The 56,568-nt window shown below is 46.9% G+C and carries 63 protein-coding genes, 2 tRNA genes and 2 pseudogenes (1 of these 67 only partly in view); 5 read left to right on the forward strand and 62 right to left on the reverse strand.

Annotated features, from left to right (window positions below):
• Positions 1-170: 170 nt before the first annotated feature.
• The 9 genes and pseudogenes from SOW26_RS03915 to SOW26_RS03955 all read right to left on the reverse strand — a co-directional run.
• A pseudogene (locus SOW26_RS03915) lies at positions 171-365 on the reverse strand (ATP-binding cassette domain-containing protein); the annotation flags it as partial.
• On the reverse strand, positions 365-568 hold the full coding sequence (locus SOW26_RS03920; RefSeq protein ID WP_154476133.1) for a PLDc N-terminal domain-containing protein: 204 nt from the start codon (positions 566-568) through the stop codon (positions 365-367). The gene SOW26_RS03920 and the pseudogene SOW26_RS03915, both read right to left, overlap by 1 nt.
• Complete coding sequence (locus SOW26_RS03925) at positions 561-1,292, reverse strand: MerR family transcriptional regulator (protein ID WP_320651919.1); 732 nt, start codon at positions 1,290-1,292, stop codon at positions 561-563. Before SOW26_RS03925 ends, SOW26_RS03920 begins: the two co-directional genes overlap by 8 nt.
• Before the next feature lie 200 nt (positions 1,293-1,492).
• Positions 1,493-1,696, reverse strand: coding sequence for a hypothetical protein (locus SOW26_RS03930; RefSeq protein ID WP_320651920.1), 204 nt, complete (start codon positions 1,694-1,696; stop codon positions 1,493-1,495).
• A 43-nt stretch (positions 1,697-1,739) separates the two neighbouring features.
• Positions 1,740-2,006: a hypothetical protein gene (locus SOW26_RS03935; RefSeq protein WP_320651921.1), complete on the reverse strand. Its 267-nt coding sequence runs from the start codon at positions 2,004-2,006 to the stop codon at positions 1,740-1,742.
• 508 nt (positions 2,007-2,514) lie between these two features.
• A tRNA-Arg gene (locus tag SOW26_RS03940) sits at positions 2,515-2,588 on the reverse strand.
• Positions 2,589-2,635: 47 nt separating this feature from the next.
• Positions 2,636-2,718, reverse strand: a tRNA-Leu gene (locus SOW26_RS03945).
• Positions 2,719-2,813: 95 nt separating this feature from the next.
• Complete coding sequence (locus SOW26_RS03950; RefSeq protein ID WP_276958483.1) at positions 2,814-3,362, reverse strand: DUF4256 domain-containing protein; 549 nt, start codon at positions 3,360-3,362, stop codon at positions 2,814-2,816.
• A gap of 145 nt (positions 3,363-3,507) precedes the next feature.
• Positions 3,508-4,179 (reverse strand): YdeI/OmpD-associated family protein, encoded by a 672-nt coding sequence (locus SOW26_RS03955; protein WP_320651922.1) that lies wholly within the window; start codon positions 4,177-4,179, stop codon positions 3,508-3,510.
• Between the two features lie 296 nt (positions 4,180-4,475).
• Between SOW26_RS03955 and typA the strand changes: the two genes are divergently transcribed.
• The 4 genes from typA (at position 4,476) to hpf (ending at position 8,425) form a co-directional block, all read left to right on the forward strand.
• Positions 4,476-6,302: a translational GTPase TypA gene (typA, locus tag SOW26_RS03960; protein WP_154476145.1), complete on the forward strand. Its 1,827-nt coding sequence runs from the start codon at positions 4,476-4,478 to the stop codon at positions 6,300-6,302.
• Positions 6,299-7,198 carry a phosphatase PAP2 family protein gene (locus SOW26_RS03965; protein ID WP_154476147.1) on the forward strand — a complete coding sequence of 300 codons (900 nt, stop codon included), beginning with the start codon at positions 6,299-6,301 and terminating at the stop codon, positions 7,196-7,198. Before typA ends, SOW26_RS03965 begins: the two co-directional genes overlap by 4 nt.
• Complete coding sequence (locus SOW26_RS03970; RefSeq protein WP_154476149.1) at positions 7,195-7,806, forward strand: phosphate-starvation-inducible PsiE family protein; 612 nt, start codon at positions 7,195-7,197, stop codon at positions 7,804-7,806. The genes SOW26_RS03965 and SOW26_RS03970 overlap by 4 nt, the downstream gene beginning before the upstream one ends.
• Positions 7,807-7,894: 88 nt before the next feature.
• Positions 7,895-8,425, forward strand: coding sequence for a ribosome hibernation-promoting factor, HPF/YfiA family (hpf, locus tag SOW26_RS03975; RefSeq protein WP_154476151.1), 531 nt, complete (start codon positions 7,895-7,897; stop codon positions 8,423-8,425).
• A gap of 230 nt (positions 8,426-8,655) precedes the next feature.
• Here the strand turns inward: hpf and SOW26_RS03980 are convergent, their stop codons facing one another.
• Positions 8,656-9,300, reverse strand: a complete 645-nt coding sequence (locus tag SOW26_RS03980) for a YigZ family protein (RefSeq protein ID WP_154476153.1) — start codon at positions 9,298-9,300, stop codon at positions 8,656-8,658.
• Between the two features lie 264 nt (positions 9,301-9,564).
• Between SOW26_RS03980 and SOW26_RS03985 the strand changes: the two genes are divergently transcribed.
• On the forward strand, positions 9,565-12,051 hold the full coding sequence (locus SOW26_RS03985; protein ID WP_154476155.1) for a transglycosylase domain-containing protein: 2,487 nt from the start codon (positions 9,565-9,567) through the stop codon (positions 12,049-12,051).
• A gap of 222 nt (positions 12,052-12,273) precedes the next feature.
• Here the strand turns inward: SOW26_RS03985 and SOW26_RS03990 are convergent, their stop codons facing one another.
• From SOW26_RS03990 to SOW26_RS04245, 52 genes and pseudogenes are all read right to left on the reverse strand, one after another.
• The gene (locus SOW26_RS03990) at positions 12,274-12,951 is read right to left on the reverse strand and encodes a hypothetical protein (protein ID WP_320651923.1); all 678 of its coding nucleotides are present in this window, start codon (positions 12,949-12,951) and stop codon (positions 12,274-12,276) included.
• Positions 12,952-13,133: 182 nt separating this feature from the next.
• Positions 13,134-13,889: an ABC transporter ATP-binding protein gene (locus SOW26_RS03995; protein ID WP_276958486.1), complete on the reverse strand. Its 756-nt coding sequence runs from the start codon at positions 13,887-13,889 to the stop codon at positions 13,134-13,136.
• Position 13,890: 1 nt separating this feature from the next.
• A complete protein-coding gene (locus SOW26_RS04000; RefSeq protein WP_320651924.1) occupies positions 13,891-15,756 on the reverse strand; it encodes an FtsX-like permease family protein in 1,866 nt (621 codons plus the stop codon).
• A gap of 174 nt (positions 15,757-15,930) precedes the next feature.
• Positions 15,931-16,875, reverse strand: a complete 945-nt coding sequence (locus SOW26_RS04005) for an ROK family glucokinase (protein WP_154476159.1) — start codon at positions 16,873-16,875, stop codon at positions 15,931-15,933.
• Positions 16,876-16,961: 86 nt separating this feature from the next.
• Positions 16,962-17,885: an HPr(Ser) kinase/phosphatase gene (hprK, locus tag SOW26_RS04010; protein WP_154476161.1), complete on the reverse strand. Its 924-nt coding sequence runs from the start codon at positions 17,883-17,885 to the stop codon at positions 16,962-16,964.
• A gap of 175 nt (positions 17,886-18,060) precedes the next feature.
• Positions 18,061-18,693, reverse strand: coding sequence for a precorrin-8X methylmutase (locus tag SOW26_RS04015; protein ID WP_276958488.1), 633 nt, complete (start codon positions 18,691-18,693; stop codon positions 18,061-18,063).
• Positions 18,694-20,199: a cobyric acid synthase gene (locus SOW26_RS04020; protein ID WP_276958489.1), complete on the reverse strand. Its 1,506-nt coding sequence runs from the start codon at positions 20,197-20,199 to the stop codon at positions 18,694-18,696.
• A complete protein-coding gene (locus SOW26_RS04025) occupies positions 20,181-21,230 on the reverse strand; it encodes a pyridoxal phosphate-dependent aminotransferase (protein ID WP_320651925.1) in 1,050 nt (349 codons plus the stop codon). Before SOW26_RS04025 ends, SOW26_RS04020 begins: the two co-directional genes overlap by 19 nt.
• A gap of 75 nt (positions 21,231-21,305) precedes the next feature.
• Positions 21,306-22,277, reverse strand: a complete 972-nt coding sequence (gene cbiB, locus SOW26_RS04030; RefSeq protein ID WP_320651926.1) for an adenosylcobinamide-phosphate synthase CbiB — start codon at positions 22,275-22,277, stop codon at positions 21,306-21,308.
• Positions 22,274-22,846 (reverse strand): histidine phosphatase family protein, encoded by a 573-nt coding sequence (locus SOW26_RS04035; protein ID WP_320651927.1) that lies wholly within the window; start codon positions 22,844-22,846, stop codon positions 22,274-22,276. The genes cbiB and SOW26_RS04035 overlap by 4 nt, the downstream gene beginning before the upstream one ends.
• A gap of 23 nt (positions 22,847-22,869) precedes the next feature.
• Positions 22,870-23,271: a bifunctional adenosylcobinamide kinase/adenosylcobinamide-phosphate guanylyltransferase gene (locus tag SOW26_RS04040; RefSeq protein WP_320651928.1), complete on the reverse strand. Its 402-nt coding sequence runs from the start codon at positions 23,269-23,271 to the stop codon at positions 22,870-22,872.
• Between the two features lie 14 nt (positions 23,272-23,285).
• The gene (locus tag SOW26_RS04045; protein WP_320651929.1) at positions 23,286-24,065 is read right to left on the reverse strand and encodes an adenosylcobinamide-GDP ribazoletransferase; all 780 of its coding nucleotides are present in this window, start codon (positions 24,063-24,065) and stop codon (positions 23,286-23,288) included.
• Between the two features lie 73 nt (positions 24,066-24,138).
• Positions 24,139-24,669: a bifunctional adenosylcobinamide kinase/adenosylcobinamide-phosphate guanylyltransferase gene (locus SOW26_RS04050; protein WP_320651930.1), complete on the reverse strand. Its 531-nt coding sequence runs from the start codon at positions 24,667-24,669 to the stop codon at positions 24,139-24,141.
• 17 nt (positions 24,670-24,686) lie between these two features.
• On the reverse strand, positions 24,687-25,736 hold the full coding sequence (gene cobT / locus SOW26_RS04055; RefSeq protein WP_320651931.1) for a nicotinate-nucleotide--dimethylbenzimidazole phosphoribosyltransferase: 1,050 nt from the start codon (positions 25,734-25,736) through the stop codon (positions 24,687-24,689).
• A gap of 22 nt (positions 25,737-25,758) precedes the next feature.
• Complete coding sequence (locus SOW26_RS04060; RefSeq protein ID WP_276958552.1) at positions 25,759-27,147, reverse strand: cobyrinate a,c-diamide synthase; 1,389 nt, start codon at positions 27,145-27,147, stop codon at positions 25,759-25,761.
• Positions 27,134-29,254: a precorrin-6A reductase gene (cobK, locus tag SOW26_RS04065; RefSeq protein ID WP_320651932.1), complete on the reverse strand. Its 2,121-nt coding sequence runs from the start codon at positions 29,252-29,254 to the stop codon at positions 27,134-27,136. Before cobK ends, SOW26_RS04060 begins: the two co-directional genes overlap by 14 nt.
• Entirely contained in the window at positions 29,241-29,987 is a 747-nt protein-coding gene (cobJ, locus tag SOW26_RS04070; RefSeq protein ID WP_320651933.1) for a precorrin-3B C(17)-methyltransferase, read from the reverse strand. The genes cobK and cobJ overlap by 14 nt, the downstream gene beginning before the upstream one ends.
• Positions 29,974-31,119, reverse strand: a complete 1,146-nt coding sequence (locus tag SOW26_RS04075; protein ID WP_320651934.1) for a cobalt-precorrin 5A hydrolase — start codon at positions 31,117-31,119, stop codon at positions 29,974-29,976. The genes cobJ and SOW26_RS04075 overlap by 14 nt, the downstream gene beginning before the upstream one ends.
• Complete coding sequence (cobM, locus tag SOW26_RS04080) at positions 31,109-31,876, reverse strand: precorrin-4 C(11)-methyltransferase (RefSeq protein WP_276959073.1); 768 nt, start codon at positions 31,874-31,876, stop codon at positions 31,109-31,111. The genes SOW26_RS04075 and cobM overlap by 11 nt, the downstream gene beginning before the upstream one ends.
• On the reverse strand, positions 31,873-32,565 hold the full coding sequence (gene cobI / locus SOW26_RS04085; RefSeq protein WP_276959075.1) for a precorrin-2 C(20)-methyltransferase: 693 nt from the start codon (positions 32,563-32,565) through the stop codon (positions 31,873-31,875). Before cobI ends, cobM begins: the two co-directional genes overlap by 4 nt.
• A gap of 41 nt (positions 32,566-32,606) precedes the next feature.
• Positions 32,607-33,761 carry a cobalt-precorrin-5B (C(1))-methyltransferase CbiD gene (gene cbiD / locus SOW26_RS04090; protein WP_276959077.1) on the reverse strand — a complete coding sequence of 385 codons (1,155 nt, stop codon included), beginning with the start codon at positions 33,759-33,761 and terminating at the stop codon, positions 32,607-32,609.
• A gap of 82 nt (positions 33,762-33,843) precedes the next feature.
• A pseudogene (locus SOW26_RS04095) lies at positions 33,844-34,569 on the reverse strand (alpha/beta fold hydrolase); the annotation flags it as partial.
• A 56-nt stretch (positions 34,570-34,625) separates the two neighbouring features.
• Positions 34,626-35,003, reverse strand: a complete 378-nt coding sequence (locus SOW26_RS04100) for an SdpI family protein (protein WP_320651935.1) — start codon at positions 35,001-35,003, stop codon at positions 34,626-34,628.
• Between the two features lie 192 nt (positions 35,004-35,195).
• Positions 35,196-35,504, reverse strand: a complete 309-nt coding sequence (locus SOW26_RS04105; RefSeq protein ID WP_320651936.1) for a nucleoside triphosphate pyrophosphohydrolase family protein — start codon at positions 35,502-35,504, stop codon at positions 35,196-35,198.
• Positions 35,505-35,719: 215 nt separating this feature from the next.
• Positions 35,720-35,959, reverse strand: a complete 240-nt coding sequence (locus SOW26_RS04110) for a hypothetical protein (RefSeq protein ID WP_320651937.1) — start codon at positions 35,957-35,959, stop codon at positions 35,720-35,722.
• A gap of 26 nt (positions 35,960-35,985) precedes the next feature.
• A complete protein-coding gene (locus SOW26_RS04115; RefSeq protein WP_320651938.1) occupies positions 35,986-36,396 on the reverse strand; it encodes a DUF3795 domain-containing protein in 411 nt (136 codons plus the stop codon).
• A 290-nt stretch (positions 36,397-36,686) separates the two neighbouring features.
• Positions 36,687-36,908, reverse strand: a complete 222-nt coding sequence (locus tag SOW26_RS04120) for a DUF6630 family protein (protein ID WP_418896369.1) — start codon at positions 36,906-36,908, stop codon at positions 36,687-36,689.
• Positions 36,905-37,696 carry a hypothetical protein gene (locus tag SOW26_RS04125; RefSeq protein ID WP_320651939.1) on the reverse strand — a complete coding sequence of 264 codons (792 nt, stop codon included), beginning with the start codon at positions 37,694-37,696 and terminating at the stop codon, positions 36,905-36,907. The genes SOW26_RS04120 and SOW26_RS04125 overlap by 4 nt, the downstream gene beginning before the upstream one ends.
• 357 nt (positions 37,697-38,053) lie before the next feature.
• Positions 38,054-39,049 (reverse strand): helix-turn-helix domain-containing protein, encoded by a 996-nt coding sequence (locus SOW26_RS04130; protein WP_276960094.1) that lies wholly within the window; start codon positions 39,047-39,049, stop codon positions 38,054-38,056.
• Positions 39,050-39,160: 111 nt separating this feature from the next.
• On the reverse strand, positions 39,161-39,673 hold the full coding sequence (locus SOW26_RS04135) for a DJ-1/PfpI family protein (RefSeq protein ID WP_320651940.1): 513 nt from the start codon (positions 39,671-39,673) through the stop codon (positions 39,161-39,163).
• A 549-nt stretch (positions 39,674-40,222) separates the two neighbouring features.
• Positions 40,223-40,993 carry a DUF2200 family protein gene (locus SOW26_RS04140; RefSeq protein WP_320651941.1) on the reverse strand — a complete coding sequence of 257 codons (771 nt, stop codon included), beginning with the start codon at positions 40,991-40,993 and terminating at the stop codon, positions 40,223-40,225.
• A gap of 61 nt (positions 40,994-41,054) precedes the next feature.
• Positions 41,055-41,369 carry a TfoX/Sxy family protein gene (locus tag SOW26_RS04145; RefSeq protein ID WP_276960096.1) on the reverse strand — a complete coding sequence of 105 codons (315 nt, stop codon included), beginning with the start codon at positions 41,367-41,369 and terminating at the stop codon, positions 41,055-41,057.
• Positions 41,370-41,667: 298 nt separating this feature from the next.
• Positions 41,668-42,330 carry a nitroreductase family protein gene (locus tag SOW26_RS04150; protein ID WP_276960097.1) on the reverse strand — a complete coding sequence of 221 codons (663 nt, stop codon included), beginning with the start codon at positions 42,328-42,330 and terminating at the stop codon, positions 41,668-41,670.
• A gap of 157 nt (positions 42,331-42,487) precedes the next feature.
• Positions 42,488-43,204 (reverse strand): hypothetical protein, encoded by a 717-nt coding sequence (locus tag SOW26_RS04155; protein WP_320651942.1) that lies wholly within the window; start codon positions 43,202-43,204, stop codon positions 42,488-42,490.
• Between the two features lie 396 nt (positions 43,205-43,600).
• The gene (locus tag SOW26_RS04160) at positions 43,601-43,816 is read right to left on the reverse strand and encodes a hypothetical protein (protein WP_154476197.1); all 216 of its coding nucleotides are present in this window, start codon (positions 43,814-43,816) and stop codon (positions 43,601-43,603) included.
• An 88-nt stretch (positions 43,817-43,904) separates the two neighbouring features.
• The gene (locus SOW26_RS04165; protein WP_320651943.1) at positions 43,905-44,321 is read right to left on the reverse strand and encodes a hypothetical protein; all 417 of its coding nucleotides are present in this window, start codon (positions 44,319-44,321) and stop codon (positions 43,905-43,907) included.
• Between the two features lie 130 nt (positions 44,322-44,451).
• Positions 44,452-44,991 carry a GNAT family N-acetyltransferase gene (locus tag SOW26_RS04170; protein ID WP_320651944.1) on the reverse strand — a complete coding sequence of 180 codons (540 nt, stop codon included), beginning with the start codon at positions 44,989-44,991 and terminating at the stop codon, positions 44,452-44,454.
• Between the two features lie 76 nt (positions 44,992-45,067).
• Complete coding sequence (locus tag SOW26_RS04175) at positions 45,068-45,712, reverse strand: cyclase family protein (RefSeq protein WP_320651945.1); 645 nt, start codon at positions 45,710-45,712, stop codon at positions 45,068-45,070.
• 80 nt (positions 45,713-45,792) lie between these two features.
• Positions 45,793-46,272 (reverse strand): pyridoxamine 5'-phosphate oxidase family protein, encoded by a 480-nt coding sequence (locus SOW26_RS04180; protein ID WP_276959151.1) that lies wholly within the window; start codon positions 46,270-46,272, stop codon positions 45,793-45,795.
• Between the two features lie 47 nt (positions 46,273-46,319).
• Entirely contained in the window at positions 46,320-46,907 is a 588-nt protein-coding gene (locus SOW26_RS04185; RefSeq protein ID WP_154476227.1) for a sugar O-acetyltransferase, read from the reverse strand.
• Positions 46,908-46,925: 18 nt separating this feature from the next.
• Complete coding sequence (locus SOW26_RS04190) at positions 46,926-47,396, reverse strand: hypothetical protein (RefSeq protein WP_320651946.1); 471 nt, start codon at positions 47,394-47,396, stop codon at positions 46,926-46,928.
• Positions 47,397-47,454: 58 nt separating this feature from the next.
• Positions 47,455-47,664 (reverse strand): hypothetical protein, encoded by a 210-nt coding sequence (locus SOW26_RS04195; RefSeq protein WP_276959156.1) that lies wholly within the window; start codon positions 47,662-47,664, stop codon positions 47,455-47,457.
• Between the two features lie 9 nt (positions 47,665-47,673).
• Positions 47,674-48,330, reverse strand: coding sequence for a hypothetical protein (locus SOW26_RS04200; protein ID WP_320651947.1), 657 nt, complete (start codon positions 48,328-48,330; stop codon positions 47,674-47,676).
• Positions 48,331-48,443: 113 nt separating this feature from the next.
• The gene (locus SOW26_RS04205) at positions 48,444-48,827 is read right to left on the reverse strand and encodes a VOC family protein (protein ID WP_320651948.1); all 384 of its coding nucleotides are present in this window, start codon (positions 48,825-48,827) and stop codon (positions 48,444-48,446) included.
• Positions 48,828-49,254: 427 nt separating this feature from the next.
• Entirely contained in the window at positions 49,255-50,067 is an 813-nt protein-coding gene (locus SOW26_RS04210; RefSeq protein ID WP_276959162.1) for a purine-nucleoside phosphorylase, read from the reverse strand.
• Between the two features lie 114 nt (positions 50,068-50,181).
• On the reverse strand, positions 50,182-50,931 hold the full coding sequence (locus SOW26_RS04215; RefSeq protein ID WP_276959164.1) for a Crp/Fnr family transcriptional regulator: 750 nt from the start codon (positions 50,929-50,931) through the stop codon (positions 50,182-50,184).
• A 5-nt stretch (positions 50,932-50,936) separates the two neighbouring features.
• On the reverse strand, positions 50,937-51,905 hold the full coding sequence (gene add / locus SOW26_RS04220; protein ID WP_154476241.1) for an adenosine deaminase: 969 nt from the start codon (positions 51,903-51,905) through the stop codon (positions 50,937-50,939).
• Complete coding sequence (locus tag SOW26_RS04225) at positions 51,872-52,531, reverse strand: YczE/YyaS/YitT family protein (protein ID WP_154476243.1); 660 nt, start codon at positions 52,529-52,531, stop codon at positions 51,872-51,874. The genes add and SOW26_RS04225 overlap by 34 nt, the downstream gene beginning before the upstream one ends.
• Before the next feature lie 2 nt (positions 52,532-52,533).
• Positions 52,534-53,640, reverse strand: coding sequence for a BMP family lipoprotein (locus SOW26_RS04230; RefSeq protein ID WP_154476245.1), 1,107 nt, complete (start codon positions 53,638-53,640; stop codon positions 52,534-52,536).
• Positions 53,641-53,662: 22 nt separating this feature from the next.
• On the reverse strand, positions 53,663-54,328 hold the full coding sequence (gene deoC / locus SOW26_RS04235; RefSeq protein WP_154476247.1) for a deoxyribose-phosphate aldolase: 666 nt from the start codon (positions 54,326-54,328) through the stop codon (positions 53,663-53,665).
• Between the two features lie 14 nt (positions 54,329-54,342).
• Positions 54,343-55,665: a pyrimidine-nucleoside phosphorylase gene (locus SOW26_RS04240; RefSeq protein ID WP_154476249.1), complete on the reverse strand. Its 1,323-nt coding sequence runs from the start codon at positions 55,663-55,665 to the stop codon at positions 54,343-54,345.
• Positions 55,666-55,681: 16 nt separating this feature from the next.
• Positions 55,682-56,568, reverse strand: partial view of an ABC transporter permease gene (locus tag SOW26_RS04245; RefSeq protein ID WP_154476251.1) — the 3' portion only. The gene runs 67 nt beyond the window's last position; the window shows 887 of its 954 coding nt (coding positions 68-954); its start codon lies off the right edge, out of view; the stop codon is at positions 55,682-55,684.

The following is a 56,568-nucleotide window of genomic DNA, read 5'->3' on the forward strand; positions in this document are numbered from 1 at the left end:
TCGTTTGCGTCATGTGGCAGCATCAAACTGGGGAGCCAAGCGGTATCTAAACATGGAGCATCTGTTTGAACTGGAGTTTCATCGCCAGGTTGACGATCAGCCTGCAGCCAGCTAACAATAGTATGACGGCGGCTAAGAAATGAATTTGCGAAAGAATCTTGACACTACCTTTCTCCACCAACCAAGATCTCTCCTGCATCTGCTTTTAGAAGCCCCAGTATCGTTTTCATCGTCGTTGTTTTGCCGGCGCCGTTTTTCCCGATAAATCCAAAGATACTGTGTTCTGGCACCGCCAGGTTCAGCCCTTTCAGCACCTCCTTGTCACCAAACCGTTTGTACAGACCGGCGATGCGCAGAAGATCCATCACGCATCCTCCTTTCCAAACAGGAAATAAAGAACCGGCCCGACAAAGCTCATCAGCACAACGGTAACAACAAGCCACCATGTGCGATTCCCCCGCTTATATGTATTGTGTGTCAAAATGTGATACAGCGTATAAGCCAGCAGCGTAAACTGTGCAATAATAAGTGGAATTAAAAACGGAAGATATTCCATGATCCTATTCATCCCTCTTCTCCTTTCCATAAACTTCTACACAAAAGCCGTGATGTCCGCAGCAGGTACAGGTCAGCTTTCGGAGTGTCGGCGTATGCCTTGCAAAAAGCACTTCTTTCAAATTGGGTCTGAACACGTTATGGCACTGCGGGCAGATGTACGCAACCCGCTTAAAGTAAAAGATCGACACCCAGACTGCATAGGGGATCGCCAACATAGCCCATACGACAAGAGGCCACCATATTCTTGAACCGATCAACAAGATCACCGCCGTCCACTGAGCGATGCAAAGGGGAAGCCCCGTAATCATCAGAATGGCGTGAAGCTGCTTTAGTTTTTTTCTATGTTCCATCGCGTATGCTATGTCTCCTATAGATTCCACGGAGAAATTTTCTACACTTTTCAATTCTCGCCGGATCCCGTCGATTAATTCTAGTTTTGCTCTGCGGTCATTTACTTCTGTTTCAAGACATTTCGCCTGCTGCTCCAGTAAAACGGAGATGGTGCCGCCCGGATTTTTCTCTGAAAGCAGCTCTCCAATGCTGTTGATGGATAGTCCTGCATCGCGGAGAAAGCAAATAATCTTCATTTGCTTTAGATCCTGTTCAGAGTAGAGCCTGCGCCCGCTTTCAGAGAATTCGCTGGGAATGAGAATATTTCTGGAATCATAGTACTGTACCGTCCGAACCGATACGCCACAGAGCTTTGCAATTTCTCCCGTTGTGTATTTTGACATAGCTTTTCCCTCCTTTCGCTGCGTATTTTACAACATGACGCAGCGTTACAAGCAATCCCTTACGCAAGGAAATTTTTTCAAAACAGGTGTATTTCTTTCTACAAGAAACTTTTTGATTTACTGAAATTCTATACAGTTGTGTCCCTGATCCATATCTGTACATCTTAGGAACCACAAATCTACCGGAAGCCTTCCTCGCTTTAACCGACCTCCCTTTCAATTATTGTCCCTCCACTTTTTCCATCTACCCGAATCCAATTCCTAGTCAGGTCTTTCAGGGAACCGACCCTGCTACAAATGAGAACTGTCATTACTGTGTATCTCCGCTCTACTCCGGCCGGGTCTTTCTCACCGACACGACTCGACATGAAAATACTACCGTTTATTATTTTTACGATTGCCATATTCCTTCCTAAAAATACCACTCAATCTTTAGACTGGGTGGTATTATACAACAGCTTTTAATGCCTTTTCGTATTCAATTTTCAACTGTCGCTTAAACTCCTCGATTTCCTCCGGAGTCATGCCGGGTTCTGCTGTTGCGCATATATCAGGAACTTCCTCCGCAAGCACTTCTGTGGCCCAGGGTTGCTCTTCATGCATTTCATCGTAGTCATCGACTAGAGCATCCTCTAGGATAATAGAAAACTCATATATATCACCTGGAGTATCTTCCAGAAACTCATTGATATAATTCATTATTTTTTTAAACATCTTCCCACACCTCCTTTACTTTTTTTCTTCTTACTATCGACACAATATCTTCTGTTTCTTTGTTTTTTACCGCCGCAAGTTGATGTTCTCCGTCAAAGTAGATCAGTTTCTTTTCTCCCTCTTTGTAGTTTGGCTCCCTTTTTAAAAGATCTGTCAATTCTTTTTCTGATATGTCAGTATACTCAGATTTGTTTCACCGTGGCAATCGGCTTGAAAAACAGATGATGGGAGTCCAGCATGAAACAAATAAGGACCTCTCCAGAACTGATCTAGCAAATCTTGAGCTAACTGACGAAGAATTAAAAATGGTTATGGAATATGCTACATTTATTAAATCGAAAACATAGGAAAAAGAAGGAATAAGTTGCATTTCGTGTTGCATTTCGTGTTGCATCTCTGTCTAAAATACGACTTTTTCACCCATTTATGAGAAATATTCCTAAAAACAAAAACAGCGCAAACCCCTGATTTACAAGGATTTGCGCTACTTTCCGGCTTAGAGCCACAGCGTGGGCGAGAAGATTCGAACTCCCGACCTTTTGGTCCGTAGCCAAACGCTCTATCCAGCTGAGCTACGCCCACACAATCATCTTTTTTACGACCTGAACCTGTTCCATGTCGCAAAAAAGTGCGGAGAAAGGGACTTGAACCCTCACAGGATTGCTCCCACTAGAACCTGAATCTAGCGCGTCTGCCATTCCGCCATCTCCGCTGACAAAGGTTATCCTACCACAAACTTTTCCTTTTTGCAACAATTTTTTATTGATAATTTTTACATGATACTTTTTAATTTTTCTGACATGGCTCCTAGACCCGCAGCATTCCTCTGAATCCTCTGCTTGCATAATAGGATTCCACTCCATTGTGGTAGTAAAATACCCTGCCATATCTCTTATCTCCAAACAGGCCTCCCCCCAACCTCCGCATTTCTTCCGGCGTCTCGATCCAGCTGGATGTCTTGAAATCATAATCTCCGGTCTTTTGCAGCAGGGCATACTCCGCCTCCGTCAAGATGGTGATCCCCATCTCTTCCGCCATGGTGTGCGCATCCCCGGACGGCTTATTTTTCTTTCTGGCTTCCAGCGCCTGTCTGTCATAACAAAGACTTCTTCTTCCGGAAGGACTTTCTGCCGAGCAGTCACAATACAGGTACCTTCCCGTTTTCACATCAAAGCCGATCACATCCGGTTCGCCGCCTGTTCTTTCCATCTGGGACAAAGCCACCAGATTCTTCTCATCTGACAGGATCCGTTTCTTTACAGCCTCCCAGTTACAATCCTTGTGTCTCTCCATGTGGGCAGAAAATCTTTCTTCCAGCTTTTCCAATATCCCTTCCATTATCGTATCGTTTCCCATATTTCTTCCCCTCCCAGTAAATATTTTCCTGTTTTCTTTCTGGTTTCTTCCCTCCAGCTTTCCCGCCAGGATCGTATCCTGTCACAGAACCTTCTCAGCCTCGCTTTTTGTACCTCTTCTCTTCTGATTATTGATCCTTTTCCGCTTATCGATCCTTTTCCGCCGCCCGGTACAACTGCTTTGTCTTGTAACCGGCCCCTAAGATCTCCACCATTTCCTTCTGCCTTCTTTGCAGGGTCGCCTCTGTTTTAGCCGAATACAGATACCTTGCCCAGTCCTTCTGATAGCCCGGCGTCAGTTGTCTGTAAAATTCCAGCTGCTTTGGATAGTCTTCAAGGTATGCTTTCACATCCTCCAGTCTGTCCACATAATCTTCCACACGTCCGGAAGCTGCCGCAGATGTTTTATTCAGCGATTGGGGCAAATGCTTCATTCCCACCAACGTATATATTTCATCTACAGCCGCCATCAGACAAAACTTTAATTCTGTTCCCTTTACATATCCGTCCTCTCCCACTTTCAGATAAGGAAAAATACTGTCTCTCCCAATAGAGGCATATCCTTTTTTATTTTTAGTCTTAGGATAGATCAGATACAGACATCCCTGCACCGGCAGGATTTTTTCCTTCCAAACAGTATCAATGACTTCCTTCATCTCACTTAAATCGTATACATAAGCGATTCCCAGATCTATTTTCTTTTCTCCGGTCCGGCGCATCTCTATCGCATCAAAAGGAGACGCCTCTTTCGCTTCCCGAAGTCGTCTGATCTGCTTAAATTTGTCCAGTCTGATTTTCTTTCGCAGTGCTGCTTCCATTCTTTTCCCTCTTTTCAGGTTCTTTTGCTGTTTCGTCTGTCCTTTCTTTTCAGCCAGGCGCTCGCTGCTCTCTCTTCTTTTTTAAGTCTCTCCATTGTACCCTCCCTTCTTCTTTTCCGCAACGAAAATTTCTTTGATGATTTCCCTTTGATGATCTTCCACCGGCTTTTTTGATATTTTCTCTCCTGTATCACCCGATTTACCGGCTATTCCTTGCCCTTCGCCTCTTCCTGTGATAGACTGTTAAAGTTACAAACCCATATATTAGGCAGAAAATCAGTAGGAAGAAGGATCTTATGAAAACAAAACGAGAAGAAATTCGTAATATAGCGATCATTGCCCATGTAGACCATGGAAAAACCACTCTGGTGGATGAACTGTTAAAGCAAAGCGGCGTATTCCGCGAGAATCAGGAAGTGGCGGAGCGTGTCATGGATTCCAATGATATCGAAAGAGAGCGTGGAATTACCATTCTTTCCAAGAACACTGCCGTTTATTACAAAAATACCAAGATCAATATCATCGATACTCCGGGTCATGCAGATTTTGGCGGCGAAGTAGAACGTGTCCTGAAAATGGTCAACGGCGTCGTTCTGGTGGTAGATGCATTTGAAGGAGCCATGCCTCAGACAAAGTTTGTTCTAAAAAAAGCACTGGAACTGCAGCTTCCCGTCATCGTATGTATCAACAAGATCGATCGTCCGGAAGCACGTCCCGACGAAGTGATTGACGAGGTTCTGGAACTTTTGATGGATCTGGATGCCTCTGACGAGCAGTTGGACTGCCCCTTTGTCTACGCCTCTGCCAAATCCGGGATCGCAGTCCTGGATCTGTCTGATGAAGAAAAAGATATGCAGCCGCTGTTTGAAACCATACTGGAATACATTCCGGCTCCCGAAGGGGATCCCGACGCCAATACCCAGGTCCTGATCAGCACCATCGACTACAATGAATATGTAGGCCGGATCGGCGTGGGAAAAGTAGATAACGGGGTTCTGAAAGTGGGAATGGAAGCAGTGGTGGTCAATGCTCATGACACAGCCCGCCAGGAAAAGGTACGGATCAGCAAGCTGTATGAATTCGAGGGTCTCAACCGTGTAGAGGTTTCCGAGGCTTCTATTGGATCCATCGTGGCTATTTCCGGAATTTCCCATCTGTCCATCGGAGATACCATCTGCTCTCCGGAGGAACCGGTGGCTATTCCGTTCCAAAAAATATCAGAGCCTACCATTGCCATGCAGTTTTTGGTAAATGACAGTCCCTTTGCCGGTCAGGAGGGAAAATTTGTTACCTCCCGTCACCTGCGGGAGCGTCTGTTCCGGGAATTAAATACAGACGTCAGCCTTCGGGTGGAAGAAACAGAAAACATGGACAGCTTCCGTGTTTCCGGCCGCGGCGAGCTCCATCTTTCCGTCCTGATCGAAAATATGCGCCGGGAAGGCTATGAATTTGCCGTAAGCAAGGCTGAGGTCCTCTATCAGAAAGACGAAAAAGGACATCTTCTGGAGCCTGTGGAGACTGCCTATATTGATGTCCCCGAGGAATTTACCGGCACTGTGATCGACAAACTCAGCCAGCGAAAAGGTGAGCTGCAAAGCATGAACATCTCCGGCAGCGGCTCTACCCGTCTGATCTTCCATATCCCTGCCCGCGGACTCATTGGCTATCGCGGTGAATTTCTTACGGATACCAGGGGAAACGGCATAATGAACACTGCCTTTGAGGGATATGTGCCATTCAAGGGCGACATCCAATACAGAAAACAGGGCTCTCTCATTGCCTTTGAAACAGGGGAAGCCGTCACCTACGGATTGTATAACGCACAGGAAAGAGGCCAGCTTTTTATCAGCCCTTCCCAAAAAGTCTACTCCGGAATGGTAGTGGGACAGAACGCAAAAAATGATGACATTGAAGTCAATGTCTGCAAGACAAAGCACCTGACCAATACCCGTTCCTCCGGCGCAGACGACGCCCTGCACCTGACCCCTCCCCGACTTTTGAGTCTGGAGGAGGCGCTGGATTTCATTGATACAGACGAACTCCTGGAGATCACTCCCAAAACACTCCGGATCCGCAAAAAGATCCTGGATCCCAAATTGAGAAAGAGAGGAAATAAGTCATGAGCTTCCTGTGGTTTTTAGAGGGACTTCGCACTCCCGTCATGAATGTGATCATGGAAGGCATCACCTGGCTTGGACAGGAAACTGTCCTCCTTCCTTTGATCTGTCTTTTTTACTGGTGTATAGATAAAAATTTCGCCTATGTGCTGGGATTTTCTTCCTTTACCTCCGGACTACTGGTGCAGACCTTAAAGATCACCTTCCGGATCCCCCGGCCATGGGTGCTGGACCCCGGCTTTTCTCCCGTGGAAAGCTCCGTTGCCCATGCCACCGGGTATTCTTTTCCCAGTGGCCATACCCAGTCTGCCACCAGCCTGTTTTATCCGTTGTCTAAAAATGCCAAAAACAGGCTCTGGTCCCTTCTGTCCGTCCTTGCCTTTTTACTGGTAGGCTTTTCCCGGATGTATCTGGGATGCCACACTCCAAAAGACGTGCTGGTTTCCATGCTGCTTTCTTTGGTGATCTCCGCTCTCATCTGGAAATATCAGCATCTCTTTACAGAATCCTCCAGATTTTTAAAACCCATTGCCCTCGTATTATGCGGCGTTGCAGTTTTCACGGCGGTGTATGCCCTGCTTCTTTACGGAAATGGTACGATCGAAAAAAAATATGCCCTTGACTGCTGTAAGGCGGCCGGAGCCGGCATCGGCTTCGCTGTCGGCTGGTATCTGGAACGTACCCGCCTGCATCTGGATCCCCGCTCCTCTTCCAAAAGTCGCCGGGCTGTCCTGTTCTTTTTGGGACTTGCTCTTACCCTTGCATTGAAGCTGACCTTTTCCCTTCTTTTCGGACAATCGATATTGGCAAACATCTTAAAATATTTTATACTTGTGTTGTGGGTTTTGTTTCTTTACCCGTATCTTTTTCACTTTAAATTTACAAGGAGAACGACAAAATGAGACATTATGTATCCAACCTTTTAAGACATCTTGCCGTTATACTGGAATTTTTTATCGCGGCCATGCTGTCTGTGGGCATTATCCTTCTTTGTTTCCGTATGGCTACCTCTCTTGGGCATATTCCTGACCTGAACGTCTGGCCCAATTATGATGATCTTCTGGAGACCTGCTTCAACCTGATCATTGGTGTGGAGCTGATCCGAATGATGTATTACCACACTCCCAACACCGTTTTTGAGGTGCTGCTGTTTGCCATTGCGCGTCAGATCATCATTGAACATTCTTCTCCCTGGAGCAGCCTGATCGGCGTGACTGCCATAGCCGTCCTGTTCGCCACCAGGAAATTCCTTTTCTGCGAATTCGATATTTCTGACCAGGTGATCTTCCGCGCCACTTCCAAAGTTAAGACCATCAATAAACTCATGGGACTTCAGATTCCCTTTGAACCGGGAGATACTTTGGGAAAGGTGCTGCTTGCCCAGCTGGAAAAGGAAGACATCGAGATCGGAACGGGCGCCTGCGTTTATTTCCAGGATTGTGGGCTTCGTGTTGCAAAAATGCATGACGGAAAAATTTCCCGAATTGAAGTAATCCGTGCTATACATTAGTCTAAAAACGTGCTATACTCTTTATATCAGATAGATTGTTTATATTTTTTTAATTATCTGAAATCTGTTAACAAAGGAGTTGGACAGTATGAAATTTATTATTATCGGAAAAAACATCGAGGTAACGCCCAGTCTGAAGGAACGGGTAGAATCCAAGCTTGGCAAACTGGAGCGCTATTTTACCCAGGGCACGGAAGTTCACGTCACCCTAAGTGTCCAGAAAGAAGCTCAGAAGATTGAGGTGACCATTCCTGTGAAAAACGGAATCATCCGCTCTGAACAGGAAAGCAGCGATATGTATGTATCCATTGATCTTGTGGAAGAAGTGATCGAGCGTCAGCTTCGCAAATATAAAAACAAACTGATCGCAAGGCACCAGGAAGGTGGATATTTCCAGGATTCCTTTCTGGAGGAAGAGGACGGGGATGCTCCCGAGGAGATCCAGATCGTCCGCACCAAGAAGTTTGGCTTTAAGCCTATGTATCCGGAAGATGCCTGCGTACAGATGGAACTGTTAGGACACAGCTTCTACGTATTCTGCAACGCCGAGACGGATGAAGTCAACGTAGTGTATCGTAGAAAAAATGGCACCTTCGGTCTCATTGAGCCGGAATTTTAACATTTTCTGAGGCACAGCCTTCCAGCGATGGGAGCCCTGCCAAAACTTGATGGAACTTCTTTTAGATATTGTATTTTCTATACTCCCTTTCCGGCAGGCGGGTCAGCCCCTGTTTCCCGAAGGGGAGTATTTTTTAATCCTGGAAAAAATCAGACTTCTGAAGTTGCGCTGTAGGACAGAACGTGCATTACAGAACACCCGGATAGAAGCCGCAAAAACAGAGCGCCGGGTCAAAAAAAGATGTATTCCCCCTCATGATTCCCGTAGGAGCAGGCTTCCTCCTCCAGGATCTTTACCTGTCCGTTGGTTGCTTCCATCCATTCTTTCAGCAGTTGCTCTTTTTGCTCTCCGGGAAATGCCACTTCCAGACAAACCTCCTGTGTATAATCGCACTTGAAAGGAACGATTCCCCGTCTTCCCAAAATATACTGGATCTTTCCCAGCCCTGTGTAGTCTGTTTGGATCTTCATTCGGATCCCCGCCGTTTTTTCCAGAATGACCGACTGCCTCAACCCTTCTTTTACTGCTGCCGCATAGGCTCTTACCAGCCCTCCCGTTCCCAGAAGAGTCCCCCCAAAGTAACGGGTAACCACCACGGCTGCATCATGGATCCCCTCCCCCAGAAGAACTTCCAGCATCGGCCTCCCTGCGGTTTGGGAAGGCTCTCCGTCGTCACTGCACCGCTGTAGATGATTCTGCTCTCCTACTACATAAGCAAAACAATTATGCGTAGCATTCCAGTATTTTTTCCGAAGCTCTTCTATAAACCGCAAGGCCTCTTCCTCATTTTTCACGGGCATGGTCGTGGCTATAAACCGGGACTTTTTTTCCACGATCTCCCCTGTTCCTCCCCTGTATAAAACTTTATGTTTCATATATCCCATCTGCCGTTTCCTGTCTTCGGCAGTTTCCTTTCTTTTTTTCTTCTACTATAACGGACTTCCCCGGTTTTTCCTAGACTTCTTTCCTATTTTGTCTGCGCTTTTTTTGCTTTCCTGTTTTGCCCCCTCTTTCTTTCTACTTTTTAGGATCCTTGTTTCTCTTTTTGGTATTCTTAGGAAAATGTGAAGTTTTCATTTTTGGCTTTATTAACCCTCCTCTTTTTGTTATAATAAGCAAACATAAGGAGGCCAGTATTCATGAATTATGGTAGAAAAAAAGCTTCTCAAAAGCGAAAAAAAATCACATCAAAGTCTGCGATGCAAAGCAAGCGTCTGGGCGTCCGTCTGTTCAAAGCCTTCCTGCTTTGCATTTTAGTGGTGGGACTGGTAGGCATGATCGGTGTCGGGATCTTTGCCAAACGGATCATCGACCGCACGCCGGATGTTTCGGCGGCCGACATCAAGCCCAAGGGCTTTACCACCTTCGTCTATGCTGACGACGGTGTAACGGAGACGGCAAGATTTGTCACTTCCGGTTCTAATCGTGTATACAAAACTCTGGACGAGATTCCGGCATATCTTCAGCACGCTTTCGTAGCCATCGAAGACGAGCGTTTTTACAAACATAACGGAATCGACCTGCAGGGGATCGCCCGTGCTGCTTTCGTGGGCATCACTTCCGGCGACTTTTCCGAAGGAGCCAGCACGATCACCCAGCAGTTGATCAAGAACAACGTCTTTCCTAATTTCGTCAACGAAAAAACTTTTTACGACAGTCTGGAGCGGAAGCTGCAGGAGCAGGTTCTGGCTCTGGAAATCGAAAAAAAGATGGATAAAAATACCATCCTGGAAAGCTATATGAATACCATCAACCTGGGACAGAATTCCCTGGGAGTGCAGTCCGCTTCCAAGCGTTACTTCAACAAGGACGTATCGGAGCTAACCCTTTCTGAATGTGCCGTGATCGCAGGGATCATCCAAAATCCTACCGGCTACAATCCCATTACCAATCCTGAGCAGAATCAGAAGCGTCAGCATATCGTCCTGAAATATATGCTGAAACAGGGATATATCACACAGGAGGAATATGATGCGGCGCTGGCGGACGACGTGTATGCCCGTATCCAGAATGTAAATACCATCACCTCTGTAGAAAGCCCCTACACCTACTTTGTAGATGCGCTGTCCGAGCAGGTCATCCACGATCTTCAGGAACAGCTGGGCTATACCGAAACCCAGGCCTACAACGCCGTATACAGCGGAGGGCTCAGCATTTTTTCTACACAGAATCTGGGCATGCAGCAGATCTGTGATGAAGAGATGAACAACGATGCCAATTATCCCCGTTTGAAAGAATATGGTCTGGACTATGCTCTGACGGTGACCCGGGCGGACGGAACGGCCGAAAACTATGGATCTCAGGATATCAAAAGCTTTGTAAAAGCTACCTACGGCAGTGAGCAGGGTCTCCTGTACAGCACAGAGGACGAGGCGCGTGCGGTGATCGAGCAGTGGAAGGCTACCATTGCACAGGAAGGAGATACCTATGACGAGGTTGTCAACCTCTCTCCCCAGCCTCAGGCGTCCCTGACTCTGATGGAACAGAGTACCGGATACATCAAAGCCATGGTAGGAGGACGAGGAACCAAGGCAACCAGCCTTGCGCTGAATCGGGCTTACACCGGATCCAAGCGTCAGCCGGGATCCTGTTTTAAGATCCTGGCAGCCTATGCGCCGGCTCTGGATGCAAAAGGCAAGACTCTGGCTACCGTCGTGCGGGATGAGCCCTACAAGCTGACAAACGGCAAGACGCTCCGGAACGCCGAGGGTACCTATGGCGGCGATACTACCATCCGCCGTGCCATCGCCAAATCCACCAACGTTGTAGCTGTAAAGATCAGTGATGAGATCACCCAGCAGCTGGGATTCAACTATTGCGAAAAATTCGGTATCACCACCCTGGTAAAGAAAAAAGAGATCAACGGAGATATCTACAGTGATATCTCGCAGACTCTTTCTCTGGGGGGAATCACCGACGGTATCTATAATTTTGAGCTTTGCGCAGCCTACGCTGCCATCGCCAATGGAGGCGTCTACCACTCTCCCACTCTGTATTCCAAGATTCTGGATCATGATGGAGGAGTGCTTCTGGAAAATGTAGGCGAAACACGAACTGTTATCAAGGACAGCACCGCGGCTCTTCTCACCAGCGCCATGGAAGACGTTGTGACCTCCGGCACCGGATACGGCTTCAAACTTCCCAATATGCCGGTAGCCGGAAAGACCGGTACAACTTCTGACAACAAAGACATCTGGTTTTGTGGGTTTACCCCCTATTACACCTGTGCAGTCTGGGCCGGTTATGACGACAACAAGGAGTTGAGCGGCGACACCTACTTCCATTCCAGGATCTGGAGCTCTGTAATGAGCCGTGTGCACACCGGACTGCAGACCAAGCAGTTTACCATGCCTGCTTCGGTGGAACGTAAGTCCGTATGCGCCATTACCGGGAAGCTTCCCACCAACGGATGTCCTGTTATCACAGAATACTTTGCGAAGGATACTCTGCCGACCCAGTACTGTCCCGGACATAAGAGCGAAAAAGACAAGGACGAGGAGGAGGAAGACGAAGACAGCTCCAACAATAGTAGCAATACTACTAACAGCACCAATACGGATAACACAAGCGATGAGGGGAATACTCCCGAGCCGGAACCAGAACCGGAGCCGGAACCTTCCCCCTAGCTTTCACAGATGGGGATATGAGACAGCAGGCAAATTACCGGATAAAGACATTTTGTATTGCAGAAATCCCTAAAATTAAACTGATTTCAGTCAGGGCTTCCGGCCAAGCCGGCAGCCCTGTTCTTGTTTTAGGAAAACCATGCGATAGTCGCGTGGTTCTATAGGAGCTTTTTCCGTGCGTGGATAAGAGTTCCGCGCAACAAAGGAATTTGCAAGCTAAGCTTACTTCTTTGCTCCAAATTCGTAGATTTCAAGAATTTCTGCGCTGCCGCCGGATTGGCTGCCTACCGATACCATAACGTATTCGCCTTCTGCATCGGGAACAACGACTGTCCTTTCGCAGAGAATCAGATAATTTGTACCTGTACCCATCTGCTTCGCGATAAGCGCAACGGGGAAATACTCCACACCCGTAAGTCCTTCATACGCCTTTTCAAGCGCTTTTTTTGCCTCCTCTGTTACGATGGGACTGTCAACGGGTACAAAGTCACCCGTTATTTCCTCTTCGTGGGTTGCGTTCGCTTTGCTGGCCTTTATATCGACAATCTCCGCTTCCCCGTTCAGGCTCTCATAAAGAGTTACCAACGCATAGGTTGCATTTGCATCAGGAACTACAGGCGCAGTTTTGCAAAGCACCAGGTGATTGGTACCTGAAACTGTCTGAAAAGCAATATATGCAACTGGTGTGAAGGTGACTCCATCCATGCCTTTCATTGCTTTTTCAAATAATGCTTCTACGGTTTTTGTGATTTCAGGCGAATCTGCTTTCCTCCACCCTTCGTTGATTTCACTTCCAGCTCTTTTTCCTTTTTTTGTTTCCTGTTTGCTGCACGCTGCAAAAACGATACAGCTTGTCACAAAAAGTGTAAGGCAGACTAAAACTGCAATCATCTTTTTCATTCTTTTGTCCTCACGTCTGAGCTTTTTTGAACCACAGTTTTTACCTTTTAGGTATCCACAGTCGGCGACGGTTAACTTTCTTGCAATATGTCCTGTATTCTTTCCCGTACATGTCTTGAAGCCATTTTTTTCGGTATGCTTTATAAGCACGGTCAACAGCCACCGGTAAGCAAAATGACATCCTATAGTTCCAACATTTTCCGGAAAATATACTCTGCCTCTCTCTCCCGGCCGTTTTCCCCTCGGGGATGAATTTCTTCCCAGATCTTTCCATCCTTCATCAAAAGCACCCTCTCGCACCGGCAGGCGATCTGGGGATCATGCGTCACGATCACGATCGTTTTTTCCCATTCCCTGTTAATGCTTTCCAGGATATCCATCACCATCCTTCCCGATTTGGAATCTAGATTTCCTGTAGGTTCATCTGCCAGGATCACATCCGGATCATGGATCAGGGCTCTGGCAATGGCAATTCTCTGCTTTTCCCCTCCGGATATTTCACTGAGGCGCTTATCCAGCAGATGCCCTATCTGCAATTTTCCTGCCAGTTCTTTTGCCTTTTCTATGGTTTCTTCAATATTCTGCTCGTCTATCAGCATAGGCAGCATAATATTTTCCAGTACAGACAGTCCTTCCATCAGATAAAAGTCCTGAAATACAAATCCAATCTTTTCCCTCCTGTAGTCTGCCAGTTCTTCCGAACTGATCTCATTGACCTTCTTCCCTTTGAAACAGAGTTCTCCCCCGGTAGGTCCATCGATCAGTCCCAGAAGCTTTAGCAAGGTGGTTTTGCCACACCCGGAACGCCCCATGATGGCGATCCTTTCCTTTTCCTCCACACGCAGATCGATCCCTTTGATCACCTGTATTTCCTTCGTCCCCTTCTCCCCTTCTACCGTATAGTTTCTTATCAGATTTTTCCCTTCCAACAGCTTCATCTTATCTTCCCTCCCACTCTGTTTTTAATGGCAGCGGTCCCAGGATCTGCTGCCGCATCTCTGACACCAGTTGATAGGACCGGTCAAACTCTTTATCCCGTTCATACCACAAATAATGTCTGGGGGTTCCCACACGGATCCGGGGACTCCCGTATAAGGTGGTAAAATCCAGTGGATGTGCCACTTCTCCTTTTCCTTGCTGAAAAAAAATGGCGATCTCTTTTCCGGAAAGACCCAGGCTTTTCCCTGTCAGTTCCCTGTAGGTTTCCTCCGACAATCCAATCTGCTGTCCCTGAAAACTGATATCCATCCGGCTTCCTCCGTTATTTTCATTCACACTGGGTACGGTAAGTCGAACCATAGGAGCCTCCGTCCCTTTCAGACCGTATCGGTCTGCCAGATCTCTCATCGTCTCCTTTGCGTCTCCCAGCAAAACATAGTCGTATGGAAATTGCCCTCCTATTTCCTTCAGGGGAAACAGACTCATCCCTCTGATCAGCAAAAAGGCGAAAAAGAAAAAGTGCAGCGCAAATAACGCCATTCCCTGTCTTCTGTACTTTTTATAATGGGCATAAAAGGAATAAAAAGCCGGAAGCTTTCCGAAATAACGAACCGGGTTCTTTTGTCTCTTTGCCAGATATACAGATGCTCCGCCGAAAGCCGCCAGAATCATACCTGTCACCGCTACCATTAAAAAATAGGCTGATTCTCTGACGGTTCTCCACTGGTATCCAAAACAGGCTATCGTAAGAAGCAGCAATCCTGTCAGGATCGCATAAGGACTCTTTCCGGCTCCTCGAAACCGATCCTTTTCTATGGCTTTTCCCTGATTTCCCAGTTCTGTTTCTGTATAGATCTCATAATTAATGAAAGTAGAATACACCAGCAGAACCACAACACATACCAGCGTTATCAGGTAGGTAGACAAGGAAGGAATCCCATCGCCTGCATAGGCCGGATACCATTTTCTGAAAAAAGCCTGTATCACTCCATACCATATGCTTCCCAGCAAATAGCCGGAAATCACTCCCAGCGTCTGGATCTTGACATATTCTTTTAAAATCCACAGATTCAGAACCCCCTTGGGAATCCCCAGGGTATACATCAGGAGATAGTCCCGCTTCCTTCCCCGCACATAGGGCTTTAACGCCAACGCCAGAATCAGGACGGATATCATACTCATGAATACAATGCCGTGAAACAGAAATCCTGCCAGTTCGCCTTCCGCCCGTCCTTTTCCTGTCTGGAAAGCACGAAAAGACATATAAAGAGCAATCGTTGTAAGCATACATCCGCAGGACAGAGTGCTTCCGATATACAGCAGACGTCCGCTTTTTCCATTCTTTTTGTTTAATCTTTGGAACAGTCGCTTTGCCAGTGGTGTATGTACCGCTCTCCAGGGCCGGACTCTTTCGGCTTCCTTCCCTTTCTGCCGCGTTTCCTGCTCCTCCTCCGTCTGCTTTTCCCTCTCCTGCTGTGCTTCTTCCTTCTGCCAGATCAGTTCCTGCTTCGCCTGCAGGGTCAGATCCAGGATCCTGACAACTACATATCCCGGAAGCAGCACACCTGCCTGCAAGGTAAAAAACTTTCCCACTTCCCCATAATGGAAGTCCGTTAGGATCCCATAGCCCAGACACCGGATCAGAAGCAGTACTCCTCCCAGGCAGAAGCACACCGCCTCCCACTCCGGATAGGCTTTTCTCTTCCTCCAGGTAATACATAGCAAGGACAAAAACAGTAGAAATTCTATAACCCCCAAAACCCATAATCCCACCGGTTCTCTCCCCACACGGACAGAGGCGATTCCTCCGGCCAGAACTGACAGCATCACCAGCCCATAATAGATTTTTCTCAATCTGTTTTTCACCGACATCCCTTCTTTCTAGGTAGATTTTCTGTCTTCTGCTTCTGACCATTTTCTTCTTAACAAAAAGAGAGGCACAGAAATACGACCATTTCTCTACCTCCCTATTTTACTACTCATCTCTTGCTGTCTGTTCTCTGCTGTCTCTGCGTTTTGGGAAGCTCGATCTCCTGTCTTCTATTCCCCCAGTCTCTGTAGCAGCAGCTTGGCCGCTCCACAGATCCCTGCATCGTTCCCCAGGCTTGCCAGTTCAAACCGGGTACCGCTGTTTGCAAAAAACTGCTTTTTCCTGAAATATTTTTCTATGTATGTAATGACGATCTCTCCTGCCTTGGAAACGCCTCCGCCGATCACGATCAGAGACGGGTCCGCCACTACCGCTACATTTGCCAGGGCTCCACCCAAATAGGCTCCAAACTCTTCCGCGATCTCCTCTGCCAGTTTATCTCCCTTTTTCAGAGCGTCAAATACAGACTTGGCGCTGTTTTCCCTTCCTCTCAGACAAGAAGGAAGAGTGCTTTCTTTCAGATGCTTCTCTGCCAGTCTTGCAATCCCCCGTGCTGACGCATACTGCTCCAGGCAGCCAAGTTTCCCGCAGCCACAAGGCTTTGTTTCTGTCTCATTGACACAGATATGACCAATCTCGCCGCCTGCTCCATGGCCTCCTACCAGTGGATGGCCTCCTACGATCACGCCTCCGCCTACGCCTGTTCCCAGCGTCACCATCACCATATTTTTCTGGCCCTTTCCTGCTCCCAGCCACATTTCACCCAGGGCAGCCAGATTGGCGTCATTTCCAACCTCCACCGTATATCCTGTCAGTTCCTCCAGTTCTCTTTTTACTTCTTTGTATCCCCAGCCAAGATTAGCGGTATTTTTTACGATCCCTTCTTCCCCCACCGGAGCCGGAATCCCAAGCCCGATTCCTGCGATCTGCTCCTTCGTCAGATGATGTGCTATCCTCTTTTTTTCCAGCGATCCTGCGATATCTGGAAGGATCTTCTCCCCGCCGTTTTCCGTTCTGGTCTTTATCTCCCACTTCTCCACCAGGATCCCTTCTGTGGAAAACAATCCTATCTTTACGCTGGTTCCGCCCACATCTACTCCAAAACAATACTCCATTTTTCTTTCCTTCGCTTTCTGTCAGTCTTTTGCCGAAATTTCCCGGCCCTTTGCACCCGTCTTTTTCCGTCCTTTTTACTGCCTTCTTATTTTGACATATTCTGCTGTATTCTTTTGTACAGCTCCTCCACGGCATTGTACCCCATCTGCTTCTGTCTGTGGTTGATGGCGGCCGTTTCCACGATGATCGCAAGGTTTCGTCCCGGCCGGATGGGAATCTGATGACACACTACTTTCTTCCCTAAAAACTCGGTGTATTCCTCTTCCATTCCCAGCCTGTCGTATGCCTTATCCTTATCCCAGTCTTCCAGTGTGATCGCCAGCTCAATGGCTTTGGTTTCCCGTACACTCATCACACCAAACAGCATTTTGACGTCTACGATCCCGATTCCCCGCAATTCGATGAAATGGCGCGTCACATCCGGCGCCGTCCCAATCAGAAGTTCGTCGCTGACTCTGCGGATCTCCACCACATCATCGCTGACCAGTCTGTGTCCCCGCTTGATCAGCTCCAGCGCCGCCTCGCTTTTTCCGATTCCACTCTCTCCCATGATCAAAACGCCTACGCCGTACACATCCACCAACACTCCATGAATGGAAATACAGGGGGCCAGTTCTTCATTCAGCCACCTGGTCAGTTCAGAAGTAAACTCAGAAGTTGCTCTTTCTGTTATAAAAACCGGAATTTCCGCTTCTTCTGCCAACTGTAAAAACAATTCATCCGGCACCAGATTTCTGCAGAAAATGATACAGGGCAACTGATAATGCAGCAGTCCTTTGTACACATCTTCCTTTTTCTCCTGGGACAGCTTTTCTACAAAGGTGTACTCTACATATCCGATGATCTGTACACGGTCGGAATCAAAATGTTCAAAATACCCCGCCAGCTGCAGCGCCGGCCGGTTTAAATCGGGAACCTCAATTTTTTTCCCCGTAAGATCTACATTCGGCGTCAGATTTTTCAGTTTCATCCGCTCTTCTAACTGTCTCAGCTCCACTCCTGCTCCCATAACCAGTCTCCTTCTTCTCATTCCTTTGTGATCGAACGTTTCTGTGTTTTATTATAGCATATTCTTCCTGTAAAGTGTATTTCATTGTAAAACAGTAAGCCCTTTCTCCTGCAGGCACCCAACATTTTCTTCCGAAAAGCATTCGGGATCTTTTTCCGAGAAAACCGCGAAGTACTTACAAGAGATACAAAAGAGCATTGCAGATACAAGCGGCAATATTGCTTCCCCCTTTTCGTCCGCCGGCAACAATGTAAGGGGTGTCGGTCAGCGTCAGGATCCTTTCCTTTGCCGGAATCACATTTACAAAGCCCACCGGCGCTCCTATTACCAGCTCCGGAGCCACTTTCCCCTCCCGGATCAATTGATCTAGCCGCAGCAGAGCCGTCGGTGCGTTTCCAATAGCAAAGATCAGCTTTTTCGGCAAGGAGGAAGCTTTGTCCATGCTGGCAACCGCTCTGGTAGTTCCGTTTCTTTTTGCCATCATAGCCACATCCTCATCTGACATGAAGCAATATACCTTCCCACCGTAGGCTTCCAGCTTTTTCCGATTGATTCCGGCACGCGCCATCTGAGTATCTGTCACAATAGACGCTCCCTGCCGGATAGCCTCCAATCCTCGGTCCACAGCCGTTTCCGAAAATACCAGGTTCTTTGCATAGTCAAAATCTGCGCTGGTGTGGATGCATCGCTTTATGACCGGCGCTTCTTTCTCCTTCAGAAAGATTCCCTGCTCTTCCAGTTCTTTTGTAATGATCTCAAAACTTCTTTCTTCTATTTTTTCCGGAAGTATCTGTTCTATCTTCTCCATCTAAATTCCTTTCTCCAGAATCCTGTATATTTCTTTCATATCCAAATGTTCTCTCAGGCCGGCTGCCAGAAGGTCGTACTGCTCTTCCTTATAGGTCTTATAGTCCTTGTACCCTTCCTCTTCCAGCCGGATTCCCTTTTTCTCTGCCAGACCGTTCAGAAGAGCCCGCACCACCTCTTCCCGGTCAAAGATCCCGTGGACATAAGTTCCATAAACGTTTCCTTTGCTGTACCCCTCTTTCTTTTTTTCGCCGGTGATCCGGTTCTCTATCAGGCTCAGAAAGCCATTGTCTTCTATCGGCACAGACTCCCCCATATGGATTTCATATCCTTCTATCTCCGTATGGTTGATCTGCTCCAAAATCCCTGTTGCTCCTTTGAGGATCCCCGTCACCTGCGTCCTGGTCTTTTCTGTAGAAAACACAGTTCGGATGGGCAGAAGCCCCATCCCCTTCATGCTGCCTCCTCCTTCTGCTCCAAAAGGATCCTCCAGCGTTTCTCCCAGCATCTGATAGCCTCCGCAGATTCCCCAGACAGGCACCTCTCTTTGGGCTGCTTTTTGGATCAGCACTTCCAGTCCGGATTCCCGCAGCCAGCGAAGATCCGCCATAGTACTTTTGGTTCCCGGCAGCAAGATCAGATCCGGGTCCTTCAGCTCCCGGCATCTGGACACATAGCGAAGGGAGGCCTGGGGCAGATTTTCCAAAGGCATAAAGTCCGTAAAATTGGAGATTCTGGGAACACGTATTACGGCAATGTCCAGCGGTTTTTTCTTCGTCTCCGTAAAAAACCGTTCTGTCAGACTGTCCTCTTCCTCAATATCCACCTGTAGGTAGGGCGTCACTCCCACCACCGGGATTTTACTTTTTTTCTCCAGAAACCGGATCCCCGGTTCTAAAATCCCCTTGTCTCCCCGAAATTTGTTGATGATAAGTCCTTTTACCATCCTTCTTTCCTCTTCCTCCAGAAGCATCAAGGTTCCCAGGATCTGGGCAAACACGCCGCCTCTGTCAATATCTCCCACCAGAAGTACAGGCGCTTTTGCCATTTTTGCCATCCCCATATTGACAATGTCTTCCTGTTTCAGATTGATCTCTGCCGGGCTTCCCGCTCCTTCCATTACCAGAATATCGTATGCTTCCAGATTTGCAAGAGACGACAGGATCTGAGGGATCAGTTGTTTTTTGTAAGCGAAATAGTCCTTTGCCGACAGATTGCCGATCGCCTTTCCTCTCACAATCACTTGGGAACCCACATCGCTGGAAGGCTTCAATAAAATGGGATTCATATCCACGCTGGGCGCGATCCCGGCCGCCTCTGCCTGCACCACCTGGGCTCTTCCCATTTCCAGCCCTTCATCGGTGATATAGGAATTCAACGCCATATTCTGGGATTTAAAGGGCGCCGTCTGATATCCATCCTGATGAAAGATACGCGCCAGTCCCGTACAGATCAGGCTTTTCCCCGCATTGGACATAGTTCCTTGTATCATGATTTTTTTAGCCATTTGATCATCCTTTCGTTTTCCCGGGGGCTGCGTACTGCGATCCGGTAATAGCCGGCAGAAAGTCCCGGATAGTTGGAACAGTCCCGGATCAGAAAGCCGTTTTCCAACGCTCTTTGATACAGGCCTTTTTCTCCCTTCAAAAACAGGAAATTTGCCGGTGTGTCAAATACCTGCCTGCCTGTTTCCAACAGGGCCTTTTGCAATTTTTTTCTTTCTTCCTTTATCATTTTTCTGGATTGTTTTAAGTAGCCTCCCGGCGACTTTAAGGCTGCAAGTCCCGCTGCCTGCGCCAAGACCGATACGTTCCATGCCTGCAATGTCTTCCGTATGGCTTTTAACAGTTCTTCGTTGCTGCTAAGTCCATAGCCCAGACGAAGTCCCGGCATACAAAACAGTTTGGTGAATGCCTTTACAAGAAGCATGTGCGGAAATTTTTTCATTTCTTTTTTCATGTCATAACAGGAAGCATCCTCCAGAAAGTCCAGAAAACATTCGTCCAAAACCAGCCAGACTCCCTGTTCTTCGCATGCCTGTGCGATCCTAAGCAACAGTTCTTTTCTCATCAGTTGTCCGGTGGGATTGTTGGGATTACAAAGAAAAAGGATTTCTATATCCGGACGGATTTCTTTCAAAAGATCCTCCGTCACACAGAATCCGTCTTTTTCCTGCAAATGATAGTATACTATCCTTGCCCCCCCTGCCTGAAGGGCTTTTTCATACTCTGCAAAAGAAGGGACGGGAAGCAGCGCTTTTTTGGGTTTCAGCGCCTGCACGATCCCAAAAAACAGTTCTGCCGCCCCATTGGTACACAGCATTTCCTCTGCTTCTACTTCCTCAAAGCGTCCGATAGCTTCGCACAGTCCTTCACACTGAATATCCGGATAAGCCGTGATCCTGTCTGCCTGCTGTCTGATGGCTTCCACTACCTGCAAGGGTGGTCCCAGCGGATTGCTGTTGACAGAAAAATCTGTTACGCCCGGATTCCGATAAATATCTCCTCCGTGTATCTGCTCTCTTTTATATGACCTCAATCCGTTTCTCCTTTCTCCTGCCGAACCTCATCCAGGTTCTGTTTCCCAGATCCGGGCTCCTCTGAACTCCAAAACCTACCGTCCCCAAAGACAACCTCTCACTGCGATTGCCAGAACAGCCGCCAGGATCCCTGTTCCATACAGTAATTTATGTGCTCTCAAAATATCCTCTGCCATAATGGCACGGATCGGATCTCCAATGGTAGGCTTTTCATATTTCTTCCCAAAATACCAGGCGTCCCCCGCCAGCTGCACCTGGAGCACCCCTGCCATGACAGCCTCTGTCTGTGCCGCATTCGGACTTTTATGCTTCCTTCTGTCTCTCCTGTATATGCGAACCCCTTCCTGCACCGGCATCCCAAGAAAATACGCTGCCAACAGCATCAGACCTGCCGATATTCTGGCGGGCAGATAATTCAGAAGATCATCCAGCCTTGCTGCCGCACTTCCAAAATACCGATAGGTATCATTTTGGTAGCCCACCATGGAATCCATGGTATTTACTGCCTTGTACAGATAGCCTCCCGCCCCTCCGCCAATACACAAAAAAAGCAAAGGCGCTACGACCCCGTCGGAGGTGTTTTCCGCCACCGTTTCTACCGCTGCCTTGATCACACCCTCCTCTGTAAGGTTTGCCGTATCTCTTCCGACGATCATGGCCACCGCCTTTCTAGCCGGCTCTATCCCGGTTTTCAAAGCATCGTACACTTTTCTGCTTTCCGTCCTGAGACTTTTCATCGCCAGCATCTGATAGCACATGACGCTCTCGATTCCCAGTCCCAGTCCCCAGTGAAGCCTATAACAAAAAGACACGAAAAAAAACGGAAGAACACCCCAGATCAGAAGCATCAGGATCACTAACAGACCGCCCCCTGCCCGCTCTCCTGTTTTTGTTTTGGGAAGGCAGGCTCTGATCCTGCCTCCCAGTCCTTCTATCGTCTTGCCCATCAAGCGGACCGGATGATACAGCCATACAGGATCTCCCAGAAGCAGATCCAGTCCCACTCCCACGCAGAGAGGAAGAAGCATTCTCCACCATTCATTCATAACGTCCTCCACACTCCCACCTCAGAAACGGCTTCTTCCAACGTCAATAGGTATCCTTCCCCATTTCCCACATGATAGTCATAAAATTCTTGCTTTGGTCTTCCTACTTCCGCCAGGATACTCATGATCGTCCCTCCGTGCACTACCAGTGCGGCCGTTTCTATCTGATACTTTTGGCATTCTCTTCTGACTTTTTCAAACCCTGACAGACATCGCCTCGCAAAACCTTCTCTGCTTTCTCCTTCCGGAAACGGAAGACTTCCTCCGCTTTCGATCCATTTCCAATAAGCCTTCGACTCCTGAAGTTCGTCTGCATTTTTTCCTTCAAACACACCAAAATCACATTCTGCCAGTTCCTCTACGATCACCGGTTCCTGCTGCGGATACAGGATCGCTGCTGTCTCCCGGCAGCGAAGCCGGGGACTGACAAACACCTTCTCCACCCGGGGATACCGTTTCCCCTGAAGCACCCGCTTTCCTTCTTCGCAGAGAGCTTCCTCTGTCTTTCCAATATATCTTCTCTCTTTGTTTCCCTGGGTCATCCCATGTCGGATAAAATAGATATTCATGCTGCTTTGCTCACTCCTCCTGCTTATTTGATCCGTCTGCCTATGCCACAAATGACCCGATGGACTTCCTCCGCTTCCTTCGCCAGCCAGACGCAGATCTCTCCCACCAGATCCCGGTACTGTCTGTCTGTCTGCTCTATGGGAACCAGACCGCAGCCCACCTCGTTGCAGATGATAACGATCTCCGGGTTTTCCTGCAGGATAGCTCTGCACTGTTCCAAAAGCCGCTCCTTCCCACCTTCTTGAAAAGGCTCCTTCTCTTCCTGCATCCGCTTTCGGATCCATAACTGGAAATCATAGACCCCTTTTTCCCGATACAGTTCCTCCCGGCTGCAGCAGCTTCCATCCAGGTATCTTCCCCTGCCAAATTGTTCTCTGGCATAGTCCCGTTTCCCCTGGGCCGCTCCCCCTATGATCAGTTTCATCGTCTTTCTCCTTCCTAGAATATGCTGCTTCCCAAAACCGCCGCGCCTGCCATAACGATCTCACAGGTCTGTAAAAAGTATCCTGCCAGATCTCCCGTTATTCCTCCAAACTGCCGGAGGCACATCCGGTAATACCGCCAATAGGTGATGCCTGCTGCCAGGATCACCAGGATCCCTGCTCCTTTTCCCAGCCAGACCATTCCGGCGCACAGGATCAGCAGGATTGTCAGCAATATCCTTTGTACCACCCTTTTCTTTGCCTTTTCTGCCACGGAAGAAAGCATCCCCTTTTCCCTGGCCATAGGAAACGTCACCACAGAAAGTCCGCTAAGTGTCCTGGACAGGATGAAACCTGCGCTCACCAGAGTTACGCTTTCCCATGTGAGACAGGAATAGATCCCCGTATACAAAAGCAGGTAGCCTACACATCCCAGCACCGCAAAGGCGCCTGTATGCACATCCTTTAAGATCTCTAATTTTTCTTCTTTTGGTCTACAGGATCCCAGCGCGTCCAGAGTATCCATAAAGCCATCCATATGAATGCCTCCTGTGATCCAAAGAGGAAGCAGTACCAGCAGTACCGTGCAGGCATAAGCCGTGATGCCTGTCTCCTGGTGCAGTACATACCTCCCAAGCTGATAGGCTCCCAGTGTCGCAGCGCCGATCACAGCGCCGATCAGCGGAAAAAAACACATCAGATACGACTGATCTGCCTGTTCCCAGTTGACCTGAAATACCGGTATTCTGCTGTATATGGCAAATGTCATCTTGAGACTTTCCCATCCCTTTTTCAATCTTCCATCCTCCCGCCTCTGTTTTCTTTTCTCTGCTGCCCACTTTCCCGCATCCTGTCTGCCCAACAGTCCGTCACATTTTCACGGGAATCGGAATTCCTGCCGCCACTTCCGTCACCTTCTCTGCCAGACCTCCCAGATACTGGTTGACCCTTCCCAAAATCCTCTGATAAATTTGCATTTCTTCACAGGAGGGCAGGAGATCCTGCGCCGTTTCATTGGTTATGACTACCAGAAGCGGTGTGTGTTCTCTTAAACAATAAAGATCCTCCCGGATCCGACGAATGGTTTCCTCTTCCGAAAGATACCCGGTCTTCTCCTCGTACCAGGTATTGGCTGCCAGATTGGAGACACATTCCAGCAGGATTCCCCGGTTTTTCGGAAAAGAAAGCTTTGCCAGTTGTCTGGGGCATTCTATCGTAGAAAATCCCTTCCCTTCCCGCAGTCTTCGGTGCCTTTCTACTCTTTGACGCCCCTCCTCTCCCTGAGGGATCATGGTAGCCAGATACAAAAGAGGAAGGTCTCCTTTTGCCTTTTCAAGGATCCAATCCTCTCCATAGGAAGATTTCCCGCTTCCGCTGCCTCCCGTGATCACATGTATCATATATTTCCCTCGCCTTTCTATTTCAGTTCCTGGTAGGATTCTATCTGAATCTGGGAAAACGTACTCATTTCCCGGTACACGTCCAACCCCATTTCCAGCACCGGCAGAAATGCCACCGCTCCCGTTCCTTCTCCCAGACACATTTCTGCGTGCAAAACTGCCTGCTTGTCCAGATACGTCAGGATTTTTTTCATGCCCGGTTCTTTGGAGCAGTGGGACGCCAGCATGTATGCTTTTGCGCCCGGACACAGCTTTGCTGCCGCCAGAGCCGCCGTGGCCGATATAAATCCGTCGATCAGTACCGGAAGCCTTTCTGCCGCACAGCCCAGATAGAACCCGGCAAGCCCTGCCAGATCCAGTCCTCCCACCTTATGCAGCACAGCCACCGGATCGTCAGGATCCGGTCGGTGCAGGGTGATCGCTTTTTTCACCGCCTGAAGCTTCCGCTCCAGGCCCCCGGAAGACAGACCTGCGCCTCTTCCCACCATCTCCTCCGGCTGGCAGGAAAGAAGGACAGACGCCACTGCCGCGCTGGTGGTGGTATTTCCAATGCCCATCTCTCCCGTTGCCGCGATCTTGTACCCTTTATGTTTCAAAACACCTGCCAGACGGATTCCGGTTTCGATCGCCCTGATTCCTTCCTCTCTGGTCATAGCCTCCGCCTTCACCATGTTTGCCGTTCCTCTTCGCACATGGTAATCCGGCACCCTGGTAGCCCTTCGGATGCCCATATCGACAGGATAAAGATCTGCTCCTGCCAGCCTGCACATGACTGCCGCGCTGGTCTGACCCGACAGGAAATTTTCCGCCACGACCGCCGTCACTTCCTGCCCTGTCTGGGTCACTCCTTCTTCTACCACTCCATTATCGGCGCAGAACACCATCAGCGCTTTTTTGTCCAGCTGTACGTTGCTGTCTCCTGTCATTCCTGCGATCTGACACACACAGTCCTCCAGTTTTCCCAGGCTGTGAAGGGGCTTGGCAATAGAGTTCCAGCGCTGTCTCGCTTCCTGCATCGCCTCCTGATCCAGAGGGGCGATCCTGTTTATGGTTTCTGAAAGCTTCATAGTTTGTCCGGCAGAACAGTCTTTACTGGATTTCCGCCTCTCCCTTCTTCCGATGATATCTGCCGCAGGCGCTCACAAAAGCCTCTGCCATCCCCGACTGCGACCAGTAATGAAAATGGGGATATCCTGCAAACAGGCTGTCCCGGCTAACCATACAGGGGTACGTTCTGGCAGAGAGCGGCTTCCTCGCCAGACAATCTCCCCCCGGATCTTCCGAATCAAAATAATGGAATTCATGAAAGGGAAGATTCCGGATCTTTTCTCCAAATATTCTTGCCTCATCCAGTACAGCATAGCCAAACCGCCTGAGTTTTCCCGTAAAAAAGCTGTCTCCTGAAATGGCTCCCACCATTTCCCAACGGTTCCCCTCCTGATCCATGATGGCTTCCGTCAGGTACATAAAACCACCGCACTCTGCCATACAGGGAAGTCCCTGCTCCAGCTTTTCCTTGATTTCTTTTCTCAAACTTTCATTGGCCTCCAAAGCCGGACCGTGCAGCTCCGGATACCCTCCGTAAAGCACTAGTCCATCCAGATCTTTAGGAAGAGTTGGATCCCGCATGGGCGAAACATCTACCAGCGTCGCCCCCAACTCTTCCAGATACTCCAGGTTATCCTGATAGATAAAGCAAAAGGCCTCGTCCCGGGCAACTCCGATACGAAGATTTCCCTTAAAACTTCCCGCTCTTTTCAGAGCCGGAAAAAACGTTTTCTTCGTCTTTTCCGCCCATTCTCCTGCCAGTGCCATCAGCCCCGCCGTATCGATGGTGGTCTCCGCTCTTTTTCCAAGCTCCTTTAGCGTCTCCTGCAAGGTCCGGTACTCCTGGGGCATTTTCAGTCCCAGATGACGGCTTTCCGGTAATTCTCCCACCAGTTTCTCCAGATATCCATAAACCCGGATCCCCAGTTCTTCTTCCACCAGTTTTTTCATAACCGGATAAAAAGAAGGGGACATCCGGTTGAAAATAATACCTGCAATGTGACTGTCCTCTCTGTATCCCAAAAATCCCGCAATAAGAGGAAGGAGGGATCTGCTTGCTCCCTGACTGTCCACCACCAGAATCACCGGAGTATCTGTTATCCTGGCAATTTCGTAGGTGCTGGCCTCCAGGGATGTTCCTCCCAGTCCGTCGTAATAGCCCATGACCCCCTCCAGCACCGCCAGCTCTTTTCCCCGGCAATGTTTCCGGAACAATTCTTTTATCTGCGCTTCCCCACAGAGAAAGCTATCCAGATTTCTGCTGTCTACGCCCAGGATCTCTTTGTGGAACATGGGATCTATGTAATCCGGTCCGCACTTGAAAGCTGCCAGGGAATACTTCCGCTTCCATACTTCCAGCAGGCTGCAGGTGACCAGCGTCTTTCCGGATCCGCTTCGGGGCGCTGCTATCAAAATCCTAGGAATTGCCATCACAGCCTCCTCTCCCGCTGATCACATACACCGGATTCTGCCCCTTCATCATGTGATAGGAGCCTGCCTTCTGCGCTTTGGATACCGTCAGCTGCACCACTTCCACATCCAGGAGACATCCCTTTTTGCAAAGTTCCATCACTTCTCCCACAGTCTCCAGCGCAATGGCTGTCAGGACGATCCGTGCCTGGGGATTCTTATGCAGGATCACCCGAAGGATGTCCTCCATCCTTCCTTTGCTTCCTCCGATAAACACGGCATCCGGTGCAGGAAGACCCGTCAGAGCCTCCGGCGCCATCCCTTCCACAATCTGGAGATTGGAGGCTCCAAATCGTATCTGATTTTTTTGAAGCAGACGGACTGCTTCTGGGTTCTGTTCAATGGCATACACCTTTCCGTCCAGAAGAGAAAGCGCTGTCTCAATTGCAACAGACCCTGTTCCTGCCCCCACGTCATAGACAACCGCATCCCGGGTCAGACACAGCTTCGCAATGGCCAGTCTTCTGACTTCTTCTTTCGTCATGGGGATCCTTTCTCTTAGAAACGCTTCATCTTTCAGAGCGATACTAAGATTTGCCCCTCTTCTCTGTTTGGGCTTCCGATCCTCCGCCTCTTCTGACCTTTCTACCTCTCTCTTTTCTACCGTTCCTTCTTTTTCTTCTTTCTCTTCCGGAACATCTTTCCCGAAAGAAGAGGAAGCCCCCATCTCTTCCGGCCCTGTTGTTTCCTGGATCAACAGAATCGCCAGTCCGCTTCCTTTATAGGTCTGAAGATCTTTTCCTGTGGTCTGGAAGATGCGTTCCTCCTCGTAAGAAAGCCTCTCTCCTACCCAGACCTGTACGTCTCCCAGTCCATACCGGGTCAGTTCTTCTCCCAGATTTCGGATCCCTTCCCTGGAATCCGCAAGAAACATGACCTTTCCCTCCTGCCTGAGCCGGGACAACACATTCAGCGATTTCCCATGCATACTTTCCAGTGGAATGTCATCCCAGCAAAGCCCCAGCCTGGCAGAAAAATAGGCGGCAGAAGAAATTCCCGGAATCCATCTGGTTTCTATCTTCTCTTCCTTCAGCAGGGCTCCCAGCTTCTTGGCGCCGCTGTAAAATCCGGTATCTCCTGACAGTACAATGGCAATGCGTTCCAGTTCTCTGTGCGCTTTCAAATAGTCCAAGATAGCGGAAGGTCTGTATTCTTCCAGACAGATCTGCCCCTCTTTTCTGACAGTCTGTATCATTCTTGCCGCTCCTATGACAACGTCCGCCTCCCGGCAGGCTTTCTGACCTTCCGCCGTCATGCAGTCCGGATTTCCCGGTCCGATCCCTACCAGAGACACTGTCTGTTTTGGTTGAAACCCAATGTTCTGTCTAAGAAATCTCTGGATCTCCGGATAGGTCAGTCCCTCTTCTGTTTCGGGCCGCCCGATCACCACTGTTTCCACACCCGCTTCCTCAGCCGCTTCCAGCTTTTCCCGGAAGCCGCCCGCCGCTCCTGATTCTTTGGTAACCAGATAGCGGATCTCATATTCCCGGAGCATAACCAGATTCAGTTCTTTGGAAAAAGGTCCCTGCATACAGATCAGATGCCGTCCCCGGATCCCCAGCTTTTCGCAGGATTCCACCACCTCTTTGACAGACAGGACCCTGGCATAGATCCGGCTTCTGTAATCTGCCAGCCGGGTAAAGGCTGCCAGTTCCTTACTCCCGGTAGTCACAAAAATATTTCCTGTCGTTCCTTCCAGAAACTCTGCCGCCTGATGGATATCTTCCACCCATACCCCGCTTGCGCTCCTTTGAGATCCGCGGATCAGGCGAAGATAGGGCAGTTTCTTTTCTTTGCATACCTCCCGGACCGTTCCTGTGACTTCTCTGGCATACGGATGGGTCGCATCGATCACCCAGTTGGGAGAAAAGGTTTTTAGAAATTTTTCTATTTCTTCTTTGTCCATTCTTCTTCCCGACACGGTAAGAGACGGGTAGCAGGACACCAAAGTTTCCCCATAGGCCGTAGCCGCACACACATGGGTCCTGACTCCATTTCTCCCCAGATACTCTGCCAGCTTTCGCCCTTCTGTCGTTCCTCCGAAAATCAAAATCTTACTGTTCTTCATGTCGATATCCCCTTGGTGTTACCATTTTGTTTCCAATGATTCTGGTCTGGCTGTTTCCGATGAATACGGTGGAAAACATATCGGTTTCCGCCTCCGTCAACTCTTCCAGCGTCAGGAGTTTTTGAGATTCTTCCACCCTTCCGATGTTGCGTACAATGGCGCATACCGTTTCCTTTTTCTGCTTGGTCAGGATCAGTTGACAGGCACGCTTTAAATACTCCTTCCTTTTCTTGCTGGAAGGATTGTACAGTACGATCACAAAGTCTCCCTGCGCTGCCGCCAGAAGTCTTTTTTCGATGGTCTCCCAGGGAGTCAAAAGGTCGCTGAGGCTGATGATACAGCTATCGTGGGTCATAGGCGCCCCCAGGCAGGCTCCGCCGGAAAGGGCAGCCGTTACCCCTGCCACAATCTCTACCTCTACTTCCGGAAAACGCGGCTGCAGTTCCAGCATCAGTCCTGCCATCCCGTAAATTCCGGAATCTCCGCTGCACACCATGGCTACCTTCCTGCCGTTGTCGGCTTCCTCCAGCGCCATCAGGCATCTGTCCACTTCCTTCCGCATAGGTGTACTTTTATATTCCTTGTCCGGAAGCTTTTCCTTCAGGAGATCTGTATAGACGGTATATCCCACGATCACGTCGCACTGCTTTAATGTCTCTGCCGCCTTGATAGTCATTTCCTCCCAGGCGCCCGGTCCGGTTCCTACCACATAGACTTTTTTATCCTGTTTCAAATCTCACCCTCCATCTTCCTCCTGCCAGTGCCACCGTTACTCCATTTGCCGCTTGTTTCCGAAGGAGCAAGGATGCGTCCCCTCTTCCTTCTTCCCCCAAGCCGCAGACGGCGCTTCTTTCACACACATTTCCTACGCCCACTGTCTGCCTCACAAACGCTGACTCTGTAAACTGCCCTTCCAGCGCCTGTAACTGCCTTGCCGGATAGGTTTCCCAGTCCAGCCGGTTTTTTTTGCAGTATTCCAGAATCCCTGCCTCGTCTGCTTTCTCTGTAATACTGGTCAGCTTTCCCAGACTGGCCTTCCACAGGCATGCTTCCTGCAGCGCCTCCTCTATCGCCTTTTCTATCAGCAGGTACGGCGTGTCTTTTCTGCATCCGATCCCGGCCACCACCGTCCGGGGAACCAGGCACAGCACTGATTTCTCCGGATATGGTCTGCGCGTGCCAATGTAGATATGGGGAAGGATCGGCTGTCGGGATTTTTCTTCCTTCTCTTTTGCCTCTGTTCCATCCTCTTCTAACGATCCAGCTTCTTTGTTTTCCCAAAAAAGAGCGATCTCCTCCCTCTGTTCAAATCCTTCTGCCGTTCCGCCTTCTTCTATCAGGATTCTGATCTGCTCGCCTCTTAGGATTCTGGCCGATATGTCTTTTGCCAGTTCCAGATCCGAGATCCACAGATGATTCTCCCTGGCAAATACATCCACCGCCCATTTTTGATTTACATCTGTTCCTGTTGTCAGGATCGCCCGGCTCCCCAGATCTTCCTGGATTTCCCTTGCCATAGCATTGGCTCCTCCCAGATGTCCGGACAACAGGGGAATGCAGTAGGTTCCTCTTTCGTCCAGAACCAAAACGGCAGGATCTGTACACTTACTCTCCACGAAGGGAGCGATTCCTCTGACGGCGATCCCGGTCGCTCCGATGTAGATCAAAGCATCCTTCCGAAAAAATCTTTCCCGCGTCCATTCCACCAGGGAAACAGAAATACTGTCCGGCTGTCCTTTGCATTTGACCGCCTGTTCCACTTCATATCCTCTGTCCTGCAGCGCCTTCGCCACCTTTTGGGAAAGGTTTTTCCCGTTGGGGGTAAAGCTCAGGATAGAAATCTGTTTTTTCTGACTACGTTTCATGCGTCTTTCCTTTTCGGTATTCTGTGGTAAATGTAGCGTCATACAGCCTGGATTTTTCATAATATCCAGGAGCAAGCACCTCTCCCACAATGATCAGCGCGGTCTTGGTGATCCCATGAGCCTGCGCCATTTCTTCCAGGGTACCAATGGTGCACAGGATCTTTTTTTCTTCCGGCCAGGTAGCCTTGTACACAATAGCCGCCGGCGTCTTGGGTGCGTATCCTCCGTCTATGAGTTCCCTTGTCAGTTTTTCCAGTAGGCCTGTGCTTAAAAACAGGACCATCGTTGCCTGATGGGCTGCAAATTCCCGTATAGTTTCTTTTTCCGGTACTGCCGTTCTTCCCTCCGTCCGGGTGATGATCACACTCTGCGACACCTGTGGAAGGGTGTATTCCAGATTCAGGGCTGCCGCCGCTCCGCAAAAAGAACTGACTCCCGGGCAGGAATCATATGCAATGCCCTCTTCATCCAGAATATCCATCTGCTCCCTGACGGCGCCGTAAAGGCTGGGATCTCCCGTATGCAGACGAACCGTTGTCTTTCCTTCTGCTTCTGCCGCTTTCATGACTCCCAGCACTTCCTCCAGCGTCATCGTCGCGCTGTTATAGATCCTGCAGTCCTTCTTTGCCTCTTTCAGCAACGCAGGATTGACCAGGGAGCCTGCGTAGATGATCACATCTGCTTTCCGAATCCGCCGTCTTCCCCGCACCGTGATCAGATCTCCTGCTCCCGGTCCTGCTCCCACAAAATGTATCATACCTCTTCTCCTTCTCTTACAAACACCAGTGTATAATAGCTTGCTGCATCCGGCAGCTCTTCTGTTCCATAGTAGTGCTTCTCTCCCTCCATGGTACACCGCTCAACGGCTGTCACTTGTTGTTTTCTTTTCTTCAGCAATTCCTTCAATACAGAAAACTGACTTCCCATCTTCATAAAAATCTTCATTCCCTTCAGCTTCAATGCCTCCCTCACATCATAAGAGGCGGGAATGATATGAATTTCTTCCTTTCTTTCCCCAATGCTCATCTGCACCGCAGCAGCCGCCGCACAAAAAGAAGGAACGCCGCTGATGATTTCCGTCTCGTACCCCATTTCCTTCAGATCCTGATGCAGATACATATAAGTAGAGTAGATGGTAGGATCTCCCAATGTCAAAAAAGCAATTTTTTTATTTTCTTCCAAAAGTTCTGCCAGTCTTTTTACTCCCAGATCGTGGCTGATTTTCCACACCTTTTTGTCTTTTGTCATGGGAGAATCAATCCCCACCACTTCTTTTTCTGAAAGAAACGGGCAGGCCCCCTGTGCGATCTGATATGCCGTCGTCTGTTCCGGGATCTTTCCCGGCGCTGCTATCACATCACATTCCTCTATGATCCTCACTGCTTTCAGTGTCAGATACTCCCAGTCTCCCGGTCCTACTCCCACTCCGTATAGTTTCCCTGCCATTTTTTGCCTCATTCCTCTTTCTTCTTGGTTTGTCGTTTCCTCTATCTGCCTGTCTTTTCCTCTTGCCCGGAAGCCTGCTGCCGCCTGCGGCACTCCCAGATCTGTGCCGCGGATCTGGTTTCTCCCAGGATCCCATAGACGTTGGAAAACAGAATCGCTCCCAGCCGGATCTCTCCCTCTCCGCGGATCGTCAGATATTCCTCTATCTTTTCCATCACCGCCTGCATCAGCCGCTTTCTTTCTGCTTCCCCACAAAGCCCCAAAGCCTCGTCTGTTGTCACGCTGCGCAGGATCCTGCAGGCCGTTTCTTCTTGCAGTCCGCTTCTGAGTGCGGCCGCCGCCAGAATCTCCATCCGGCAGTCTCCCCATCTGGAATGGGTATTCATGATCCCGCCGGCCACCTTGACCAACTTTCCAATATGTCCGGCAAACAAAAGTCCTTTTGCTCCCAGCTCTTTTGCCATATCTATCGTCTCTCCGATGTAATTGCTGCACTTGACTACTGCTTCCGCCTGTACCTGTTCGTATTTTCTCAGAAAGTCCAATCCGTAATTCCCAGGTGCCGCAAGGATATACGTTTCCCCTTGTGCCAGCTTTACCTGCAGCTCTACCCGAATGGTGTCTTTTAGCGCCTGTTCGCTCATGGGTTCCACGATCCCGCTGGTTCCCAGGATCGACAGCCCCCCTACGATCCCCAGTCTTGGATTGAAGGTTTTCTTTGCCAGTTCTTCTCCTCCCGGAATCCGGATAGTGACCCGGACATCTGCTTCACAGCCGGCTTCCTCGCAGGCTCTTTTCACCTCTTTTTCTATCATCTTTCTGGGGATCCTGTTAATAGCGGCTTCTCCTATCGGTTGATCCAGTCCTGCCTTGGTAACTCTTCCGATCCCCTCTCCTCCACAGATGGACACGCCTTTTTCCCGACTCCATTCTACCGTACTATAAACCAGAACGCCATTGGTAATATCCGGATCGTCCCCACTGTCTTTTTGGATAGCGCAGGTTGCCTTTTCCGGATAGCTTCCTTTTCCGTACAATATCTGCCGCTTCTTTGTCAAAAGGGTCAGCCGCTTTCCTCCGGGAAGATCCACCTCTACTTCTTTTGGCTCTGTTCCTGTCAGAAGCTGCTGCATGGCCGCCTTCGTCGCTGCCTGGGCACAGGTGCCTGTGGTATATCCACTGGCCAGTTTCTTCATGCCGGCTCCTCCTCATCTCTTTTCTATGCTTTGCTCCCCCCACAGTCTCTACAGGCCTGCTGATGGCAAGCGCCAGCTCCTTCGGATTTTCCCATGCCATAGAATGTCCCGCATTCTTTACAAGTTCCATCCGTTCCTGTTTGCGTCTCAGTTCCTCATACGCTCTGTCCGGCAACGATTTTTCTCCGTATATAAAACATCTCGGAAAGTCAAACTCATGCACTGTCGTTTTCCACAAAGGATCGCCGCCGACGATTGCATCTTTTGAAATTTCATAGGCTGCCTTGGGAAGCCAGTTTTTTAAAGTTGACGTCCACATGGTATTCCCTGACTTTTCGTATTCTTGTATTTTCAGCGACAGCTCTGCTTCCAGATTTTCACAAGATAACCGGGCTATCTCCCAACTGGCTGCACTCTCTTCGCTCGGTTCTAGATTCGGTTCATTTAGTATTAATTTTTCTACTCTTTCTCCACAGAAAGCACAAAGCTCTATTGCTACCGCACCGCCCAGACTGTGCCCATAAACTATGACGTTTTCAAGATTTCTGTCCTCCAGAAATTCCTTTAAATATTTTGCATGTGCTTTCACACTGTACACAAATGACTCCGGTTTATCACTGTATCCGGCGCCCAACAGGTCGATCACTATTTTTCTGTGATCTGCCAGGGATTCCTGAAAAGCGACATCTATGTAGTCAAATGAGCCTGCACAGCCTAAACCGTGAAGAAACAAAATAGGCGTTTTCTCTCCCGGAAAATCAAAATATCTTAACTTGAACCTGCTTCCTCTCAGTGTATATTCTTTCATTCCCAATACCCTCTGCAAATCCGTGAAATCACCTTTTCTTCTCCTTCTATTTCACTCTAGTATTTTCTTCCATCTTTATCAAAATTCTTTTTTAGTGCACTTTCCGTCAGGCAAATAATAACGCCAAAACTCATCATCTGTGCCATGGTAATGCCAAACCCGATCCAACCGATCTCTCCCATCTGCTTTCCCATGCAAAAGGGCATAATGCCAACAGACAACAGAAATGTAGGGAAAAACATCCTCAAAGAATTTTGAGAGCACTTTTTTTGAGCAAATTCCCAAGTGTCCTGGTTTTTCATGGAGCGTGCCGTTCTATATCCACTTGTTCCATTTATTTCTTTGAATTTAAATTTAGGACAGATGTACCAGTTCCATAACAAAGCCAGTGGTATCAGTAACGTTGCCACAAACATAAATATCCAAAATCCCATGACATAACCTCCTCGCAGATTATTTTTCTTTCCTGTTTCCGTAGTACCACAAACTGAAACTGGAATCAATAGCCGCGATCCACATGCTTCCATTTTCCGCCGTTGGTTCTCACCAGAATCCAATTCCACTCGTTATATGTACTGTTAGGCTTCAGCGATCCGTCCATCTTTTCATGCCGTCACCTCCGCAAATCATTTCAATGCTTCTGATCGTTCAACAAGAAAGTTTTCTACACATTCTTCAAAACTCAATCCCATTCTTTCTGCAAGAACAGCCAGCCACCAAACACATTCACCAATCTTGACAGGGAGCACTTCTTTCTCATCACTCGGCCAGCGTCCTTGATTATCCATCGTTAATCTGCCGACCAATCCGGCATCTGTTAGAAAGGCCAATGCATCCTCTTCTACCGACCAAACAGAACCATGAATCTCCTTTTCTAATTCATGATACCGCTCTCTTATCTTCACTGACTGGCCACTTACTTCTTTTAAATTCATTAAGTTCCTCCTGAAAATTCAATTTTATTTTATCAAAACTATTCACAATAGTTGCTTTCTTAAGTGTCATTTTTTCATGGAATTTTCTTTGCCACTCTATTGCATAGATCCATTTTGGTTTCCAGGCTGATGGATTCCGCATGAGGTCTATTACAAAATCATTTTTGAGCCCGTTCTTCTTTCGTCATAAATTGTTCTCCTCAACAAACTGGAATTTATATATCAATTTCCTGCATGTTAATAGGGCTTCCGTAAATATCTGTAATCTCAGTCTTTTCATCATAAGTAAGATCATCAATAAAAATACACCATTCATCAGGATGTCCACCGACAAATTTCATTTTAGAAAGATGAATTTGGCTTGGGTTTTTAGCATATAAACATATCCTATTATCACCCCAAAATCGTGTAAGTCTTAAGGTCTGTTTTTTGTATATAACATCTATACTTTTCATTGTCACCTCTACAAATTGGGATTATGCTATCTCATTTTTTCTTGACACTCACTACACTCTCTATCGTGAATAGAAATAATTCCACCACATTTAGGACAAGTATATTTTATTTTCTGTTGTTCCATAAACTGCTCCGAATCTTGTTCTTTAACAAAATAGCTATTATCTATAAGGCTTGCTTGATACCGTTTATTATAACTTTTTTCAAGATTTTTAATCAACTTACATGGATATTCAATACACTCAAAACAATATGATAGTGCTTTTGCTTTGATGCAGTCCTTTATTTTGCATTTACGACAATGTTCAGGTTTTCCCTTATCACTATTCAAACACCCAGCACAAGGTTTCTTATGGTAACAGTGCTTATAACAAACTTTACAATTCATTCCACATGGGGCAAACATACTTATATCAATTTTTTCTGGCATTTTCATATTTGTTTACCCCTTTCATCAACTTTTAATTTATAATACTGCCTCGCATTTCTCATCTTATTGACCAGAGGTCAATAAGCATCCCTCGCTCAAAGAGCTCGGTCAATTCAAAGTTATCTTTTTCTTAAAAAATAGCATGAAAAAACATAGGAATAAGCAGAATTAAAATCGCACCTACTACACATATAGTAATCACTTTTTGAAAACTTCGTTTTTCCTGTTTATCCATATCATTGTACCATTTCATGGACAGACACCTCCACAACTTTCCATTTCAATCATACAGTAAGTTATTCTAAATTCTCCTGTATCCCAACAATATATTCGTCACTGTCAGTACCAATCACCACTATAAGATAGCCTGCCTTTTTCCAAAGTTCACCAAGTTGCCCGCAAAACTGCCTCACTTCTCCGAATTTTGGAAAAGCATTTTCATCTATGGGCAGCCCGGTTTTCTTTCCTCTGCTTAGATTCTTCATCATAAATACAAGGGTTTCTCTATCTCTTTTTATTCCAAAAACGCTGTGTTTTCAGGAATCTCAACATCTGACTGATAAGCTATAATATGTTCATAAGCAATTCTGTGCCAATCATCCGTAACACTTCCATCTGTATTCATGAAAAAGGTAGAATTCATGTATCTTTCTATGATATATTCACTGGTATTTTGGTCAAATCCATTCCCCATATTGAAATCAATTCCCTTCCCGTTATTCTTTGCCATAACCGCCTCAAAAATCGGCAGTGTCAATTCATTTAACGGAATTTTCATGTCGGGCTTGTCGAAGAATCCACCTTTTTCTTTTTGATAAATAAGCAAATTACTTAAAGTACCGTTACTCAGGCACTTTACTCTTTTAATATCCGAAAGCTTCACTTGATGCTTAGAACCGACAAGTGCTCCTTCCTTTAATCTGATTTCTTTTTCCTTTAGCGAAAATCCTATTTGTAAATCAAGCGTGTCTAGATTATCTGGGAACACTTCTGTCAGCTTATTCTCGGCAAAAGCGATTAAAATTGATTTTGTTTCCCACATATTGTTAAATTTATAGCCCACATTTTCTACATCTGTGTCAATCTCTTCCATATTTTTTCCTTCATGATTCCGAAATATCACAGTGTAATGAGAATTTGAGTTTAAATAGCTAGGAACAATAATAGAGCCGACATCAGCAAACTTGATATTCAAAGACTTTTTCCCATTTTCAGACTCGTAGCTAACACCTTCACTACTAACATGCAGTTGATATTTCCCTTTTTTGTTGAAGTTAATTCCCTCGTTTCCAAAAATTCGTTTCATTTACTCTTCCTCTTCATTCTATTTTTCTCACATCTATATATCAAAACCCTAAGTGAATGATCGGTATCCTGTGAATCTTATCTGCAAAATATATATATCTTTGTCTTAAGCTTTAGGTTTTTACAATTTTCAAGAACTTCCTTAAAGAAACCGCCAACACTGATAAGTTCTGTCTGTGTTTTGTTTGCAAATTCAGCTGGATGATTTATGCCAAAGTACATCTGTGCGTCGGTATTACCTGTTTTCTTCACATATTTATTGGCAAGCTTAACCCCTTTGAATTTAGATTCAGCTTAGAGACATACTCACTGCTCAGTTCCTTACACTTGAAAACTGAAATTTATTCTTGTATCTCAATCAATCCTCCGTCTGAACTACTGCCCGCGCAACACTCGAAGCTGCCGCAAAGAGTACGCCTGCAACAGGCCAGAGGATCCACGTGAAATCCCATCGCATAGTCCAGAAGCTCCAGCCAAGATAAATCGCAGTGGCCAGGCACCAGTATGCACCGGAGAAGGCCCCCATCTTTCTCTGGATCTTTTTCTCCTCCAGGGTATACTCCCCCTCCTGAAGAAGTGTGTCATAACTTCCTTTTACCATACTCACCCGGATGATCAGGTTTACACCTACTGCGATCAGGACAAGCAGTACGCCTACAAAAATCGCATAGATGTAATCCGGAGCTCCCATTGCGCCTACGATGATCATCGGTACCACAGCAATAATGCAAAGTACAACACCAACTGCGATGCCTCTGGTATACGTCCCCTCATAGGTACGATTTTTCTCTTTGACCATTCCGGTGACGCCGTATTCCGTCTCAAACCCATCCCTCTCCAGATGTTCGCTGTGGCTTGCCTTTATTCCGTAAGTTATGAACATAAACACCGCAGCTGCGATCATAGCGAAAAGCACGGTACCTCCAAGGCCTACTGCCAGTCCCTCTGAGATGTGGAAGCGCGGCTCCTCAGATAAGGCTCCGAGAATGACTATCAGAACCGGACTCACTATGCAAAGTGCAGTCGCATTCGCTACGATCGGCGCTCCCTTCTTCCGCAGCTTCAGGAATTCATTTGCCTCTTCCATGGATACCCTGCGGAGCGTCCCACCTTTCTCTGTTTCATCATAGACAGTCGGCACACTCGGTTTCGAAACCATGTCGTCTTTGAGCAGGTAATCTGTAGTCACGTCAAACAGTGTGGCTAGCTGAATTACCTTTTGTAGATCCGGGATCGAACCTGCACTCTCCCATTTGGAAACCGCCTGCCTGGAAACACCGAGCTTTGCAGCAAGCTCTTCCTGGGACCATCCGTTCTTTTTTCTTTCCTCTGTAATCTTGTCAGCTAAAATCATGTTGCTTCTCCCTTCGTTGATTTTTACTGAAAGGATAGAGTATCCTGCGGTTGCATACCACCATGCATGGCTGTCAATTTGTCAAATGCGGGTTGCAACTGCCGTTTTCTTCTATAAAGTCTTATGCAGTTTCCAGAAATCAATGGTCTCCTGCAGATCCGCCTCGTCTTTAAAGAGGTTCATCTTCTTTCCTATGGCAATCGCCATATCCACATACATATTGGCTCGTGCAGTAATTACATGCTCGCCCACCACAAGAGCTTCCTTAACAGAGTGTGTCGATTCTATCCCCTCAAGAATGCCTGCGTTGTCTAATTCATCAACGCCGTTGCATATACCGGCAACCAGTTGTTTATGATCCACAACCGCTCTAATAAAGGAATAAACTTCTTCATTAGCAATGGATGAGATGTTTCCGCCGGGCACCAAAAGCAGTTCTACATCTTTTGGGTCAATATCCTTTAACGCACAGCTTGCATTCAGTGAAAACTTTTCCTGTGCAGTGACCGGCTTTCCGTCTATGGTGACAAAAAGCAATTCGTGGCCACACAGTTGGAGAAAGTAGTTGATGATCACGATCTCATAGATACAACATGTCTCGTAAAGTAATACAACTGTTTTCATTTTTCACTCCTTTCCGGGCAATAACGGAAGAGATATCTTTTTCTCAAAATTTTTGTTGAGAGAGATTAACCACTTTTCAACGACAAAGCACCTCTATAAACAGATACACTCCACACATACGAAGCACCATACATATGGATCCAATAATTCCAAGTATCACCCTTGCCCACTTATGTCTTCGTGCGTGTTCCATAATAAAGGCGCTTACCGACACAATAAAAAGAAAATAACCTCCGAATATTCCAATTAGACAAATGAGTGGGGGTATCCATCCAGTGTGTTAAAAAAGCTTTTCTTACAATATGTTTTGTAAAAATGAAATAGGAAAATATAGCTACAAGATAACAAAACATATCCACAAGATATAAGTATTGAAGGACACTGCGTCTATGGAAACATATCATTGCCATCAAAAGAACTATCATAATTATCGGCACACGTAGACACCATAAAATATACCCATCATTCATGATAATATCCACCCCCAATCCAATACTGCTATGAAACAAACTGAGATTTGATGCTTTATTCCTGAAGCCTATTCATTGATCAGGCATGGTTTCCCGTCTCATTGCACCATGTCGCAATCTTCGAGAGTAGCTCCGGATCGACTTTACCATATGGGATACGGATGGTTCCTTTGTCAACATGGTAGTTCTGTAATTCAGTAGCAAATTCTGTTACGGCTTCCGGTCCAGGATAAAATCCGATATGCTTTTTAAAAGCAGCGAAATGTAGGATATTGTGTCCCTTCCAGTATGTCGGCATACTCCAGGAAATACGTTCCTCAGCATCCGGAAGCGCTTCACGGAGAATCCGGCGTAGGAAGCAAAGGTCATCCCTGAACTCCTCACTCTGGTTTTCAATATATTCATCTATGCTCTTTGGCTTTTCGCCGCAGTAATGATCCTGACCTTTATTCCTGAACTTGCGTCCACACTTCGGACATTTCCATTTCGCAGAGGGAGCCTCGTTTCGCAAAATCTTATCCATCGGTCTGCCTTTTGCAAGCTCATCCACAAGTTTATCCAGCCAGCGGATCTTCTGCATCAATGGATCTTCAATGCTTTCAACTCTGATCCCACATACACTGCCTGTGATCAGGCGGCTATTGGGATTGATTTGCGGCGCTTCATCAAAGAAAGTTTCATAGGACACATCCCTTGCAAGCTGCTGCGCTATCTGCCCAGGTGTGTACCCGGTCAGCCAGCAGCATACCTCGTCCACTTCCTCCTTGGTTCTTCCTTTACGTTCTGCTTTTGCAATAAGCATTGGATATACCTTTGCCACGCTCATTGAAAAAATTTTTTGATTGTCCAATGATCTCACCTCGTCGCTAAGTTCAAAGTTACATATTCCTACAGGCCAAGATTTATCTTTCTCATCTGACTTTCGCAGGTTTCTTTTCCGGAAGCTCTGTATACATACCATCCAGAAGTTCCAGAACAAGTGCCGTATCTTCAAATCTATCAAATACATGCATCAGTGTTTTTGAGCCCTCATACGGATAACGCAGTTCGGAATCTGCAAGCAGTCTGTCCGATGTCGGTGTTCTTTTTAAAAACAGTTCATTATTGCAAATGTCACCTAGCAGCTTACCGTTAAAATATACAAGGTATCCGCCCATCATGGATTTTATGACAATATCACCTGCTACGGAAAAAACCGCACGAACATACTCATGAAATTCATTCACTATGATTACCTCCTTCAAATTAAAATTTACATATCCCTACAAACCGGAAATCCCATTTTGGGCACAGATGCAGTATAAAAGCCCAATTTATGAAAATTCTACCAGTCTAATATTTTATCTTCACTTACTACCTTCCAAGCAAATAAAATTTCTTTTGCAAATCCCACTTGATATTTTCCTTTTCTGATAACCCTCTTCAATCAGCGGATACTTTATTATACCACTATGCATCCATTATTTACATAAAAAATGGTCGATAGAACAATCAATCTCCACCGACCATCAAAATCTCATCCTTTTATTTCCATACTTCTTTCCCTTTGCCAGAGCCAATTTCAAAATGATATTTTACAATTCCAAGATCAATCTTTGTGTAAAACCCAAACCCTGACACTTTTGCCATAACTTGATCACCGTTTCTTTCAAAACGAAACTTTTGCTGATTCACCGCAGTCGGTGCAAGCAAAGCCGCCTCCAGACCGGCCTTATACCAGGCAGGATCTCCATTTTTATAATCACTGATTTCTGTGATGGCTTTCACTTTGTGATCCGCTCCGCTGTTTTCTCCATAGCCCAGAGCCACAACCAGATACCGCTTCTCTCCGGCATTCACTGCTCCCTGGCTCTTTCCCTTTTTATAGGTCAGCGCAACCCAGCAGGAATTGATTCCAAGCTCCTGCGCTTTAAGTACTACTCTTTCACCATAATATCCTGCTTCCATCTCTTTTCCTCTTTGACCTATGATGGCCAGATAATTCCTGCATCCTTTAAATTGTCCATATGTTGGTTTCCCAGCCTGAAAAGCCTCCGGTTCGTCTGTTATCAGTTGGATGTGCATACCGCCCTCACGATTGCACACATCAATTTCCTGTTGCAATATTTTTATTGCTCCTTCTTCAAGCGCTTTATCCGTAAACCGTCTTACAGAATGTCTCTGCTTCATTACTTCCATCATATCCATGGTTGTTTCCTCCTTACATCTCAAAGATTTACTTCTCACACCGGAAAGATGTGTTTGACCCTTGAACACTTAATAATATAAACAATACAATAGGATCTTTCAGGGATATCCGTAATTTCCTGACGAAAACGAGACGTCCAGCTTTCCGATCCTGCAGTTATTCGCCTGCTTCCTCTTGCAAATCAACCCGTACTTTTTCTTCTTTGATTTTCACATCTTTATAGGGTAACTTTATCTCAAATTCACCACGGTTAACTTGTTTAAAGCCTAATTTAGTCACTTCGTCCATCGTAAGATTAAATGTTAGGATGGAGACTGTTTTGGGTCTGAAACATCCATGAACAGTGTATAAGCCAAAATCTCGCCCCTTGTAATAGCAATGTTTCTCCCATCTATAGACATTTCCAAGCTCTTTTACATCTACGAGACGAAAGCTACCGTAGATGTACTCTGTGAAGCCAGGTGTTTTTAATCCACTCTTGAGGATAAATTTCCCATCCTGTTTGTAAACAGTACATTTTCTTTTATTAAAAATAGTTTCTCCGATATACATCGCCCTCAAAAATGGATCCTCTTTTATGCGGTCTTCCACATATGCAGCCCGTTTTCTCCCGGCCGGTCGTCTCAACACTGCACCATAACGTATTGTACTCGAAAGAAAGAGCAAGAATAAAATAGACATAACCAGTAGACCTATTATCTGTAACCCACTTAAATGCGGAAAGTCAGTCCAATTATAGACCATGCCGTAACCGAAAACTCCAGTAAGTGCCAAAGACACCAAGAAACGTATTAAATTTCCACTCTTGAGATTGTTGATTTTCAGGAATAATTTATCCGATAAGTGCTTAAGAAATAAGCGAATAAGTCCCATCTGGCTTCTTCTCCTGCTACTATATATTCATGGTTGATACTCCAACATCCCGCCAGGATGTTATCCCGCTAGCTGCTTGTGCTATGGAATGCGTAAAACATTCGGTCTGAGCATTGTCCCCTGACACCTTACATTCTTAACTAATTCAGCCATCCAGCTCCTCCTTCGCAGCGTTCGTTTTACGCAGAACTCATCGTTCGTGTGTCTCCCGTAGATTGTGTAGGCAAAGAGTAAAACTGGATTAGTGTTCCTTATAGAATATAACATCTAATTTGTCTAACAATAACTTTTTCTTTCTAAACCATTTCGCAAACCATCTATCTGTCTTTGTCAATTCATTTATTTTCACCTCTACAACTCTGATTTTCTTATCTCTGCAAACTGGGATTTGATGATTTATTTGCTTTGGTTATTTGAAGAAGTATCATCGTCTTTATTTTTATGTTTATTTGCAATAGATCCACCTATAGCTACCCATGATGACCCTAGGCATAGAAACATTATCCACATAGTATTGTTTGAACCTCTATTTAAAAAGCTTATAGCTGCCATAATATAAAAACATATTGCACCTATAAAGAAGCCTAATGCTACTTTATTATTTTTGTCCATAGTTTCCCTCCAAATTCAAATATGACTTACAGTTTTAGTTTATCTATCTAATTGCGCCGAATACATGTTATACCGATTATTTTAGTGGTTAAATCAACCTTTTTAGAGTTGTATCCGAAATTTTATCACTTTGTTTCAGTAAGTCTCGTCTCATTAAGTTTAGTAAAGATAAATATCTATCAAATTTCTCTTTTGCTTGAACTTCTGTTTGTCCATTATTGGTGAAATTAATATCTCCAATATCTGCCAGCTTCCTAATGATTGGCTCAGTAGAAAATAATATAATTTCTTGTTTGACAGCTATTAACCGCAAACGCAGTTCTTCCCTATTTGCACGTTGACTTGTGGACTGAGAAACGATTACCATAAGTTCTTTATATATTCTGAGTTTTTCTAAAAACAGTTGATGTTTCAAATTTGAACGATGATTCAAAAATATAGAAACCACTGCTACTACTGTTGTTGTAATTACTGCTGCTATAGAAATAATGTCTTTAAAATTCATGATCCCTCCTATAAATTCCAAATTTATAATACTGCCTCACATTTCTCATCTTATTGACCAGAGGTCAATAAGCATCCCTCGCTCAAAGAGCTCGGTCAATTCAAATTTTCTTATCTCTACAAACTACGAATTATCGGTTTATCCAATCTTCCTTTTTTAAGCAGGTTATATGTTCTGTTCTCATTTCGTTCAGCATAGGACATGGAACATTTTCCTTCGTGTACTGATATTGAAATCCACATTTCTCCTGAACTCTCTTCGACTTGGTATTTCCGTCAAAATAGCCACACCATACTTTTTTAAGATGCACTTCTTCAAAAGCATGGCGAAGGATTTCCTGTACGGCCTCCGGAATCAATCCCTGTCCCCAATATGGGACTCCGATCCAATATCCTACCTCTCCTTCTGTATCAGGTATTCCGATGTTGCTTGCTTTTCCAACCATCAACCCAATACTCCCAATAGCACATCCTGTGCCTTTGTCAACAACTGCATATGTTTCTGGGGCTGATAAAACATTGCGGATAATATCAAGACTGTTTTCTATACTTGTATGAGCAGGCCATCCTGCGACAGGACCCACTTCAGGAGCACTCGCATATCTATATAAATTTTCCACATCAGCTTCTTCCCACGGACGAAGAATTAGCCTATTTGTTTTTAGAATCATCAATATTCCTCCCGAAAAACTCTAATTTTCACCGTCAATCAAACTTGAATATTCCCCATAAACCGTGGGGGAGTTATTATTCAAACCATGCAACAGCACGAACGGGAGAGCCAGCAGAGTCTTCTATCTTCAAAGGAAAGCAACTGAAATAGAACAATTCATTCCCACACTGTTCAAGATTGCAAAGATTTTCAATATTTACGATCTCTTTTTCCTTAAAAAGTCTTTTATGCCTCGTCAAATTTTCATCTGAAATCGGATCAAGACCAATCACATCGAATCCTATTCCTTTGAAATTGCCTTCTATGATAAAATCCATTACGGCATCATTCAGACATGGATAATCTCCGAAGTACGCTTCCGTGCCCCATCGCTTATCCCAACCAAGATTGAACAGAAGAAAATCTGCTTTTTCAGAAGCATCTCCAACCCTGTGAATATGCTCCATTGTGATGGAATCCCCCTCAGATAGATCTCTGCAATTAATGACAACTGCTTTTCCTATAAACTGCTCCGGTGGAAACTGGTCTACTGTTTTTCCATGGGCAAATAAATGTGCCGGAGGATCCATATGTGTGCCCGTATGGCAGAACATGGATAATCTTGTTTCTTTGAAACCGTCCTTTTCATATGTGTTGGCAGGTTCCAGTACCGGTGGTTCCATTCCTGGATAAACGGGCATATGCTCTCTGATTCTGTGTGTTAAATCAATCACTTTCATAAATTTTCCTCCACAACTTCAAACTATTGATGCTGACAAACAGGGATCTGTTTGCCTATTCATGATCCTTCGCACTGGCATCATTTAGGTCTTGATTTAGCCGTAAACTCTGCCAGACTGACTTTGATTACAGAAACGGAAGACGCCATTTTTTCACTAATTTCAAATTTTCTGCCAGTCTGATTCTCCATAAGCAGTTGAAGTCCCTTCATTTTTTCGTATGGATCCTCAATGATCTCGGCATAGCCTTTTCCAATAACAGACGCATATGTGGAACCATATGTACAAGGATTATCTCCCCCAGATACCAATTCGATATCGCATTCCAATTCCACACAGGCGTTGGGATTCATCTGAATCAAATCCAGCTTACGCCCTTCTCGTGAGCCATGCATATAAAATATAAGGTTGTGTTTCTCTTTCTCATACTCATATCCATAATGCAAGGGAACAATATATGGAAATTTTCCATCCAAAAGTCCCAAATGAAGTATTTGGGCTTTGTCAACAATCCGCAAAATTTCTTGCGTGTCTGTCACTTCACGGTCTTTCCTTCTCATTTTTCACCTCTGCAGCCCCTGATTTTCTTATCTCCAAAAACCAGGAGTTATCTGTCCCAATTTGTCCATTTATCCTGCTCTGTGATTCTCCGAATCACTCTACACGGATTACCTACTGCTACACTGTTATCCGGAATATCCTTCACAACAACACTACCGCCACCGATTACCACATTGCTGCCGATAGACACCCCTGGCATCACCTGAACACCAGCGCCAATCCATACGTTATCACCGACGACAATGGGGTATGCGTATTCCAATCCCTGATTCCGTCTTTCAAAATCGATCGGGTGTCCGGAGGTGTGAAAACCGCACGACGGCGCAATAAAAACATTATCTCCAAAAGTTACCCCTCCCGCATCCAGAATCACCAGACCATGATTGGCATAGAAATTTTCTCCTACCTTGATACGATATCCATAATCACACCAGAAGTCTGGCTCAATATGCACCAAATCTCCTGTTTTTCCAAGGATGTTTTTCAATACCCGGTGACGTTCCTCTACATCCTCAATCGGCAAGGAATTATATATCTGGCACTTGGTTTTGCATCGAACACGTTCTGCTTCCAGTTCTATATCATAATTTGCATCATAGAGTTTTTGATTCTCCATTTTTTCCTTTTCTGTCATTTGTACCTCCTGTCTATTCTAATGTAGTATCCCTAACATGCTTTCCTGTATCGTTTTTTTCAGGACTCTATTTGCCGTTATCAGTATCGGTAAAAATAGTGGAGCTGCACTCACTATAAAAATCGGTATCAGCCGAAAGAATATCAGCAGAACGGCGCCCCGTTTCTCATTCCAGGAACTTCCCCAATCGCCGGTAACAAGGGGAACTACAGACTCTATAACGCCAAGATACCAACTGACAAATTCATTGTTCCTATTGTGAGGATTCATGACCCATCCGAAAAAGAACAAAGAAAAGGCAGGCAAATATAGAAACGCAAATAGAAAGCTATAACTTCTTGTTCTTTCAACAGCCTTTAAGCAGATGCTGTCTTTTTGCTCCCGGCTTGCTCCTTGCAGCTTTGCATCCTTGAAGCACTCCCTTTCAAGCCTGTATCGAATATATTTATATCGCCAGGATTTTTGTAAGTTCCGTTTCATCCTTTTCATTGATCCACTCTTTCTGTTTTACAGAACAGGAGCCCCTATCGCCCTTGTGTTGCCATAGTCAAATACCGTCAGAATCTTCTATGACAAGGCTACCGTCTATTTCTCTTCCTAATATCGTTAGCTGTTCCATATCATCTGAATCACTTGTACCAAATGGATGGAACGAGGTGTTTCCTGTGAGAGTTTTGTATTCCCTTGGTCTGGCTCTAAATGAGATTTTTTCATCTTCCGTCACGATATCCAGCATTACGAATTTATCTTCCGCCAAAGCCGACTGCTACTTTATCGGTGTCACCAGAGAAAGCATTCTTTCGCCAAGCTCCTTGACTCCAAGTTCCTCCAGCAGAGGCCCCTCATACCCCATTCTAAGAATCATCTCATGATTGATGGGAACATGCATAGTAAGTCGCAGGCCACGATGTGGACCTTCCGCCGGTTCTTCATAAGCATATCCCCTCATTGTGTCACTGCTGATCCAAAATCCATTGGAGGGAGCATAGGATTCCAGACTTTGGAAGTTTCCTCTCTCGTTTGAAAACATTTCAAAATAAAACCGATGATGTTTTTTTCTTTGCCTTTCGGACCTAAACTCTCCGTTTAATATTTTTCCGCCCTTCGGGCCAAACAGTAGATAACAAAACGTATAGCCATCCAGCTTCTTCTCGTCCGTATACTTTTCCAACCGATCCCATCGTAATACAGAGTATCTTTTCAAGCCATCTTCATTGACCCCATCCCCGTAAATAAAGTAATTCTTCGGAATTTTTACGGTACAGCCACTCCTCTGCGTGTCGTCTGTTTCTATTCCCATGGATACTTCCATGACTCCTTTACTGTCTACGTACACTCCGGTTTCATCCGGTTGATTGGAGCTACATCCTGCAAGTATCACCAGCATTCCTGCCAAGAACGCCATTCTAATTTTTTTCTTCATGCTTCTTATCCCCTTTTACATCCTGACTTTTAGATGCTCTATCTTCACAATCTCATATGTTGGGAACAATGCTTTGTAACGGATCCGGCTCCTGTCTGCACTCCCAAAAGCCGCTACGCCGTGATTTCTATCTGATTGCCTTCGATTGCCACGATGCAGCTTTCATAATATCCGTCTCCGGTTGTCCTTGGTCCGCTGATCACCTGAAAGCCTTCTTGCTGCAGTCTCGCTGTCAACGCATCCACCCCCTCTTTACTCCCTACAGAAAAGGCAAGATGTGCATAGCCTGTACGTGCCAACGGCTTTTCCAGATCCCACATCTTTGGCTTTTGCATGAGTTCCAGCCTCGCCCCCTCCTCAAAGGTTATAAAATAGGAGCGAAAATCCGTCGTTTTATTGTGATATCCTGCGTTGGCATGTCCTCCTAAATACTTGACAAAAAAGTCTTTCGCCCGCTCCAGGTCACTTACATACATGGCAATATGCTCGATCCTCATGTTTCCTCCCTATGCTTCTTTTTAAAAAATTTTCAAGCTGTTTCTCTGTCTTCCTGTCAAAAGCAAGCCTCTCGACGCCCCTTTTCCCTTTTCCCTTTTTCCTCTTTCCCATACCCTTGGAATTTTTAGACATCCTTTTTTCTGTTTTTTGAATTAGCTTATTATACCATGGTTCTTACCTGATACACAAAAAGATCTCCGGAAATTTTTGTGGAATTTTTTCTGAGTTTTTTCTCTGAACCTTTTCCCTTTGACGTTTTCTTCCAGGTCCTGCGTTCCCTCTGTTTCGTAACAAGGACATAAAAAAGCGGTGTTCCTGCGCTTCCTTTACGGAAACAAAAGATCACCGCTTTTACGATGTTCTGTTTTGCTTGATTGCCTGCAACAGATCTTATGACGTCTGTGGAAGTCTCTCCTTCTGAACCCTTTAGATTTCTTCCAGCAGTCTTGTTACCAGCTTTTTAAAATCCTTCGCCACTCTGTCTGCCGTCTCCTGTACTTCCTTATGATCCAGCTTCTGGGGAAGGATTCCGGCTGCCATGTTGGTGATGCAGGAAATCCCGCATACCTGCAGTCCCATATGTTTTGCCGCTACGGCCTCGCATGCAGTACTCATTCCGACTGCATCAGCTCCCAGGATCCTGCTCAGCTTCACCTCTGCCGGCGTTTCATAAGCCGGCCCTGTAAACTGCATATAGACACCTTCCTGAATGGCAACGTCACATTCCTTTGCCACCTTCCGGATCACTTCCTGCAGGTCCTTATCATAGACGTTGCTCATATCGGGAAATCTGGTCCCCAGCTCTTCCAGATTTTTCCCGATCAGAGGACTGGGCACGGCAAAGGCAATATGATCTGTCAGCATCATGAAATCTCCTGCCTGGAACGCAGTATTCACGCCGCCTGCCGCATTGGTCAGAACCAGTTTTTTGATGCCCAGAAGCCCCATCAGACGGGTGGGAAGCACCACTTCCTGCATGGTATACCCTTCATAAAAGTGTACCCTTCCCTGCATGGCAACGATAGGCGTCTTTCCTACATACCCAAATACAAACTGTCCCTTGTGCCCTGCTACGGTAGATACCGGAAAGCCTTCGATCTCCTCGTAGGGCACCCGTTTTTCCACCTGGATCTCTTCTGCAAAATCTCCCAGACCGGATCCCAGGATGATCCCCACTTCCGGCACAAAATCTGTTTTTTCTCTTACGCTGCCAAGACAGCGCTGCAATCTCTCGTACATTCTTTTTTCCTCCTGTTCTGTCATGTATGATGATATCTCTTACCCCTCATAAGAGATGCTGTAACCTTCTGCCCGCTCTTTCCCAGATACGGCGCAGCCCTCTCCCGGTTCTTTTCATTTGGACAGGAGATATTCATCCGGCTCAATGATGCGGTCTACGATCTCCTTTAATTTCCTGTACTGCTCTTCTTCGATCACGATCTGATTTCCTACCTTCGTAACCAGTCCCTGCTCGCTGAATTTTTTCACGGAACGATTGATGGTTTTGACGCAAAGCCCCGTCTCATCCGACAGCCCCTGACGTTCTCCCTTCATCCGCAGAACTCCGTCTTTTCCATACATTTCAAAGCGGCGCACCAGAAGCATAGCCAGACGATCCGACCCCTGCAAAAACAGATAGGCTCTGCTGTCTCTTCCCTGCTGAAGCAGGTATCCGCCCATAAGGCGCGCCTCTCTTTGCAGTGCAGACACATCCGATTTGATCCATTTTTCAAACTTCGCCACCGGAATCTTCAGGATGGTACAATCCGTCACCGTCTGCAGGGTGGTGCGGTACTTGTCCAGATCCAGCAACACCTCCATCCCGCCCATGGCATAGACTCCTTCAAACCGCATAAAGTCAAACTGAATGCCATAGAACCGGTAATCGGTAGCCTTGATGACGCCGTCACCGATCAGGTATACATAGTCCACCGGCGCTCCTTCCTGCACAAATATGGTCCCTCTTTTCATTTTGTCGATGATGATGAAAGATTCCAAAAGCCAGATAGGCGCCGTCTTAAAATACGTTTCAAACAATTCCCTTCTTTCCTCCGGAATCCGGCTAAGAAAAGGAATCGCATGCTCCAAATAATTTTCCTTCATGAAGATCACCTGCACTTTTTCCAGAGTTCCTGTTTGACGAGATCGGAAGCAAATGCTGTTTCTATCGCATTCTGCGTCAGCTTCCTGATTTCCTCCTCCGTTACTCCATATGCCCCTGCAATATGAGCCATCTCTTCTTCTATACTGGTATTGCTGACTGTACGGTTATCTGTATTGACGGAAACCAGCAGATCGTTTGCCAAAAATTCCTGAATAGGGTAAAGCTCTCCCTCTTTCACCGCTTTTGTCTGCAGATTACTGGTGGGACAAAGCTCTACTCCCACCTGATTTCTTCTGCACAGCTCCATCGCCTGCTTCTGCCCGCGAAGAGCGATCCCGTGACCGATCCTTCTTGCTCCCAGTTCAATGGCTTCCGTTACATTTTCCACACTGCCGCATTCTCCCGCATGGATGGTAAAAGGCAGTCCCAGCTTTCGCGCCTGCAAAAACACCTCCCGAAACAGATGCATGGGATAGGCCGCCTCATTTCCCGCAAGATCCATGGCACACACCCCTTCTCCCAGAAATTCTCTGGCCGCCTCTGCCAGACGTAATCCATCTTCTACACTATGGTGTCGCATGGCACATACGATCACGTTATAGTAAACGCCACATTCTTTCTTCCCTTCGGCAAGCCCCTCCAGCACGGCTTCTATCACTTTTTGCGCCGTCAGTCCCTTTGAAACGGACAGCAGCGGTGCAAACCGAACTTCGATGTAGTCGATATTTTCTTTCTTTGCGCCAAGGAGAAACTCTTTTCCTGCTTTTTTCAGATTCTCCTCTGTCTGCAGATACTGCAGGGGAAGATCAAACTTTTCCAGATATTCTGCAAGGCTTCTGCATGCTCTTCCCACCTGTATCTCACTGGTTTCTACACGTCTTCCCGTCACCTCTTCAAACCATTCCCTGCTGAGGGAACCGTCCAGATGACAGTGCAGATCTAATTTTGGAAGTCTGTTTTCTCTTGTACACATACACGAGCCCTCCCCTGACAAAACGGCTTCACCCATTCTGTGATCCTTTGGATCACCGGTCCTGCGGAAACTACGGTCAGCAGTGTCACCACTCCCAGTGTTCCCCCCAGTAAAAATCCGGCAATCATCATAATTCCGTCAAACAGCCACTTGGCCTTCTTAAACTCCCAGTGCAGCCTGTCCCGGATCACCAGTGCGATCCCCGTCATGGGATCTACCCCGATATTCACGGCAATATACAAAGCCACGCCCAGATACAGCAGCAGACACCCTGCCACGCTGGCCAGAATCCGGCACCAGAGCGCATCTGCCACGAAAATTTTGGTATAAAAAAAGGAGCCTATATTGACACATGTTCCATATGGTATCAGATAAATCAGTGTCCCTATGTTTAAATACTCCCTGCCTAAAAACCACAATATGACCGCTAAGACCAGATTCACCAGGTTTGATGCCACACCCAGTTGTCCTCTGGTCAGTCCCAGGGCATTTCTTATGCCGTCATAAAAAATGCCCACGGGATCATTTCCCAGTTGTGCCATGGCGTTGAATGCCACGCCGAATCCGATACAGCAGATTGCGGCGCAGGCAATCAAACACCTTCTGGCGTCTATCTTGTTTTTCATCACTACTGGATGTTTTCAACCTTTACGATTTCTGTTGCAATGCCGGAAGCATCCTCTGCGACATCATCCTTTTGAACGGTAATGCTTCCATCTTTCAGTTTTCCAAAGATCTCATCATAGTCTTTCTGTGTGAAGTTTTTGAATCTGTTGGTTTCCATTGCCAGCCCTACGCCATCTTCTGCTGCCGTAAAGGTCAGTGTCTTTCCGCCTTCAAACTTCTTGTCATAGAAGGAAGCGATCGCATCGTATACGGAGATGCCAAGTCCCTTCATAGCAGAGGTGATAACGGTATCAGACTCACCGGACTGATCTACGTCTACACCGATCACAGTAGTTCCTTCTCCCTCTGCTGCTGCCATAACAGAGTTTCCTACTGCGCCGCCGCATGCGAAGATACACTCAACTCCTTCTGTATACCAGGATTTTGCCAGTGTCTGGTTTTCCGGAGAAGCCTCAAAGTTTCCTACATAGGTGTATTTGATGGATACGTCCCCTGCGTTTAAGCCCAGCTCTTTTGCTGCTGCGTCTGCTCCCTGGATATATCCGTAGCCATAACGGATTACGGCCGGCACTGCAATACCTCCCATAAATCCAAGCTTCTTGTATCCTTCTTTTACTGCTGCATAGCCTGCCAGATAGCCTGCCTGCTCCTCGGCATAGTAGATTGCCAGTGTGTTGTCTGCGATATCCACTTTTCCGTCTGCATCCTTTGGCTCTGCATCGATCAGGATAAAGCTGACATCCGGATATTTGCTCTGTGCTTCGTGGATCGGTCCTTCAAACAAGAATCCCGGAGTTACCACCAGCTTTGCGCCGCCCTTTACTGCCAGGTCGATGGCTGCCAGACACGCCTCATCAGATTTTTCTTCCGGCTTGTAGTATTTGTGGGAAATGTTGTTTTCTTTTGCATACTTCTCCAATCCTTCCCAGGATCCCTGGTTAAAGGATTTGTCGTCGATGGTTCCTACGTCGGTGATGAGCGCCAGTTCATAGCCCTCTCCCTTTTTCTTGTCTCCGTCGTCCGATGCCGCTTTTTTGCTAACGCATCCCGCTACCAGACCTACGGTCATTGCTGCCACTAAGAACAGACTCACTACTCTTTTTTTCATACTTTTCCTCCTTTTGTACCTCTTAGTACCCTTTTGTTCCTTCGCCTTTGATAAATGAAACAGCCGAACTGGTCCCGATCCGGTCGCATCCCGCCTGAATGAACGCCTCCATATCCTCCACGCTCTTCACGCCGCCTGCTGCTTTCATTTTCACCTGGCTACCTATATGCGATTTAAACAACAATATATCTTCCATTGTTGCACCGCCCGTTCCAAATCCGGTAGAAGTTTTGATGTAGTCTCCTCCGGCTTCTGTCACAGCCTTGCACATTGCGATCTTTTCTGCTTCCGTCAGATAGCAGGTCTCGATGATCACCTTCAGAATATGATCTCCCGCCGCCTGTTTCAGTGCTCTGATTTCATCTGTGACATACGAAATGTTTCCGTTTTTTACTTCTGCAATATTGATCACCATATCGATCTCTGACGCTCCGTCTGCGATGGCCTGCTTTACTTCCTCCACCTTTGCTGCCGTGCAGCTGTATCCCAGCGGGAAGCCTACCACCGTACAGATATTGATCTGATCCCCGTAAGTCTCGTGGATCCTTTTGATGTAAGACGGAGGCACACACACGGAAGCCGTCCCGTACTCTATCGCTTCTTTGCAGAGGGTATCAATATCCTCCCAGGAAGCAAATGCTTTCAACTGTGTGTGATCCACATGGCTTAACAATTCTTTTCTGTCCATTTTTCTCTCCTTTTTTAAAACCTCTCAACTGCTTCTTTCGTCACTCTGGCGTAGATCAGCGGCTCTTTCTTCGGAGCCTCTACCTGTATCCTGACGGAGCTGACATACTTCTTTTGTGCCTGTTCCAAAAGGCTGGAATCGGAAGTATAAAGCACTGCGATCACATCCTCCTTGGTCACATAATCTCCCACCTTACGCTTCAGAACGATCCCCGCTGCCGGATCAATGGCGCTGTCTTTGGTCTGACGGCCTGCGCCCAGCATGGAGGAAGCGATCCCGCATCCCTCTGTATCCATCGCTCCGATGTATCCTTCTTTTTCTGCAAATACCTGCATACTGTAGGGCGCCTTTGCAAAACGGGACGGATCCAGGATCACAGAAGCGTCGCCGCCCTGGGCCTCCACCATGGCCGCCAGTCTTTCCAGGGCGCTTCCGTCCTCAATCTTTGCTTTGGCAAGAGCCATACATTCTTCTATGGTTCCCTTCCCTGCCAAATATAACATATTTCCTGCCAGATGAATACACACTTCCGTCAGATCCGCGGGCCCGTTGCCTTTTAGGGTCTCCACCGCTTCCATGACCTCCAGGCTGTTCCCGATATTGTTTCCAAGAGGGATATCCATGTCTGTGATCAAAGCTGCCGTCTTTCGTCCGGCATTTTCTCCGATACTTACCATTTCCTTCGCCAGAGCAATGGAATCCTCCAGCGTCTTCATAAACGCTCCGCTTCCCGTCTTGACGTCCAGCAGGATGGCGTCACTTCCTGCCGCCAGCTTTTTACTCATGATAGAAACTGCGATCAAAGGAATACTGTCTACCGTAGCCGTCACGTCCCGAAGGGCGTATAGCTTCTTATCCGCCGGCGCCAGATTGCCGGTCTGTCCGATGATGCTAAGTCCGGTTTGGTTGACCACTCGGAAAAACTCTTCTCTGCTCAGATCGGTGCGCATTCCGGGAATGGCCTCCATCTTATCCACGGTACCGCCGGTATGCCCCAGCCCTCTTCCTGACATCTTTGCCACCTTTACACCGCAGGCTGCCACAATGGGTCCGATGATGAGGCTGGTCTTGTCGCCCACGCCTCCCGTAGAGTGCTTATCTACCTTGATCCCTGCAATAGCGGACAGATCCACCATGTCTCCCGAATGTGCTACCGCCTCCGTCATGGCAACCGTCTCTTCCTCCGTCATTCCCTGAAAATAGACAGCCATCAAAAACGCAGACATCTGATAATCCGGAATTTCTCCTGCCACATACCCTGAGATCACTTCCCGAATCTCTTCTTCCGTCAGGACACCTCCGTTTCTCTTTTTCATGATCACATCATACATTCTCATTATTTTCGTCTCTCCTTTATCTGCTTCCCTTATCATACGGAATACCCACTGCCTTCGGCGCCTGGGAATTCTTGGATGTAAATGCCAGCACCACTAAGGTGGCGATGTAAGGGAACATTTTGTAAAACTCATTGGGAAGAGGAAGCCCCTTCAACATAGGAATCGCTGAATAAGCGCTCGCCAGCGTTTTCATTACCGCAAAGAAAAATGCCGCATAGAAAATCTTCTTGCTCCTCCACTGTCCAAAGATCAACACGGCAAGAGCCAGGAATCCGTACCCCGCCACGCTGGCGTTAAATACGGTAGAGGTGGGGATGATAAACACCAGTCCTCCGATTCCGGCCATCACTCCCGAGATGAAGACTCCCGCATACCGGATCTTATAAACGTTGACTCCCACCGAGTCCGCCGCGCTGGGATGTTCCCCGCAGGCTCTCAGGCGAAGTCCAAATTTGGTCTTTTGGATCACAAAGGCCGCTACTGCAAAAATAACCAGCCCGATATAGGTCGTAATATAGGATTTCTGGAAAAGCATGGGCCCGATCACCGGGATCTTTCCCAAAACAGGCACACTGTCGATCCGGAAGGTGTTGCTGAAGGGAATCTGCTGTACACCCAGGATCATCCTGGCCACCAGTACGGCAAAGGCCGGTGCGAACATATTCAGCGCCGTACCGCTGATGGTCTGATCCGCCTTCATGTTTACCGCTGCAAACGCATGCAGCAGGGAGAAAACGCCTCCCACCAGTCCCGCTACCAGAATCGCCAATATCAGCAGAGCCTGTCCGGTGATCTGATGCTGGAACAAATGGATAAATACCGTTCCTACTAAAGCCCCCATGATCATGATTCCTTCCAGAGCAATATTGACAACTCCGCTTCGCTCAGAATACATGCCTCCCA

Origin of the sequence: Suipraeoptans intestinalis (assembly GCF_034091795.1) — a bacterium.
In the GTDB taxonomy this organism is placed as follows: Bacteria; Bacillota; Clostridia; order Lachnospirales; family Lachnospiraceae; genus Suipraeoptans; species Suipraeoptans intestinalis.

Bases quoted from the DNA above. Each gene is read 5' to 3' on its own strand.
- SOW26_RS04040 (WP_320651928.1), bottom strand. From the start codon at position 23,271: ATGAAACTGATCATAGGGGGAGCGGCCCAGGGGAAACGGGACTATGCC.
- cbiD (WP_276959077.1), bottom strand. From the start codon at position 33,761: ATGAAGAAACTGGCCAGTGGATATACCACAGGCACCTGTGCCCAGGCA.
- SOW26_RS03995 (WP_276958486.1), bottom strand. From the start codon at position 13,889: ATGAAGCTGTTGGAAGGGAAAAATCTGATAAGAAACTATACGGTAGAA.
- SOW26_RS04155 (WP_320651942.1), bottom strand. From the start codon at position 43,204: ATGGGACTTATTCGCTTATTTCTTAAGCACTTATCGGATAAATTATTC.
- SOW26_RS03935 (WP_320651921.1), bottom strand. From the start codon at position 2,006: ATGTTTAAAAAAATAATGAATTATATCAATGAGTTTCTGGAAGATACT.
- hpf (WP_154476151.1), top strand. From the start codon at position 7,895: ATGAAATTTATTATTATCGGAAAAAACATCGAGGTAACGCCCAGTCTG.
- SOW26_RS03925 (WP_320651919.1), bottom strand. From the start codon at position 1,292: ATGTCAAAATACACAACGGGAGAAATTGCAAAGCTCTGTGGCGTATCG.
- deoC (WP_154476247.1), bottom strand. From the start codon at position 54,328: ATGGACAGAAAAGAATTGTTAAGCCATGTGGATCACACACAGTTGAAA.
- SOW26_RS04185 (WP_154476227.1), bottom strand. From the start codon at position 46,907: ATGACAGAAAAGGAAAAAATGGAGAATCAAAAACTCTATGATGCAAAT.
- SOW26_RS03970 (WP_154476149.1), top strand. From the start codon at position 7,195: ATGAGACATTATGTATCCAACCTTTTAAGACATCTTGCCGTTATACTG.
- SOW26_RS03990 (WP_320651923.1), bottom strand. From the start codon at position 12,951: ATGAAAAAGATGATTGCAGTTTTAGTCTGCCTTACACTTTTTGTGACA.
- SOW26_RS04160 (WP_154476197.1), bottom strand. From the start codon at position 43,816: ATGGACAAAAATAATAAAGTAGCATTAGGCTTCTTTATAGGTGCAATA.
- SOW26_RS04165 (WP_320651943.1), bottom strand. From the start codon at position 44,321: ATGAATTTTAAAGACATTATTTCTATAGCAGCAGTAATTACAACAACA.
- SOW26_RS03955 (WP_320651922.1), bottom strand. From the start codon at position 4,179: ATGGAAGCAGCACTGCGAAAGAAAATCAGACTGGACAAATTTAAGCAG.
- cbiB (WP_320651926.1), bottom strand. From the start codon at position 22,277: ATGAATGAATGGTGGAGAATGCTTCTTCCTCTCTGCGTGGGAGTGGGA.
- SOW26_RS04225 (WP_154476243.1), bottom strand. From the start codon at position 52,531: ATGAAAAACAAGATAGACGCCAGAAGGTGTTTGATTGCCTGCGCCGCA.
- SOW26_RS04215 (WP_276959164.1), bottom strand. From the start codon at position 50,931: ATGAAGGAAAATTATTTGGAGCATGCGATTCCTTTTCTTAGCCGGATT.
- cobT (WP_320651931.1), bottom strand. From the start codon at position 25,736: ATGAAGCTTTCAGAAACCATAAACAGGATCGCCCCTCTGGATCAGGAG.
- SOW26_RS04240 (WP_154476249.1), bottom strand. From the start codon at position 55,665: ATGAGAATGTATGATGTGATCATGAAAAAGAGAAACGGAGGTGTCCTG.
- SOW26_RS04210 (WP_276959162.1), bottom strand. From the start codon at position 50,067: ATGTACGAGAGATTGCAGCGCTGTCTTGGCAGCGTAAGAGAAAAAACA.
- SOW26_RS04150 (WP_276960097.1), bottom strand. From the start codon at position 42,330: ATGGATATGATGGAAGTAATGAAGCAGAGACATTCTGTAAGACGGTTT.
- SOW26_RS04180 (WP_276959151.1), bottom strand. From the start codon at position 46,272: ATGAGAAGGAAAGACCGTGAAGTGACAGACACGCAAGAAATTTTGCGG.
- hprK (WP_154476161.1), bottom strand. From the start codon at position 17,885: ATGGGAGCAGGAGTGGAGCTGAGACAGTTAGAAGAGCGGATGAAACTG.
- SOW26_RS04005 (WP_154476159.1), bottom strand. From the start codon at position 16,875: ATGGAGTATTGTTTTGGAGTAGATGTGGGCGGAACCAGCGTAAAGATA.
- SOW26_RS04050 (WP_320651930.1), bottom strand. From the start codon at position 24,669: ATGATACATGTGATCACGGGAGGCAGCGGAAGCGGGAAATCTTCCTAT.
- SOW26_RS04200 (WP_320651947.1), bottom strand. From the start codon at position 48,330: ATGAAGAAAAAAATTAGAATGGCGTTCTTGGCAGGAATGCTGGTGATA.
- SOW26_RS03980 (WP_154476153.1), bottom strand. From the start codon at position 9,300: ATGAAACATAAAGTTTTATACAGGGGAGGAACAGGGGAGATCGTGGAA.
- SOW26_RS04075 (WP_320651934.1), bottom strand. From the start codon at position 31,119: ATGAAACGTAGTCAGAAAAAACAGATTTCTATCCTGAGCTTTACCCCC.
- SOW26_RS04115 (WP_320651938.1), bottom strand. From the start codon at position 36,396: ATGAAAATGCCAGAAAAAATTGATATAAGTATGTTTGCCCCATGTGGA.
- SOW26_RS04175 (WP_320651945.1), bottom strand. From the start codon at position 45,712: ATGAAAGTGATTGATTTAACACACAGAATCAGAGAGCATATGCCCGTT.
- SOW26_RS04105 (WP_320651936.1), bottom strand. From the start codon at position 35,504: ATGAATTTAAAAGAAGTAAGTGGCCAGTCAGTGAAGATAAGAGAGCGG.
- SOW26_RS04100 (WP_320651935.1), bottom strand. From the start codon at position 35,003: ATGGGATTTTGGATATTTATGTTTGTGGCAACGTTACTGATACCACTG.
- SOW26_RS04130 (WP_276960094.1), bottom strand. From the start codon at position 39,049: ATGATTTTAGCTGACAAGATTACAGAGGAAAGAAAAAAGAACGGATGG.
- cobK (WP_320651932.1), bottom strand. From the start codon at position 29,254: ATGAAGAACAGTAAGATTTTGATTTTCGGAGGAACGACAGAAGGGCGA.
- cobM (WP_276959073.1), bottom strand. From the start codon at position 31,876: ATGATACATTTTGTGGGAGCAGGACCGGGAGCAGGAGATCTGATCACG.
- SOW26_RS04060 (WP_276958552.1), bottom strand. From the start codon at position 27,147: ATGGCAATTCCTAGGATTTTGATAGCAGCGCCCCGAAGCGGATCCGGA.
- add (WP_154476241.1), bottom strand. From the start codon at position 51,905: ATGTGTACAAGAGAAAACAGACTTCCAAAATTAGATCTGCACTGTCAT.
- SOW26_RS04170 (WP_320651944.1), bottom strand. From the start codon at position 44,991: ATGATTCTAAAAACAAATAGGCTAATTCTTCGTCCGTGGGAAGAAGCT.
- SOW26_RS03950 (WP_276958483.1), bottom strand. From the start codon at position 3,362: ATGGGAAACGATACGATAATGGAAGGGATATTGGAAAAGCTGGAAGAA.
- SOW26_RS04020 (WP_276958489.1), bottom strand. From the start codon at position 20,199: ATGGCTAAAAAAATCATGATACAAGGAACTATGTCCAATGCGGGGAAA.
- typA (WP_154476145.1), top strand. From the start codon at position 4,476: ATGAAAACAAAACGAGAAGAAATTCGTAATATAGCGATCATTGCCCAT.
- SOW26_RS04015 (WP_276958488.1), bottom strand. From the start codon at position 18,693: ATGGAGAAGATAGAACAGATACTTCCGGAAAAAATAGAAGAAAGAAGT.
- SOW26_RS04190 (WP_320651946.1), bottom strand. From the start codon at position 47,396: ATGAAAAGGATGAAACGGAACTTACAAAAATCCTGGCGATATAAATAT.
- SOW26_RS04205 (WP_320651948.1), bottom strand. From the start codon at position 48,827: ATGAGGATCGAGCATATTGCCATGTATGTAAGTGACCTGGAGCGGGCG.
- SOW26_RS03920 (WP_154476133.1), bottom strand. From the start codon at position 568: ATGAATAGGATCATGGAATATCTTCCGTTTTTAATTCCACTTATTATT.
- SOW26_RS04230 (WP_154476245.1), bottom strand. From the start codon at position 53,640: ATGAAAAAAAGAGTAGTGAGTCTGTTCTTAGTGGCAGCAATGACCGTA.
- SOW26_RS04125 (WP_320651939.1), bottom strand. From the start codon at position 37,696: ATGAAACGAATTTTTGGAAACGAGGGAATTAACTTCAACAAAAAAGGG.
- SOW26_RS04135 (WP_320651940.1), bottom strand. From the start codon at position 39,673: ATGAAAACAGTTGTATTACTTTACGAGACATGTTGTATCTATGAGATC.
- SOW26_RS03965 (WP_154476147.1), top strand. From the start codon at position 6,299: ATGAGCTTCCTGTGGTTTTTAGAGGGACTTCGCACTCCCGTCATGAAT.
- SOW26_RS04035 (WP_320651927.1), bottom strand. From the start codon at position 22,846: ATGAATATCTATTTTATCCGACATGGGATGACCCAGGGAAACAAAGAG.
- cobI (WP_276959075.1), bottom strand. From the start codon at position 32,565: ATGGCAGGGAAACTATACGGAGTGGGAGTAGGACCGGGAGACTGGGAG.
- SOW26_RS04110 (WP_320651937.1), bottom strand. From the start codon at position 35,959: ATGAAAAGTATAGATGTTATATACAAAAAACAGACCTTAAGACTTACA.
- SOW26_RS03930 (WP_320651920.1), bottom strand. From the start codon at position 1,696: ATGGCAATCGTAAAAATAATAAACGGTAGTATTTTCATGTCGAGTCGT.
- SOW26_RS03985 (WP_154476155.1), top strand. From the start codon at position 9,565: ATGAATTATGGTAGAAAAAAAGCTTCTCAAAAGCGAAAAAAAATCACA.